The sequence below is a fragment of the Streptomyces venezuelae genome (genome assembly GCF_008642355.1).
In the GTDB taxonomy this organism is placed as follows: domain Bacteria; phylum Actinomycetota; class Actinomycetes; order Streptomycetales; family Streptomycetaceae; genus Streptomyces; species Streptomyces venezuelae_B.
The window spans coordinates 114,078-171,748 of sequence record NZ_CP029193.1 but is presented as its reverse complement, the minus strand read 5'-3'; the positions used below and the strand labels follow the sequence as shown (position 1 = coordinate 171,748).

Annotated in this window: 37 protein-coding genes and 1 pseudogene (1 of these 38 only partly in view); 29 read left to right on the top strand and 9 right to left on the bottom strand. The window is 72.9% G+C overall.

Annotated elements, in window-relative coordinates; genetic code table 11:
- Positions 1-1,016, bottom strand: partial view of an alpha/beta hydrolase family protein gene (locus DEJ47_RS00725; RefSeq protein WP_150163989.1) — the 5' portion only. Its footprint begins 202 nt before the window's first position; the window shows 1,016 of its 1,218 coding nt (coding positions 1-1,016); the start codon lies at positions 1,014-1,016; the stop codon falls past the left edge of the window.
- A 166-nt stretch (positions 1,017-1,182) separates the two neighbouring features.
- Here DEJ47_RS00725 and DEJ47_RS00720 point away from each other — a divergent pair, with 166 nt between their 5' ends.
- Positions 1,183-2,973, top strand: a complete 1,791-nt coding sequence (locus DEJ47_RS00720; RefSeq protein ID WP_223828175.1) for an immunity 49 family protein — start codon at positions 1,183-1,185, stop codon at positions 2,971-2,973.
- 115 nt (positions 2,974-3,088) lie between these two features.
- The gene (locus DEJ47_RS00715; RefSeq protein WP_150163988.1) at positions 3,089-6,367 is read left to right on the top strand and encodes an amidohydrolase family protein; all 3,279 of its coding nucleotides are present in this window, start codon (positions 3,089-3,091) and stop codon (positions 6,365-6,367) included.
- A 72-nt stretch (positions 6,368-6,439) separates the two neighbouring features.
- Here DEJ47_RS00715 and DEJ47_RS00710 read toward each other — a convergent pair whose 3' ends face one another.
- Both DEJ47_RS00710 and DEJ47_RS00705 read right to left on the bottom strand, forming a co-directional pair.
- Complete coding sequence (locus DEJ47_RS00710; protein WP_150163987.1) at positions 6,440-7,060, bottom strand: L-threonylcarbamoyladenylate synthase; 621 nt, start codon at positions 7,058-7,060, stop codon at positions 6,440-6,442.
- A 37-nt stretch (positions 7,061-7,097) separates the two neighbouring features.
- Complete coding sequence (locus DEJ47_RS00705; RefSeq protein ID WP_190415201.1) at positions 7,098-7,490, bottom strand: alpha/beta fold hydrolase; 393 nt, start codon at positions 7,488-7,490, stop codon at positions 7,098-7,100.
- Between the two features lie 462 nt (positions 7,491-7,952).
- Between DEJ47_RS00705 and DEJ47_RS00700 the strand changes: the two genes are divergently transcribed.
- Positions 7,953-8,645: a DJ-1/PfpI family protein gene (locus tag DEJ47_RS00700; RefSeq protein ID WP_398337847.1), complete on the top strand. Its 693-nt coding sequence runs from the start codon at positions 7,953-7,955 to the stop codon at positions 8,643-8,645.
- Between the two features lie 114 nt (positions 8,646-8,759).
- Here the strand turns inward: DEJ47_RS00700 and DEJ47_RS00695 are convergent, their stop codons facing one another.
- The 3 genes and pseudogenes from DEJ47_RS00695 to DEJ47_RS00685 form a co-directional block, all read right to left on the bottom strand.
- Positions 8,760-10,031, bottom strand: a complete 1,272-nt coding sequence (locus DEJ47_RS00695; protein WP_150163985.1) for an alanine--tRNA ligase-related protein — start codon at positions 10,029-10,031, stop codon at positions 8,760-8,762.
- 324 nt (positions 10,032-10,355) lie between these two features.
- The gene (locus tag DEJ47_RS00690) at positions 10,356-10,757 is read right to left on the bottom strand and encodes an HPP family protein (protein WP_223828173.1); all 402 of its coding nucleotides are present in this window, start codon (positions 10,755-10,757) and stop codon (positions 10,356-10,358) included.
- Between the two features lie 489 nt (positions 10,758-11,246).
- A pseudogene (locus tag DEJ47_RS00685) lies at positions 11,247-11,752 on the bottom strand (diadenosine tetraphosphate hydrolase).
- Positions 11,753-11,977: 225 nt separating this feature from the next.
- Here DEJ47_RS00685 and DEJ47_RS00680 point away from each other — a divergent pair.
- Positions 11,978-12,640 (top strand): ScbR family autoregulator-binding transcription factor, encoded by a 663-nt coding sequence (locus tag DEJ47_RS00680; RefSeq protein ID WP_150163984.1) that lies wholly within the window; start codon positions 11,978-11,980, stop codon positions 12,638-12,640.
- A 1,842-nt stretch (positions 12,641-14,482) separates the two neighbouring features.
- On the opposite strand, the gene DEJ47_RS00675 is transcribed toward DEJ47_RS00680, so the two are convergent.
- Complete coding sequence (locus tag DEJ47_RS00675; protein WP_150163983.1) at positions 14,483-15,103, bottom strand: ScbR family autoregulator-binding transcription factor; 621 nt, start codon at positions 15,101-15,103, stop codon at positions 14,483-14,485.
- Between the two features lie 1,244 nt (positions 15,104-16,347).
- On the opposite strand from DEJ47_RS00675, the gene DEJ47_RS00670 reads away from it, so the two are divergent.
- The 24 genes from DEJ47_RS00670 to DEJ47_RS00540 all read left to right on the top strand — a co-directional run bounded on the left by DEJ47_RS00670 (position 16,348) and on the right by DEJ47_RS00540 (position 54,422).
- Complete coding sequence (locus DEJ47_RS00670) at positions 16,348-16,560, top strand: acyl-CoA carboxylase epsilon subunit (protein WP_150163982.1); 213 nt, start codon at positions 16,348-16,350, stop codon at positions 16,558-16,560.
- Positions 16,561-17,444: 884 nt separating this feature from the next.
- On the top strand, positions 17,445-19,037 hold the full coding sequence (locus tag DEJ47_RS00665; RefSeq protein WP_398339334.1) for an acyl-CoA carboxylase subunit beta: 1,593 nt from the start codon (positions 17,445-17,447) through the stop codon (positions 19,035-19,037).
- A 963-nt stretch (positions 19,038-20,000) separates the two neighbouring features.
- Positions 20,001-20,732, top strand: coding sequence for a ScbR family autoregulator-binding transcription factor (locus tag DEJ47_RS00660; RefSeq protein WP_150163981.1), 732 nt, complete (start codon positions 20,001-20,003; stop codon positions 20,730-20,732).
- A gap of 823 nt (positions 20,733-21,555) precedes the next feature.
- Positions 21,556-22,518, top strand: a complete 963-nt coding sequence (locus DEJ47_RS00655; protein WP_150163980.1) for an AfsR/SARP family transcriptional regulator — start codon at positions 21,556-21,558, stop codon at positions 22,516-22,518.
- Between the two features lie 700 nt (positions 22,519-23,218).
- Entirely contained in the window at positions 23,219-24,040 is an 822-nt protein-coding gene (locus DEJ47_RS00650) for an AfsR/SARP family transcriptional regulator (RefSeq protein ID WP_150163979.1), read from the top strand.
- A 1,436-nt stretch (positions 24,041-25,476) separates the two neighbouring features.
- Positions 25,477-26,436: an aromatase/cyclase gene (locus DEJ47_RS00640; protein ID WP_150163977.1), complete on the top strand. Its 960-nt coding sequence runs from the start codon at positions 25,477-25,479 to the stop codon at positions 26,434-26,436.
- A gap of 2,041 nt (positions 26,437-28,477) precedes the next feature.
- Positions 28,478-29,545: a type III polyketide synthase gene (locus DEJ47_RS00630; protein ID WP_150163975.1), complete on the top strand. Its 1,068-nt coding sequence runs from the start codon at positions 28,478-28,480 to the stop codon at positions 29,543-29,545.
- A gap of 93 nt (positions 29,546-29,638) precedes the next feature.
- Positions 29,639-30,202 carry a cupin domain-containing protein gene (locus tag DEJ47_RS00625; RefSeq protein WP_150163974.1) on the top strand — a complete coding sequence of 188 codons (564 nt, stop codon included), beginning with the start codon at positions 29,639-29,641 and terminating at the stop codon, positions 30,200-30,202.
- 5 nt (positions 30,203-30,207) lie between these two features.
- Positions 30,208-31,425 (top strand): DegT/DnrJ/EryC1/StrS family aminotransferase, encoded by a 1,218-nt coding sequence (locus DEJ47_RS00620; protein WP_150163973.1) that lies wholly within the window; start codon positions 30,208-30,210, stop codon positions 31,423-31,425.
- On the top strand, positions 31,422-32,492 hold the full coding sequence (locus tag DEJ47_RS00615) for a class I SAM-dependent methyltransferase (protein ID WP_150163972.1): 1,071 nt from the start codon (positions 31,422-31,424) through the stop codon (positions 32,490-32,492). Before DEJ47_RS00620 ends, DEJ47_RS00615 begins: the two co-directional genes overlap by 4 nt.
- A 64-nt stretch (positions 32,493-32,556) precedes the next feature.
- Complete coding sequence (gene wrbA, locus DEJ47_RS00610) at positions 32,557-33,168, top strand: NAD(P)H:quinone oxidoreductase (protein WP_150163971.1); 612 nt, start codon at positions 32,557-32,559, stop codon at positions 33,166-33,168.
- A 1,186-nt stretch (positions 33,169-34,354) separates the two neighbouring features.
- Positions 34,355-35,944 carry a class I adenylate-forming enzyme family protein gene (locus DEJ47_RS00605; protein ID WP_150163970.1) on the top strand — a complete coding sequence of 530 codons (1,590 nt, stop codon included), beginning with the start codon at positions 34,355-34,357 and terminating at the stop codon, positions 35,942-35,944.
- An 895-nt stretch (positions 35,945-36,839) separates the two neighbouring features.
- Entirely contained in the window at positions 36,840-38,054 is a 1,215-nt protein-coding gene (metK, locus tag DEJ47_RS00600) for a methionine adenosyltransferase (RefSeq protein ID WP_150163969.1), read from the top strand.
- Positions 38,055-38,264: 210 nt separating this feature from the next.
- Entirely contained in the window at positions 38,265-39,248 is a 984-nt protein-coding gene (locus DEJ47_RS00595; RefSeq protein WP_150163968.1) for a carbohydrate kinase family protein, read from the top strand.
- On the top strand, positions 39,245-42,763 hold the full coding sequence (gene metH / locus DEJ47_RS00590) for a methionine synthase (RefSeq protein WP_150163967.1): 3,519 nt from the start codon (positions 39,245-39,247) through the stop codon (positions 42,761-42,763). Before DEJ47_RS00595 ends, metH begins: the two co-directional genes overlap by 4 nt.
- Positions 42,760-43,665, top strand: a complete 906-nt coding sequence (metF, locus tag DEJ47_RS00585; protein ID WP_150163966.1) for a methylenetetrahydrofolate reductase [NAD(P)H] — start codon at positions 42,760-42,762, stop codon at positions 43,663-43,665. Before metH ends, metF begins: the two co-directional genes overlap by 4 nt.
- Entirely contained in the window at positions 43,643-45,106 is a 1,464-nt protein-coding gene (gene ahcY, locus DEJ47_RS00580; RefSeq protein ID WP_150163965.1) for an adenosylhomocysteinase, read from the top strand. The genes metF and ahcY overlap by 23 nt, the downstream gene beginning before the upstream one ends.
- 76 nt (positions 45,107-45,182) lie before the next feature.
- Positions 45,183-45,335 (top strand): surface protein, encoded by a 153-nt coding sequence (locus DEJ47_RS00575; protein ID WP_150163964.1) that lies wholly within the window; start codon positions 45,183-45,185, stop codon positions 45,333-45,335.
- 376 nt (positions 45,336-45,711) lie between these two features.
- Positions 45,712-46,173 (top strand): hypothetical protein, encoded by a 462-nt coding sequence (locus DEJ47_RS00570; protein WP_150163963.1) that lies wholly within the window; start codon positions 45,712-45,714, stop codon positions 46,171-46,173.
- Positions 46,174-46,374: 201 nt separating this feature from the next.
- A complete protein-coding gene (locus DEJ47_RS00565; protein WP_150163962.1) occupies positions 46,375-47,901 on the top strand; it encodes an MFS transporter in 1,527 nt (508 codons plus the stop codon).
- Positions 47,902-48,326: 425 nt separating this feature from the next.
- Positions 48,327-49,373, top strand: coding sequence for a mevalonate kinase (gene mvk / locus DEJ47_RS00555; protein WP_150163961.1), 1,047 nt, complete (start codon positions 48,327-48,329; stop codon positions 49,371-49,373).
- Between the two features lie 208 nt (positions 49,374-49,581).
- Positions 49,582-49,785, top strand: coding sequence for a hypothetical protein (locus DEJ47_RS00550; RefSeq protein WP_150163960.1), 204 nt, complete (start codon positions 49,582-49,584; stop codon positions 49,783-49,785).
- Positions 49,786-50,147: 362 nt separating this feature from the next.
- Positions 50,148-52,121, top strand: coding sequence for an FAD/NAD(P)-binding protein (locus DEJ47_RS00545; RefSeq protein WP_150163959.1), 1,974 nt, complete (start codon positions 50,148-50,150; stop codon positions 52,119-52,121).
- An 819-nt stretch (positions 52,122-52,940) separates the two neighbouring features.
- Positions 52,941-54,422 (top strand): lyase family protein, encoded by a 1,482-nt coding sequence (locus DEJ47_RS00540; RefSeq protein ID WP_150163958.1) that lies wholly within the window; start codon positions 52,941-52,943, stop codon positions 54,420-54,422.
- Positions 54,423-54,556: 134 nt separating this feature from the next.
- Here the strand turns inward: DEJ47_RS00540 and DEJ47_RS00535 are convergent, their stop codons facing one another.
- Positions 54,557-54,739, bottom strand: coding sequence for a hypothetical protein (locus DEJ47_RS00535; protein ID WP_150163957.1), 183 nt, complete (start codon positions 54,737-54,739; stop codon positions 54,557-54,559).
- Positions 54,736-55,362, bottom strand: a complete 627-nt coding sequence (locus DEJ47_RS00530; RefSeq protein ID WP_150163956.1) for a hypothetical protein — start codon at positions 55,360-55,362, stop codon at positions 54,736-54,738. The genes DEJ47_RS00535 and DEJ47_RS00530 overlap by 4 nt, the downstream gene beginning before the upstream one ends.
- An 822-nt stretch (positions 55,363-56,184) precedes the next feature.
- On the opposite strand from DEJ47_RS00530, the gene DEJ47_RS00525 reads away from it, so the two are divergent.
- Positions 56,185-57,252 (top strand): polyprenyl synthetase family protein, encoded by a 1,068-nt coding sequence (locus tag DEJ47_RS00525; RefSeq protein ID WP_150163955.1) that lies wholly within the window; start codon positions 56,185-56,187, stop codon positions 57,250-57,252.
- Positions 57,253-57,671: the final 419 nt, after the last annotated feature.

Here is a 57,671-nt window from a genome sequence, read left to right as displayed (position 1 = left end):
TGCCCCGAACCCTTGACGGTGAGCCACCGTTTCCAACCGTCCATGCCCTCCCAGATCTCGTCCCAGTTCTCGCCGTCCTCGACACCGGGCGTGTGGGCGGTCTCGGTGCCGATCATCAGGAACGGGCGGTCGCCGAGACCGGTGGGACGGGTGTGGAAGTGACCGTCCATGTTCATGCCGGCCCGCACCCGTCGGTCGGTGGTCATGGCGGCGAGCGCGCCGGAACCGCCGATGGAGTGCCCGCCCGCGCCGATCCGCTTCCCGTCGATCATGCGGGCGTGCCGCCAGGCGTTCTTGCCGCCCGTCAGCCGGTCGATGACGTACGAGATGTCCTTGGCCCGCCCCTTCGTGGCGAGTTCGCCGCCGCCCGGCTCGTCGACGGGCGCGCAGGCCCGGCAGGTCAGGACGCGCCCACCGGGGAACGCCGTGCCGACGGACTCGTAGGCGTGGTCGACGGTGGCCACGACGAAGCCCCGGCTCGCCAGGTCCTCGGCGAGGTGCGTCAGCGTGGAGCGCGGGGCGGTGAACCCGGGGGAGAGCACGATCAGCGGGAACCGCCCCGGCGCGGGCCGCACCCCGGTGCGGGCGTGGGTACGGGTGTCGGCGTACGCGGCGGGGGGAAGCAGGTCCTCCTTCTTCCACCACTCCAGCAGGAGCCGCGCCTCCTCCTGCGACGTGTAGGCGGTGGGGTGCCCGCCCCCGTGCCGCCCGGGGTAGTACACGGACGCCATCAGCTCACGTGCGCCCGCCGACGGCACCCACGGGTCGGGGCGGCTCCTGTCGACGAGGTGCAGCGTGTCGCGTCCCACCGCGTACGGGCCGGTGGGACGCGGAAGCCGGAGTGGAGCCGTGGACCTGGTGTCCGCCGCGGGGGCGGCACTCGCCGAGGCCCGACCGGAGGAACCGTCCCCCGCCGCGGCGAAGGCGGTCGCGCCGCCCGCGAGAGGGACGGCGAGAGAGAGGACGAGGGCGGTGGCAAGGGCGCGTCTGCGCGCGGCGCTCCGTGATGCTGTCATGCCAAAGGACGCTAGTGCGGGGCCGGTTGGCGCCGCGTCGGCCCCTGGTACCGCGCAGCACCAGACTCTGGGGGTACGCGCGCGGGAAACATCAGCTCCAAGGCGTACGCCACCTCCCCAACCCCCCTTTGACACGCGCCGGACCCACCCTTCGTAGAGTCACCGGGTGAACGAACACCACGCACCAGATCCCCACCTGCCGATGCTGACCCACCCGCAGGCCGAACACCTGCGGAGCCTGACAGCCGATCACCTCCTCACCCGCCACGGCATACGCCCGCGGATCGAGGGCGCTGCCGTGCTGTGGGGCGACGGACGCCGCAGTCCCCTCCCGAACCTGGCGCACCAGTGCCGCGCCACGCCGGAGGAGCACTGGCCCCGCCTGGTCGAACAGCACTTCACGACGCTGGAGAACGGCTCACGGGGCGGGGAGAGCGCACAGGAACTGCTGGAGGGAACCGTCCTGCGGCTCCTGCCCGACGACGCCTTCCCCGCCGAGACGGCGAACAGCTTCCGCTACACGCGCCCGGTCGCCGAGGGGCTGCTCCTTGCGCTCGCCCTCGACACACCCACCTCCGTGCGCATCCTCACCGACCACGACGTCGCACGCGCCGGACTGGATGAGCTGTGGGTGGCCGCCCGCAACAACCTGATCCGCGAACTCGTCGAGCACGACGAGGTCACCGGACCGCAGGGTGCGCGGCTGTGGACCGTGTACGGCGACTCCCACTTCGTGGCCAGCAAAGCGCTCGTGCTCCCCGAACTGGCCCGCGCGACCACCGGCAAGGACCTGCCGGAGGCGGGCGCGCTCGTCGTCCTGCCCAGCCGCAACCTGCTGGCGTTCCACCCCATCGAGGACGGCACGGTGGTGGACGCGGTCAACGACCTGGGCGCGTACGCGCTCGGCGCCTACGAGGACGGCCCCGGCGCACTCTCCCCGCGGCTGTACTGGTGGCACGAGGGCCGCATGACCTCGCTCACCGCCATCGACCACGAGACCCGCTCCTTCTCCGTGGCGCCGCCGCCCGAGCTGATGCAGCTGATGAAGAAGCTGCACGCGGAGAGCGCACACGCCCCCGCGGAACCGCGGACCGCGTCCGCCGCGGTCCCCGCGGGCACGCCGGTCGGAGCCGAAGCCGACGCCGCCGACCTGGACCCCGCCGCCGCGGCCGAGGGCATCGTCCGGCTCGCGCAGAGCGATGCGGGCGTCGCCCACACCTTCGCCGCGACGAAGCGCCTCAGCGACGTCCGCTTCGCCGCGGACCCCGACGGCGCGCGCCTGGAGACCTGGGAGGCGTGGGTGTGGGCGATGCAGACCGGCTCGGCGCTGTTCCGCACGACCGTCGCCACCGAGGGCACGGTCGAGTGCCGCATCACCGACCGCACCCTGCGCCTGCCCGCCACCGGACCCGTGCCCGGCGCGGACGCCCGCGCCTGGCTCGACGCGTTCTACCTCGCCACCGTCTGCAGGGAACAGGACCGGCTGACGCTGCTCTGCAACGTGCCGCTGGACGACCTGCGCCGCGCCGCCCCCGCCGACGCCTACGTCTTCCACTGGATCCAGACACTGCGGGCGTTCTGGCTCAGGCAGCCCATGGACGACGTGGTCCAGCACCTCATCGCCACCATGGAGACCTCCCACCCCCACGTCGCGACCCGCACCCCCGGCGACTTCCTCAACCTCATCGACCACCAGCCGGCCGCCCTCATGCACCGCCTGATCGCGGGTGACCGCGACGCCTTCGCCAAGGCCCTCGCCGAAGCGCTCGCGCACCACGAGCGGTACTGGAGCGACAGGTCGGGCGCCGCGACCACCGCGCTGTACAGCCGCATCGCCCTCGGCCCGCTCGCGCTGGCATGCCTGGCACACGACTCGGACTTCCCCGTCGACGACACGTCGCCCTACCTGCCGAAGCACCTCCTCAAGCGCGACTGGCTCGGCGAGTTCCCCACGTAGGGCCGTGACGAGCCCGGGCGCAGGCGGGGTCAGAACACCGGCGGGTCAGAACACCGGCGTGTTGGCGTCGATGGGTGTTGTCCACGGCGGTGCCGATGGGCGAGTGTTCTGTGTCATGGACTGTGACCGGCACAACACCGTGTTGCCTCTGTCCCGACGTCAACTGTTCGTCGCCGCGGGCGCGTCCGGGGCCGCCGTCGCCCTGGGGACCGCGACCCCGGCACCCGCCAGGCCGCGCACCGCGGTGCCCCTCTCGTTCACCCGCGTGACGAACGGCGCGGCGACGCTCGCACCGGGCGCGGACCGCCTGATCGTCGAGGCGCAGGCCACCCTGTGGTCCCTGCCCCGCACCGGCGGCGAAGCGGTGCCGCTGACACCGGCCGGACTCGAACCGAACCGTCCCGTCCACGCGCCGGACGGGACGTCGGTGGCCTTCAGCGCCTACCAGGACGGCGGCTTCCACATCTGGACGATGCGCGCCGACGGATCGGCGCTGCGACAGCGCACCGAGGGGCCCTGGGACGACCGGGGCCCCGCCTGGTCTCCCGACGGCTCGCGGATCGCCTTCGCGTCGGAGCGGGGCGGCGACCCGGTGCGCGGCGGCTCGTACCGCATCCATGTCCTGGACCTCGCGAGCGGCGACATCGTCCGCGTGACCGGCCGCCCCGGCCAGGACGGCCCGCTGCAGGACGGCCCGTGGGAGGACTTCGACCCCACGTGGTCACCGGACGGCGAACGCCTCCTCTTCGTCCGCGGCAGACCCGTCGCGACGCAGACGGGCAGCACGCTGGAGGCCCGCACCATCGCGTCCGTGGCCGCGGGCGGCGCGGGCCCCGTCGCCGTCACCCACACCGAGCCCGCGAAGGCGCAGGTGATGACGCCCGCCCTCGCCCCGGACGGAGAACGCCTCGCCTACCTGCGGACCACGGCCGCACCCGACGCGTCCTGCACGCTGGTCGTCGACGGCAAGCCCGTCGCGCTCGACGGCGACCTGGCTCCCGTGCCGCCGCGCTGGACGGAGGACGGCAGGCTGCTGCTCACACTGGACGGCCGTTTCACGCTCGTACGTCCTGAGAGCGGCAGCAAGCCTGAGGACCCCGGCAGCCGTTCGCGCGCCGGCGCCCCGGAAGTGATCCCCTTCGACGCCACCCTGCCCGTGAAACGCCCGCACTACCGGGTCAAGGAGTACGACCTGGGGCTCGGGCGGACACGCCCCACGCGTGGCATCCACCTTCCCGCACTCTCACCCGACGGCCGCCGGGTCGCCTTCGCCGCGCTCAACTCCCTCTGGGTGGCTCACACTTCGGGTGGCGAACCGCCCCGCCGACTGCACCGCGCACCAGCCACCTGCTACCTGCTCGCGCCGACCTGGGCAAGGGACGGCAAGTCCCTGATCTACGCCGACGACCGCGACGGACTGCTCGGCGTGTACCGCCACGATCTCGCCACCGGCACCGAAACCGCACTGGCGACCGGAGGCCGAACCCACCCCGCTCTCTCGCCCGACGGCGAACGGCTCGCCTGCCTCGACATGACCGGCCGCCTCGTCGTACGCGACCTGGCATCCGGCACCGAACGCGCGCTGGTCACGCCACTCGGCGGCGGAGGCCTCCCGGGCCGCCCCAGTTGGTCACCCGACGGCCGCTACCTCGCGTTCTGCGACCGGAACCGCATCAATCACCGCTTCCGCGAGGGCTACAACCTGATCCGCGTCGTCGACACGAGCACCGGGGCGGACCGCCTGCACGCCGTGGCGCCGCACGCCTCGCTCGCCGACCGGTACGACTCGGGACCCGTCTGGTCCCCGGACGGCCGCTGGCTCGCCGTCATCGTCGAGTCGGCACTGTGCCTGCTGCCCGTGACGCCCGACGGAACGCCCCGCGGCGCACTGCGGGTGCTCTCCGACGAACCGGCCGACCACCCGTCGTGGGCGGGGGACTCGAAGTCGCTCCTGTACCTGTCGAGCGGACGGCTGCGCCTGATCGGCACGGGCACGGGCACCGGCACCGGCAACGGGAACGAGGGCCGTCCGCGCACGGTCCGGGTGCCGCTGGACCAGCGCAGGCCCACGCCCGCGGACGTCGTCGTCCACGCGGGACGGCTGTGGGACGGCACCGGGGACGAGGTACGGGACGACGTCGACATCGTGGTCCGCGCCGGCCGCATCACCTCCGTACGCCCCCACCGTCCCGCAGGCCCCGCCCGCCCCGCGGACCGCCGTGTCGACGCCTCGCACCACACGGTCGTCCCCGGCCTGTGGGACACGCACACGCACCCCTGGCAGACGACCTACGGCGGACGTCAGACAGCGGGCCAGCTGACGTACGGCATCACCACCGCCGTCTCACTGGGCGGCTTCGCCTACGAACAGGCCCGCATCCGCGAGGCCGTGTACGCGGGCGAGCTGGCGGGCCCCCGCCTGCTCACGTCCGGCGAACTGCTCGACGGCGCCCGCGTCGCGTACAGCATGGGCCGCGCCCACCGGAGCCGGGCGGCACTCAAACGCTCCCTGCGACGCGGGGCCGCGCTCGACTGGGACTTCGTCAAGACCTATGTGAGGGCGCCCGGTTGGGTGATGGAGGAGGCGGCGCGCTTCGCGCACGAGGAGCTGGGAGTACGCACGGGCGGCCACCTCCTCTCGCCCGGCATCCAACTCGGACAGGACCTGACGACCCACCTGCAGGCCACCCAGCGCGCGGAGTTCGGGCACGCCATCACGGCCACCGGCCGCGCGTGGGACGACGTCATCGAGATCTACAGCGCGCGGGGAGCCGCGTTCTCCCTCATCGCCACACCGTTCACCTCGGCCCCCCTGCTCGGCGCGGACCCGGCACTCGCGGACGACCCGCGCGTCACCGCGGTGATGCCACCGTGGGACGCGGCGGCGGTGAAGGCGGGGGCGGCCGTACCGCCGAGCGAGGCCCAACTGGCGACACTCCGCAGGGAAACCGACATCTACCGTCGCATCCTGTCGGCGGGAGGCCAGGTTGCCCTCGGCACGGACCAGCCCATCGTCCCGGTGGGCCTAGCCCTCCACCTGGGCCTGCGCGCCCTCCACCTGGGCGGCCTGACCCCGGCGGAGACACTGCGCACCGCGACCGTACGGCCCGCCCGGGTGTTCGGCCTCGACCGCCACCTCGGCACGGTCGAAGCAGGCAAGATCGCCGACCTGACGATGGTGGACGGTGACCCGTTCACGGACTTCGACACGATGGTGCGGACGGTGTCGGTGCTCCGCGGCGGAACCCTCTACAGGACGGCGGACCTGACCTCGGCTTTCGAACGACTACGCCGACAGCGGCAGCGACGGCGACGGCAGGACGAGGGGGAGGAGCACTGGCTGCAGGTGGGCCACCTGATGCGGAGAGACGGGTGCTGCACGCCGGCGGGCTGAGCGCGGCGCTCCGGTGCTCCGCGCTTTGGGCCCGGCTCCGCGGAGGCCCGCTACTCGCTCGCTACTCGATTGCTACTCGAAGCGGGAGGTGTCGCCCGCGCCGCGCCGTACGATCTCCGCCTCGCCGTCGGAGAAGTCGATGACGGTGGTCGGCTCCGTACCGCAGTCGCCGGAGTCGATGACCGCGTCCACGAGGTGGTCGAGACGCTCCTTGATGTCCCAGCCCTGGGTCAGCGGCTCCTCCTGGTCGGGCAGGAGGAGCGTGCTGGACAGCAGCGGCTCGCCGAGCTCGGAGAGGAGCGCCTGAGTGACCGTGTGATCGGGGATGCGCACGCCGACCGTCTTCTTCTTCGGGTGCATCATCTGACGCGGCACCTCTTTGGTGGCGGGCAGGATGAAGGTGTAACTGCCGGGCGTGGCGGCCTTGATGGCGCGGAACACGTCGTTGTCGAGATGAACGAACTGCCCCATCTGCGCGAAGCTCTCGCACATCAGCGTGAAGTGGTGCCGGTCGTCGAGCTGACGGATCGAGCGGATGCGGTCCATGCCGTCACGGCTGCCGAGCTGACACCCCAGCGCGTAACAGGAATCCGTCGGATACGCGACGAGCGCGCCGGAGCGGATCCCGTCGACGACGCTGCTGATGCTGCGGCGCTGGGGGTTGTCGGGGTGCACGTCGAAGTACTTGGCCATTGTTCGAGTCTAGGTGACACGGATGTGACCGCGAGCGCTAGGCGCCGCCGATGAAATCGAGCAGATCCCGGTTGACGGCCTCGGCGTGGGTGACGCAGATGCCGTGCCCGGCCAGGGAGTACTCCTTGTAGAGGCTGTCCGGCACCGTCTTGGCCAGCCGCCGGCCGCAGAGGGCGACGGGAGCGGAGGCGTCGGCGTCGCCGTGCAGGATCAGGGTCGGCACCTCGATCGCGGCGGCCTCGGTACGGAGATCGGTGCGGAACGCGGTGTTCACCGCTTCGACGGCGGCTATGGCCGAACAGTCGAGGCACTGCCGGACCATCCAGTCCATGAGCCCGGTGGAGACGTTGTTGCCGAGGTGCGTCGCGAAGAACGCCTGCGAGTTCTGCGCCATCCAGCGCGGCCGGTCCTTGGTCCGCTCGGCGGTCATGGCATCGAACACCTCCCGCGGAATGTGAACTCCGGCATGAGGTGGGTCCTTTCGGTGCGGTACCGATCGTGTGGTGCGTGGGGTGCGACGATGTGCCAACTGTCGCCGTGGGGGATCACGCCGTCGATTACCCGGAAGGTAAGGAGGGGGAAAGCCGGGGGGGGAGAGAGGCGGGGAGAGGGAGACGGGGAGAGGGAGGAACTGGGCGGCGATGGCGTACGACTACTGGAGTGAACGGACGAGATGCCAACTTCTGTGGGAGGGAAGGGCATTGTGAATGTGAGCGGATCAACCCGAGATGGCAGGGACGACAGGGGCAGCGGGGACGGCTGGGGCAATAAAGACGGCAGGGACGGTAGAGGTGGCAGGGACGGCGGAGAGGGCAACCGGCGAGTGCGGCCGAGTAGGCGCGGGGTGCTGCGGGGCGCGGTGTCGGGAGCAGTGGCAGCGGGAGCCGCAACGGTGGCCGGAGTGGGTGCCGGCCCGGCGCGGGCGGCAACCCGGCGAGGCCGACCGGAGGTCGCGGTGCTGCTCTACGACGGCTTCACGGCGCTGGACGCGGTGGGGCCGTACGAAGTGCTCTGCCGCGTCCCCGGCGTGCGGGTGACGATGGTCGCCCGCGAGGCGGGCCCGGTCCGTACGGACACCGGGGAGCTGAGCCTGGTGGCGGAGCGCGCGATGCGGGACGTACACGGTGCCGATGTCCTGGTGGTCCCCGGCGGAGGGGATCGCGGGGTGACGGCGATGATGGGCGACGCGACAGCCCACGAGTGGATACGCCGAGTCCACCGCCGTTCGGTCTGGACGACGTCCGTATGCACGGGCTCACTGATTTTGGGAGCGGCGGGCCTGCTCCGTGGTCTCCCCGCGACGACGTACTGGGCGGCGCGCCCGTACCTGGAGAAGGTCGGCGCGACGTACAAGCCCGGACGCTTCGTAGAGGCGGGGAAGATCATCACGGCCGCGGGTGTCTCCGCGGGCATCGACATGGGCCTCCACCTCACCGCCCGACTCTCGGGTACCGCAGTGGCTGAGGCGATGCAACTGGCGGTCGAGTACGACCCGGACCCGCCCTACGACACCGGTAGCCCGGAGAAGGCGGACGCCGAAACGGAGGCTCTCGCCCTCAAACTGATCGCGGACGCGGCAGTCTGAGGGCGAGTGAGTGAGTGGGTGAGAGAGCGAGTCGGTGGGTGAGTGCGAGTAGGCGGGTGAGTGAGAGAGCGAGAGAGTGGCAGTCTCTCGGTCCGGTCTGGGTACCCGCGCCGACTACTCGGGGGGCCGCAGGCTGAGCACGAGGTCGCGCGGCAGACCGTGCGTGTCGTGGAGGTAGTGCAAGCGCTCCTCATCCAACGGCCCGCGGAACCGGGGCTGGGCCAGAACGCGCCGCCCCCGCTCCAGGAGCCGACGGAACCGCTGCTCCTCGTCGAGCAGGATCACACGTACGTCGACGGGATCCATGTCCTGACGGAAGTGATCCAGAGTGTGCCGCAACAGCTCATCCGGCAGATCTCCGATGCTGCGTGACCCGGGCTCCTCACGCCAGAGGACGGTGAGCAGACGCCGCACCAGCCGACGCAGCACGTATCCGCGCCCGGTGTTGCTCGGCCGCACCCCGTCGCCGATGACCACGACGGCGGAACGCAGATGGTCGCAGACGAGCCGCAGCGACGTCTCGTCCAGCGGCCACAGCCCCGGCACGAGCAGACGCCAGGGCTCGAAGACGTCGCTCTCGAACACCGACGACTTGCCCTGCAGGGTGGCGACGAGCCGCTCCAGACCGAGTCCGGTGTCGACGTTGCGCTGAGGGAGCGGGACGAGGGAGCCGTCGTCGAGCCGGCGGTAGCGCATGGTGACGTGATTCCACATCTCGACCCAACGGTTGTCTTGGGAGGGGGTGTTGGAGGGGAGCGGGACGCCGTCGACCGTGGTCCGGCTGACGCCCCCGGTTCGGGCCTGGCCCGTGATATCGGTCTCGCTCTCGATCCCGGTCCCGGTTCCGGTCCGGCCTACGCCCCCGGTCCAGAGAAAGATTTCCGAATCTGGACCGCAGGGTCCGGTGGGCCCGTTGGACCACCAGTTGTCCTCCACGGTCAATTCCACCGGAACCCCAAGCTCCTCCCACACTTCGAGGGAAGCGGTGTCGGGCCCGGTTCGGTCGTCGCCGCCGAAGACGGTGGCGTACATCATGCGCGGATCGACACCGAGCCCCTCGGTCAGGAGCTCGTACCCCCATCGCAGACTCTGCGGCCCTTCGTAATCGCCGAGCGACCACGTGCCGAGCATCTGGAAGACGGTGAGATGCGTGGGGTCGCCGACTTCGTCGAGGTCGGTGGTGCGCAGACAGCGCTGCACGTTGACGAGCCGGTTGCCGAGAGGGTGCGGGCGCCCCTCGAGGTACGGAGTGAGGGGGTGCATGCCGGAGGTGGTGAACAGTACGGGGTCGCCGGGCGGAGGCAGCAGGGTCGACCCGGTGATGCGCTGGTGCCCGCGCTCCCGGAAATAGTCGATGAACGTGCGAACGACGTGATCGGTGTTCATGAGGTGTGTGACTCCTTCGCTGATGAGCGGGGAGGCACCGGAGAACGGTCCGCACGGTGATGGATCGATGTGGGAGCGATGGATGTGAGCTCGATGAACGATCCAGTGACTGCCATCGGCGGGCCGTTTCCGGTCGCCGATGGAGAGAGGGAAAGACGTCAGACGTCAGACGGCGGCAACCGGCGAGCTGGTCGCTCGCGCGGTTGCGTTGGTGCCTGGGCCTGTGACGTTCATGTGGTCGAGGATAACGAGCCGGGCAGAGAAGGGCACGCGATTATCGGCCGACCCACCCCTGTCCGCCGGGCTCGCCCCTGTCACCCGGGCTCACCACCAGTAGGTGGGATAGCGGGGTGTCCGGGGACGGGCATACGAGGCGGCCCAGCCCGCGAGGACGAGCAGCGCCGCGGACCCCACGAGCAGGGGTACGAAGGCGGCGGGGCGCGGCGTGTTCAGGACGATGACGACAGCGGTCGCGCACGCGGGGGAGTGCGGGGTACGGGCCACGGTCATCACGGCGAGACCGATCCCGGCGGCGAGGGCCGCCGCCCACGGGGAACTGCCCGCAACGGCGAGGACCGCGTAGCCGACGGCGGAGCACAGCAGATGCCCGGCGATCACGCTGCGAGGCTGGGCGAGTGGCAGCCCCGGCGCGCAGTGGATGATCGCCGCGGACGCGGCCAGCGGGGGTATGAGCACGGGCTCGTGGATGACGGACCCTATCGCCACCAGAACGAGCAGCACGGCAGTCGCGGCGCTGATGTTGTGCAGGGCGGCACCGGGCGAGGGAGGGGCGGGTGCGCGACCGGCGAGGCGGGCGGAAAAGCGGGGGCGGCTACGGCTACGGGTGCGGGCGCGGGTGCGGACACGAGAGTCGCCGGAAGGGGAGAGAGGGACAACGGGTGCAGCGGGCTGTGTGTCAACGATTTCGTCGGTGCTCAAGACAGGGCGATTCCGGGGCAGGGCCGACGGGAGACCCGGACGGCGATGGCAGAAGGGCAGGAGTCGGCCCGTCTTCCCTCGCGGTCGGCAGGGATGTGGGCACCGGCGGCGGTCCGGGTGGGGATATCCGCGTACTCGTCCGGGATTCTATGTGGCGTGCGAACGTAGCTGCAGGTCAGGGTCTTGATCGCCACAAAACGCCGCTCTCACGCTCAGAGTGCCCCGGAGGAGAGGAGAGGAGAGGAGAGGAGAGGAGAGGAGAGGAGAGGCATGGGCTCAATCGTCCGCAGCGAGCCGAATACGGTCGAGTTCGGCACCGATGCTCGCCCGCAGCGCGTCGTGTTGTGGCCCGAGCGTGAACCGCTCATCGCTCCACCGTTCGCGCGGATAGAGCCAGACCGGTACGCCGACGAGGTCCGAGGGCTCCCACTCATATCGCGGCCACACGTGGGCGTGCAAAAAGGAATCTCTATTACCGAGGATCTCCAGATTCACGCGCCGGAAGGCCGGATCAATCCGCCGACAGGCCCGCTCGACCGCTTCCCCCAGCTGATCCATGTCGGACAGAAACCGCAGCCGCCGTTCCTTGGACAGATCCGACAGCCGCTGCACGCCGGGTTCGTCGACGAGGAGGACGGAGTATCCCGGTATCCCGGTAGAAACTGCACGTCCCCGATTGCCGCGAACCCCGCTGTCATTCTCCGCAGGACGGCGGGATTCTCCCCTCTGAGGGCACTCCCGATCCGATCGGTCTTCCAGGCGTCGCTTATTCCGGAGCTCATGGGGATCGAATGTACACAGTCTGATCGAGGTGGCCTGCTTCCATTAGCCCTGAGTCCGTCTTTCCGCATTCGCTCCTTCGTGCGTGCGTGCGTGGGTGTGTGGGTGGGTTGGGGGGTGGTGGGGGTGGTGTGGGTAGGGTTCGGGGGTGGCGGTTTCTTTTGTGGGGGCTGCTTTGGTGTGGTTGGTGTTGTTGTTGGTGTGGGTGTGTGGAGGGGTGGTGTGGGGTGGCGCGGCAGGAGCGTGCTGTTCGGACGCGGCGGGCGGTGTTGGAGGCTGCGGCGGTGGTGTTTGCGGAGTGTGGGTATTCGGCGGCGACGGTGTCGGATATTTTGCAGGTGGCGGGGGTGACGAAGGGGGCTTTGTATTTTCATTTTGATTCGAAGGAGGCGTTGGCGCGGGGGGTGTTGCAGGCGCAGGTGGCGTTTGCGGGGCCGGTGCAGGAGTTGAAGGTGCAGGAGTGGGTGGATGCGGGGTTGTTGTTGGCGTATCGGTTGCCGCGGGATCCGGTGGTGAGGGCGGGGGCGGTGTTGTCGTCGGATCCGCAGGGTCGTGAGCATTATGGGAGTGCGTGGCCGGCGTGGATTGAGTTGTCGGCGCAGACGTTGGCGGAGGCGAAGGAGCGGGGGGAGGTGTTGTCGCATGTGGTGCCGCGGCAGACGGCGGAGTTGATTGTGTCTGCGTTTCATGGGGTGCAGTTGTTTTCGCAGTTGGAGTGTGGTTTGGCGGATGTGGAGCGGCGGATTTCGGTTTTGTATGAGCATGTGATTCCGGCGATTACGGTGCCGGCGGTGTTGGCGCGGTTGGATGTGGCGGCGGATCGGGGGGCGCGGTTGTATGCGGAGGCGGTGTCGGTGCCGCAGTCGGGGTTGGTGTCGTCGTCGGGGTGAGGGGTGGGGGGTGCGGGCGGGGTTGGTGGCCGGGGGGCGGGGTTTGTTGTGTGGGGGTTGTTTTTTGGGTTGTGTGGGTTGTTTTGCTGTGGTTAGTCGCGGTGTGCGGTGTGCGGTGTGCGGTGTGCGGTGTGCGGTGTGTGGGTGAGGGTCGGGGTGGGGGGTGGGGGTGACTGTGTTGTTTTTGTGGGTTGATGTTTTTGTGGGTTGAGGTGGGGTGTCTGCGTTTCGTGTGTTGATGTTGGTTGTTTTTGTTTCTGGTTTTGTGTGCTGGTGCGCCTCGTCCTTGCCCTTGTCCTTGTCCTTGTCCTTGTCGTCGTCGGGGGTGGGGGTGGGGTCGAGGGTTTTTTTTATGGGGGGGTTTGTGTCTGGGGTTTGTGTGTGTGGTGGTTGTTGTCTTGTTGGTGTGGGGTGTCTGGTCTTTTTTGCTTTGGCTGTGTGTGAGGGGGCGTCGTGATGCATGTGGCGGTGAAATTCATGGTGTGCGTTGCAGGTGTTGGAGCTGTTGGGCAGGTCGTCGCTGTGGTCCGGTTCGTGTGGTAGCGCTGGGCGCCGAGTGTGCCGGGCGCAGGTTTTCCGGTATGGGTGCATGGGGTGAGGGCGGCCGGTACGCCGGCGCACAGGTCTGAGGCCTTGTGTTCGGGCCTGTTGGGTGGTGGCTGTGCGGGGCGGTCGTCGTTTCGTCCTGCCCCTGGGTTTGCTCGGTGCTTGGGTTGTCTTGCCTTGTCCGGGCTTTGGGGTTGTTCGGCGTCTCGTTGCTGGCTTCCGGGGCTGTTCCGTTCCTGTGGGCTCTCTCCGGGTGGTTGAGCTGCTGTCTGGTCCCTGGGTTGTCCCGTTTGGTGTGGGTGGGCGGGTTGTTCCGTCCCTGGCCGGTCTTCTGGGTTGTCTTGCTCTGTCCGGGTTTCGGGGTTGTTCTGTGTCTCGTTGCTGTCCGATCTTCGGGGTTGTTGTCGCGGTCCGTTTTTTGGGTTGTTGTGTGTTTCGTCCTGTGTTCGGCCGTTGGGGCTGTGCTGTCGTGCCGGGTTTCCGTCCGGGGCGTCCCGCCTCTGGCTGGTTTCGGGGTGGTGGGTTTCTGTTGTGGTTGTGGGTGGGTTCGCGTCTGGTGGCCTTGGGGTTGTTCCTTTTTGTCGGCTCTTTGCGGGTGGTCTCGTTTGTGTCTGGTTCCAGCCCGCTTACGCCGGACCAAATGCAAAACCCGGCCAAGACGCAGGGGCAGACACAGGCACAGGCGCAGACACAGGGCGCAGGCGCAGGGGCAGGTATAGGCGCGGGAAGGGCGGGTGAAGCGGTCCGCCATGGCAGGGCTGGGTGCCGGTGGGAGCGGTTCAGGGGGCAGGCAGGTTGGTGCCGGGAGTGGGTGGCGGGGGCGCCGTGCTGGGTGTGGGCGCCTTAGGGGGCGGGCAGGTCGGTGCCGGGTGCGGGTGGCGGGGCGCCGGGCTGTGTGGGCGGGATGATCGGGGGGCTGGCATGTGCGGTGCTGTCCGGGGTTCGGACGTGAAGCCAGCTGTGACTGTGGCGGGAGTGGGGCAGCCCGGTACCGGGCAGAGGTGAGGGTCTGGAGGCCTGGCGGGGCGGGGGCGCTCACGATCCGGGCAGGGGCGGCTTGGAGGCCGGCCAGCGCGGGATGCGGAACAGCCCGAGGGCCGGGCGGGGCTGGGCTGGGCAACCCAGGGTGTCGGGCGGGGGCGGGTTCGTTGGCGGGGTGGGGCAGAGGCGGGGTGGGGCAGAGGCGGGGTGGGGCGGGGGCGGGGCGGTGTCTTGGGGGCTGGGTGGGGTGGGGGGGAGTCCGCCGGATCGTGCAGGGCGGGGCGGTCTGGGGGTGTGGGTGTGTGGGGTGGGGGGTTAGTGGGTGGGGGTGCGGTTGGGTTGGAGGGTGGGGAGGGTGGGTGGGCTGGCTACGGTGGGGAGGAGGAGTTGCCAGAAGCTGGTGAGGGAGGAGGGGGAGAGCCAGCTGCGGTTGGCGCGGCTGAGGACTTCCAGGCCGGTGGTGGTGGCGACGATGGTGGCGGCGAGGCTGTCGGGGCTGATGCCGGGGGCCAGGGCGTGTTCGTCGGCGGCGCGGGTGGTGAGCTGGTGGACGCAGGTGTGCCATTCCTGGCGCAGGTCCAGGGGGGTGCGTGGGCCGGTGTCGCAGTTGAGGCGGAAGCCGGCGCGGACCACGATGTCGTGGTGGAGCAGGTGGACCATGCGGTGGGAGAGGTCCATCAGGGCCTGGACTGCGCTGGTGGGGTCGGGGGGTGGGGTGTGGGCGGTGGTGCGCAGGGTGTGGGCGGCGGCTTGTTCCACGGCGTCGGCGAGGGCTGCTTTGTTCTCGAAGTGGAAGTGCAGTGCGCCGCGGCTGACGCGGGCGCCGGAGCTGATCTCGTCCAGGCTGGCCTGTGTGTAGCCGGACCGCTCGAACAGCTGGGCGGCGGAGAGGATGAGGGCGTTGCGGGTACGGGTGGCCCGTTCCTGCTTGCTCACTGGTGACTCCCGTCACGATTCGTGTCCAGACCGCGTATAAAACCAACTTGCCGGTTTGATATCCAGAGGCGGGCCGTGCTCCGCTGCGGGGACGGTCCGGTGTGACGCATTCCGTTTGCCTCCCCGCCGGCCTCCGTGCCGTGGCCACCTCGGCGGGTGTGCGGGGGGCGGGGCGGGGGCGGTGGGGGCCGCTTTGGCCGGAAGGCGGGGGTTCCGTTCCGGCTCTCCGGCGGGTGGGGCGGGGAGGCGGTGGCGGGGAACATGCCCGTGACATTAGCCCCGTTAAAAACCGTACGAGCGGTTTTTAATGAAACGGTGTGTCACCTCTGCCCCGGTCAGGCCGCCCCCGGGTGCGGTCCCGGGTGCGTTTTCGGGGGCGGTCCGTACTGCCTGGAGGGCCCGGCCTGTGCGGGGGAGGTGCGGGGGCCTGGTCCGGACGGTGTGCATGGCCCGGGTGGCGCGGCCCGGACGGTCCGGGTGGCGCGGCCTGTTGGGTGCGGCAGGGATGGGGTGGGGGGGCGGAGTGGTGTGGAGCCGGGGTGTGGGCCGGGGTGAGGGGTTCGGGAGGCGGGGAGGCGGCCGGTTGAGGGGAGGCGGCGGGGTGTGGAGGGGGTGGGGTGATGGGGGAGGGGGTGGGTGGGCTGTGCGGGCTGGGGTGGCGGGCCTTGCGTGCGGATACGGGTGCGGGACGGGTCCTGAGTGCCGGGGGCGCGGTGTCGTGGTGGCCGTGGGGTGGGGCTGGGCGGGGGTGGGGGTGTGGGGCGGTGTTGGGAGAGGGGGGTCGGGCGGGCTGTGCCGGTGGTGTGCCGGGGGTGTGTCTCAGGAGCCTTCTGCCGCTGGGGGCCTGACGTTGTGTCGTGTCCCGGATGGGGTGTGTGTCCGGGCAGGGGTGTGTGTCCGGGCTGCTCCTGGCTGGTGGCGCCGTGGCGCTGTGGTGGGGCTGGGTGGGTGGGGGCGAGGCGGGGTGGTGGTTGTCTGCTCGTGCGGGGCCGCCCGCGGGTCGCTGCGGGGGATTCGCGGGTGTGCGGGTTGGTCGTGTTGCGGGTGCCCCTGTGTGGCGGGTCCCGGGGCTGTCTTGCGGTAGGTGTTCCGGGGCGGGGCCAGAGGCGTGAGGGGGGGCTGGGGTTGGGGTCTGGGGTTGGGGTGGGTGGTGTCGGGGGCTGTTGTGCGGGCAGCTCCAGGCAGACCCGAGCCTGTTTTGAGCCCGGCGGTCGACCGTTGGCGCTTAAAGGGGAGGTGGGGTCGTGGACGCTGCCGAACGTAGGACTGCCCTGCTCAGGATCGAGCGGGGGCAGGCCAGCGACGAAGAGCTCGCCGCTGTTGCCGTGACACTGTTCTCGCTGGCCGCCGGCCGGCCGCCGGGCGGGGACCGGATACCGCACGTACCGCGCCGGGTCGCGGCCTGGCGTCCGCCGGAGCCCGCCCGGGCCTACCGGGCACCGCACAGCTGGCGCTGACACACACGCACACGTCGCCACCCGGTCCGGACGCCCGGCGCCCTGCCCCTTGCCGGGGGGTGCCCGAACCCGGACCGGCGCGTGACCGGAGACCGGCAACGGGAGCTGGACCGGGACCGGCGTTGTGTCCGGGCCCGGACCGGGGAAGTGGCCTCGGGGCCAGACACCACCGGGGCCCGGCACCACAGCTGGATCCGGCACCGCAGCAGGGCCGGGCACCAGAGCCGCGCCGGGAAACAGACCCGGAAACAGAGCGCGGCCCGGGCAGCAGGGTTGGGCCCGGGAAGAGAGCGGTCCACAGCCGGGCCCGGGAAGGGAGCGGCCCGGCAAGAGTGCCGGGCCCGGCACCGGAGTCGGGTCCGGCAGCAGAGCGGGCCCGGGAACAGCGGGGCCGGGCAGCAGGGTTGGGCCCGGCAGTCAGAGCTGGGTCCGGCAGTAGGGCGGGGCCGGTCAAGAGAGCCGGGCCCGGGGACAGGGCCGGGCCCGGCATGGAGTCGGGTCCGGCAGCAGAGCGGGCCCGGGAACGGGCCATCCGCCCCCCCCGGGGAATGGGGGCTGGGTCCGGGGGCCGGGGGAAACCGGCTCCCGGGCCGGGCCGCCCGCCCCCGGCTCGGCAGGGGCGGGCCCCGGTCCCTGCTACCAGGGGCCCAGGCCCCAGGCCTCGGGTCCCAGGCCTCGGGTCCCGGTGTGCCGGGGCCGGGGATCCGGCATCCGGGTGTCCCGGGGGCTTGGTCCTTGCGGGGTGCGGGGTGCGGGGTGATGGGACATGTCCTGGATGTGAGATCCGCTGCAGTGGGTCTGGTCCGTGGCTGCGGTCCGGTCCGGCCGGGTGCCGGGCCCGCCGCGGGCGGGGCCGGGCCGATTCGAGGAGAAAGGGGACCGTCGTGGTGACGGTGACGGAGCCCTCCGCACGGGATGCGGCATCGGCCGAGGCGCGCGGCCGCACGGCCGAGCTGGCCGCGATCCGCGCGCAGGCGCTGGAGGGGCCGGGCGAGAAGGCGACCGCGGCTCAGCACGCCCGGGGCAAGCTGACCGCCCGGGAACGCATCGGGCTGCTCCTGGACGAGGATTCCTTCCAGGAGGTGGAGCAGCTGCGCCGGCACCGGGCCACCGGGTTCGGCCTGGAGGCGAAAAGGCCCTACACGGACGGTGTCGTCACCGGCTGGGGCACGGTGGAGGGCCGCACGGTCTTCGTCTACGCGCACGACTTCCGCATCTTCGGCGGCGCGCTGGGCGAGGCGCACGCCACGAAGATCCACAAGATCATGGACATGGCCATCGCGGCCGGTGCCCCGCTGGTCTCCCTCAACGACGGCGCGGGCGCCCGTATCCAGGAGGGCGTGGCGGCGCTGGCCGGTTACGGCGGCATCTTCCAGCGCAACGCCAAAGCCTCCGGTGTCATCCCGCAGATCAGCGTGATGCTCGGCCCGTGCGCGGGCGGCGCGGCCTACAGTCCGGCGCTGACCGACTTCGTGTTCATGGTCCGCGACACCTCGCAGATGTTCATCACCGGCCCCGACGTGGTGCGCGCGGTGACCGGTGAGGAGATCACCCAGAACGGCCTGGGCGGCGCCGACGTGCACGCCCAGACCTCGGGGGTGTGCCACTTCGCCTACGACGACGAGGAGACCTGCCTGGCCGAGGTCCGCTACCTCCTGTCGCTGCTGCCCTCCAACAACCGCCAGGGCCCGCCCGCCCTCGCCTGCACCGACCCCGCCGAGCGGCCCACCCCCCAGCTGCTGGAGGTGGTGCCCGCCGACGGCAGCCGCCCCTACGACATGCACCGGGTGCTGGCCGAACTCCTCGACGACGGCGAGTACCTGGAGGTCCACGAACGCTGGGCCCGCAACATCATCTGCGCCCTGGCCCGCCTGGACGGCCAGGTCGTCGGCGTCGTCGCCAGCCAGCCCCAGACCCTGGCCGGCGTGCTGGACATCGAGGCCTCGGAGAAGGCCGCCCGCTTCGTGCAGATGTGCGACGCCTTCAACATCCCCCTGCTCACCCTGCTGGACGTGCCCGGCTTCCTGCCCGGCGTCGACCAGGAGCACGGCGGCATCATCCGCCACGGCGCCAAGCTCCTGTACGCGTACTGCAACGCCACCGTGCCGCGCATCTCCCTGGTGCTGCGCAAGGCCTACGGCGGCGCCTACATCGTCATGGACAGCCAGTCCATCGGCGCCGACCTCACCTACGCCTGGCCCACCAACGAGATCGCGGTGATGGGCGCCGACGGCGCCGCCAACGTCATCTTCCGCCGGCAGATCGCCGCCGCCCCCGACCCCGAGGCGATGCGCGCCCGCCTGGCCAAGGAGTACAAAACCGAGCTGATGCACCCCTACTACGCCGCCGAACGCGGCCTGGTCGACGACGTCATCGACCCCGCCGAAACCCGCGCGGTCCTCATCCGCGCCCTGGCCATGCTGCGCACCAAACACGCCGACCTGCCCTCCCGCAAACACGGCAACCCCCCGCAATAACCCCCGCCCCGCCCGGGGCCGCCCGCCCGGCCCGGGGCCGTCCGCTCGGGCCCGCGCGGTGCGCGCGGTGCGCGCGGTGCGGCGCCGTGGCTCTCCCGGCCCTGCCAGGGGTACGCGGGGCAGGGCGCCGCCGCCCCCGGCCCCGCGCCCGCGGGGCCCCGCCCCCGCCCCCGGCCCCCGCCCGGCGTCCGGCCGCCCGGAACCACCCGGCCCGCCCCGCGGCCCGGGAACCGGGGACCGGGAACTGGGGGCCGGGGTGAAGTCCCGTATGTCAGCCGCGCGTCCGCCGCAGTCGAGGGGCCGCGCTCCCCCCCCACCCCCCTCAGGCCCTCGCCTCCGGCAGGGCAGGACTCCAAGGAACGGATTGCAGGGGACTCCGGGCCGCCTCGCGGGGCCCGGGGGCGGACGGGTCGGGACCTGAGGGTCTGGGGGAGGGGAGGGGGAGCTGCGGGCTGCCCCGGCCACCGCAACGCCGGCCGCCAACCAGCAACTGCCGGCCGCCCACCACTGGCGGCCACCAGCCGCCGGGCCGGCAGCCCGTACCGGGTGGCCGTAACGTCGGCTGCCTGACCGGCAGTCGGCAACCACAACGCCGGCCGCCCGCCGCCGTAACGTCAACTGTCCACCAGCCGCCGACCGGCAACCGTCAGCGGGCAGCCGCCACGCAGCAACTGCCAGCAGGCAACTGCCCACCCCCAGCCACCCGCCACCAACCGCTGTCCGGCAGCCGCCAGTCAGCAGCAGCCAACCGCCAACCGGCCACCGCCCACCCCGAATCGGCAGTCGCCGACGGGCAGCTGCCAACCGGTAGTCGTCAGTCCGCAGTCGGCTGCGGCGGGCAGCCGTCTGGGCTGGGGCGGGAGTCGGCTTACGGTGGGCGGCGGCCGCCCCGCCTCCGCCATGGGGGGCGCGGGCCGGCCTGCCGGAGGTGCCCGTGTCCGTGCCCAGTCCAGGAGAGCCACGATGGTGCAGCAGGAACGTGCCGCGCGCACGCGGGAGTCACTGATGCGGGCGGCCGCCGAGGTGTTTGCCGAGGAAGGCTTCGTACCGGCCACGCTGGGCACCATCAGCCGGCGGGCCGGGGTCAGCACCGGCGCCCTGCACTTCCACTTCGAGAACAAACAGGCCCTGGCCCGCGCCGTGGAGGCGGCCTCGCTGGCCACCTTGCACCGCATCACCCGCCAGGCCGAGGAACACCACAGCAGCCCGCTGCCGCGTCTGGCCGCGGCCGGGAACGCCCTGCTGCACGCCCTGGAACAGGACATCGTGGTACGCGCCGGGTTCCAGCTGGTGGGCCCCGCCCCCTGGCGCACCGACCCGCTGGACCTGCGCGGCGCCTGGCAGCGCTGGGTCGAGACGCTGCTGCACACCGCCCGCCGCCAGGGCGCCCTGGCCGGCGGCGTCAGCCCGGCCGCCGCGGCGGCAGCCGTCGTCGCGGCCACCGTCGGTTTCGCCGCGCTGGGCCGCACCGACCCCCGGTGGCTCTCCCCGCGCACCCTGGCCCAGTACTGGGACCTCCTGCTGCCCCGCCTCACCCCCCACCCCGCCACGCCCCCTGCCCCCGCCACGCCCCCTGCCCCCGCCGCTCCCACTGCCCCCGCCGCCCCGGGCGCCCCGGGCGTCCGGGAGGGCCGAAGCGGCCCCGGCGGCCGGGGCGCCGCCCCGCACGGCCCCCGCCGCCCCCGGCGCCCGTAACCCCCCGGAGGCTCCCCGCCCCCCCCGGGGCGCTCCCTGGCGTGACGGCGGCCCGCACCGGCACATCCCGTGCGGGCCCGCCCCCCGGGGCGACCGGAAGTCACGGCGTCCACGGCGTCCCGGAGGGGGCCGGGGAATCCCGGGCGTCCGGGCCCCGAGGGTGCTCTCCCGGGCACGGCACTCCGGAAGCCACTCCGCGCCCCGCCTCCCTCACTCGCCCCGCCCGCCCCCGCCCGCCCCCGCCCGGCCCTGCCCGGCCCTGCCCGGTGGAGCCCGCGTGGACGCCGGACCGTCCCCGGGCGGGGCACCGGAGGTGCCCTTCCGGGCCCCGGAACCCCCTCCCAGACCCTCCGGAAACCACCCCCTCAGACCCCGCAATTGCCCCTTCCTAACCCCGGAACCGCCCCCGCAGGGCACCAGGCCCGCCCCCACGGCCCCCGGGCGGCCCCGGCCCCCTGCCCGGGTCCCGTCAAGTCCCCGTGAAACCACGGGACTTCAGCCGCTGTTAGACCCAACGTAAAACAGCGGGCACCCGCTGTTTTGCCGTCCCGGCCAGGCCCAGGGGGTCATTCCGCCCGTGCCGGATCGGCCACCCGCGGCCGGAACCCGCCGGTCCATACCCGCGTGACCTGCCCCTTCCTCAAGATCCACTCAAGAAATGGCAGGCAGATCACCTGAAGTGGACTCCAGCGCAACTAGAAACCAACTACGCGGTTTTGTATTGACAGGGCTCCGCGAATCTATTTGAATCTGGGTGCGGTAAGGGGATCGGCTCCGCGAGCGGCTTCGACGCGAGCGGCAACAACCACCTTCAGGGGACGCTGTGGACATCGAGGTACTCGGCGCACTGGCGGTGCGGGAAAATGGCCTGTCCGTCACGCCCACGGCCCCCAAGCCCCGGCAGGTGCTGGCGCTGCTGGCGCTGCACGCCGACCGGATGGTGCCGGTGTCCGCCCTGACCGAGGAGCTGTGGGGCGCCGCCCCGCCGCGCAGCGCCCGCACCACCTTGCAGACCTACGTCCTGCAGCTGCGCGAGCTGATCGCCGCCGCGCTGGAGCGCGACAGCGCCCCGGACACCGCGCCGGGCACCCCCGCCGCGCCGGGCGCCCCGGGCGGGGGGCGCAGTGCCAAGGACGTGCTGGTGACGATGCCCGGCGGGTACCTGCTGTGCAGCGGCGGCGGCACCAGCGACGTGCGGACCTTCGAGCGGCTGGCGGGCGCCGGCTACCGGGCCATGGACGCCGGGGACTGCGCCGGCGCGGCCCGCCAGCTGCGTGAGGCGCTGGCCCTGTGGTCGGGCACCGCCTTCGCCGACGTGCAGGCCGGCCCGCAGCTGCAGATGGAGATCAAGCGCCTGGACGAGAGCCGGCTGTGCGCGCTGGACCGGCGCATCGAGGCCGACCTGCGCCTGGGCCGCCACCGCGAGCTGCTGGCCGAACTGACCGTGCTGGTCAACGGCTACCGCACCCACGAGAGCCTGCACGCCCAGTACATGCTGGCCCTGCACCGCTCCGGCCGGCGCGGCGAGGCGCTGGACGCCTACCAGCGGCTGCGCACCACCCTGGTGCACGAGCTGGGCCTGGAGCCCTCGGCCCGGCTGCGGCGCCTGCAGCGCTCCATCCTGACCGCCGGCCACGACCTGGCCGCCCCCGCCCCCGTCCCGGCCCCCGCCGCGGCGGGGGCCGGCGCTGCCGCCGCCCCCGGGGCCCCGGCCCCGGCCCCGGGGGCGGGTGCGGCGGCTCCGGCGCCCCCGGCCGTGAAGGTACGGCTGGTGCCCACCGGCTGACCCCCCCCGCGGGGCCGGCGCCCGGCCGGCAGCGGGCGGCCCCCGCCCGTCCGCCCCGCCCCTTCGGGCCGGCCCCCTGCCGCCTGCCCTTCCCCTTCTTCCCCACGCACTCGCCCGCCGCGAGATCTGCGGCGGGCGAGCCGCGTGGAGAGCGCGTGCGCCGCCCCCACCGGCCACGCCGTGCACCACCGCGTACCACCGCCGGCTGGCGCGCCCCACCGCGCAGCGGGCCCGTGCACCCGTGCACCGCACGGCATGCACGGCAGCTGGAACCGTTCACGGACGTGTAAAGGACTTCGAGGAGCGAGGGGGAGGGCGGGCGGGTGGTGCGCGACAACGTTTCCTTGCCGGCCGCACGGACTTCACCCCGGGCCAGGCGCACCTGGCCCGCGCCGCCTACCGTGCAACCCGCAGGCACCGCACGGCGCCTGACGCCGCCTCACCCGGCCCGGCCCCGGCACGCGGACCGCACCCCGCGCCGGCCGGCCCCCCAGCCCCAGCCCGAGCCCCAGCCCCTGCCCCAGTCCCTGTTCCGGTTCGGGTTCTGGTTCCGGCTCCTGTCCCGGTTCCGGTTCCTGGTGCACCACCGGGGCCCGGTGGCCCGTACGGCGAAAGGAGGACGCCCCGCACCCGACACGAGAGCGCCCGCGGCGACGGAATGCAGTCAAGACACACACTCGACGAAGTACGGAGAACACCCATGAAGATTCAGGTTCTGGGTCCGTTGAGCGCCGAGGTCAACGGGGGATCGATTGTTCCGACGGCACGCAAGCCGCGGCAGATCTTGTCCCTCTTTGCCCTCTATCCCGGACAGGTCATGCCTGTTCCCACGCTCATGGAGGAACTCTGGGGCACCGAACCGCCCCAGAGCGCGCTGACCACCCTGCAGACCTACATCCTCCAGCTGCGCCGGCACCTGGGCACCGCACTGGGGCCCGGCACCCCCGGCACCGCCAAGGAGGTCCTGGCCACCCGGCACGGCGGCTATCTGATGCAGATACCCCCCGAGGGGGTGGACGTGCACGAGTACGACCGCCTGGCCACCGAGGGCCGTACCGCCTTCGAGAACGGCGACGACGCCACCGCCGCCGACCGCTTCCGCCAGGCCCTGGCGCTGTGGCGCGGGCCCGCGCTGGTGGACGTGCGGGTGGGCCCCATCCTGGAGATCGAGGTCATGCGGCTGGAGGAGTCCCGCCTGGGCACCGTGGAGCGGCGCATCGACGCCGACCTGCGCCTTGGCCGGCACTCCGAGCTCATCGCCGAGCTCACCGAACTGACCGCGCGCTACCCCCAGCACGAGGGGCTGCACTCGCAGGCCATGGTGGCGCTGTACCGCTCGGGGCGGCAGGCCTCGGCCCTGGAGATCTACCGCAAGCTGCGCATCCGCATGATCGAAGGACTGGGGGTGGAGCCCTCCCCGCAGGTGCAGCGGCTGCACCAGGCGATGCTGGCCGTCGACCCCCAGCTGGACGTCACGGCCGGACCGCGGCGCACCTCCACGTTCGACCTCTACGCGGCCTGAACCACCCGGCACCGGGCGGCGGACACCGGCACCCCGGGCACCTGGCACCGGGTGGCAGGGGCCGGGCACCTGGCCACCGGCGGCCCGGTGCCCGGCCCCTTGGCCACAGGCCGGCCGGCAGCCGGGCATCCGGCCCGCGCCGGGCCCCGGCCGCCCGGCGCGGGCCGTCCGGCTCCCGGCTGTCTGGCCAGGTCCGGGCGCTGTCCGGCCGTCCGGCCCACCCGCCTGATCGCCGGCCGCCGGCCGCCGGCCGCCGGCCGCCGGTTGCCGGTTGCCGGTCTCGGCTCACGGTGCCCGGCCAGGGCTCCGGCCGTTCCGTCTGGTCGCCGGCCGTCCTGTCGTCCTGGCTGTCGGTCTTTCACTTTCGGTCGTCTGGTGCGGGGCCAGTGGGTGACGGGCCGCTGGGCCTGGGCTGCCAGGGTTGTCTGGCCGGCGGCCGTCCGCCTTGGGCTGTCCGGCCGCCGGTTGACCGGCTCCCGGACGGCCGGGCAGGCCCAGTTGGGTCCAGGGCGTTCCGGCAGCACGGCGGGCGTGCGTGCCAGACGGCGGCCCTCCGGCCGGGGCCAGGACACAGGGCCTGACGTTCGGCTCGGGACGCCCGGTGGCCGGCTGTCCAATCGCCGGCTGTCCGGCTTCCGGCCGGTCGGCCGAGGCTGCTTGGCCGACCGGCTGTCCGGCCACGGCCGCTGCTTCGTCCGCTCGGGCCACAGTCACCGGCCCCCGGCTACCGGCTGTCCGGCTGCGGACACCTAATCGGCGCTCGTCCGCCTGCCCGCCGTCGGGCCACGGCCACCTGGCCACTAGCCCTTTGACCACTGGCCGTCCGCCTGCCGGCCGTCCGGCCACGGCCGCCCGGTCACCACGAGTCCGGCCCCTGGCTGTCGGGCTTTGGCCGTCTGGGCACCAGCTCCCTTTTCGGTTACGGCCATCTGGTCACCACCCGCCCGACCGCGCCCGCTATCCGGGTACGGCCCCCGGCGCCCGGCGGCCACGCCACCGGGCATCCAGCCACCCCGCACCACCCGGGCCGCACCACCGGGGGCCGCACCACCGGGGCGCCCAGCCCCGTGCAGCACCCGCGCCGGGCGCCCGCTGCCCGCCTGCGGTGCCCGGTCACGCGGGCGGGTCCCGGGCCGCGGCGCGGGCCGCAGCACCAAGCAGTACCAAAGGGGCTGGGGCTGGGGCGGGCCCCGTCTTCGGTTCGGTGCGCGTGCCCGGCGCGGGACGAGGCGGACTCGAGCCGTCTGCGGGCACGCGTCGAGCCGGATGGGGCACACTGCACAGACCACCGGCCCCACTCCGGACGCGCTCCACCCCGAACCTGCCTGCCCGTCACCGGGCCCCGGCCCCGACCCGCCGCGTTGCACCACCCGGCCCGGTCCGGCCGGACTTGCCACGACCAGTCGCGTGCACAACGCGAGAGAAAGGGGGGCCCGGTGCCCGGCGAGCGCATCCACCGGCTGTCGCACACGCGGGAGGTGGCCGCACCCGCCTCCACCCTCTACGCGCTGATCGCGGACCCCGAACGCTGGCCGCTCTACCTGCCGCGCAACATCTACGCCCAGCGCCTGGACTTCGACGGCGTCCACGAACGCGTGAGGGTGTGGGCACTGGCCGAGGGCCAGATCGTCTCCTGGACCGCCCACCGCACCCAGGACCCCGTGCGCCGCCAGATCACCTTCCGCCAGGACCTGCTCATGGAGCCCGCCACCTCGATGGCCGGCCGCTGGAGCGTGCAGCCGCTGGCGCCCGGCCGCTGCCGGGTGACCCTGGAACACGAGTTCACCGCCGCCCCCGACCGGCCCCAGGACGCCATCTGGCTCGCCCAGGTCACCACCGACAACACCCGCTCCACCCTGCGCAGCCTGCAGTTCCTGGCCGAACGCTGGACCCGCCTGGACGAACTGGCCCTCTCCTTCGCCGAGTCGATCCGCGTCAACGGGCCCGCCGAACTGGTCTACGGCTTCCTCTACGACGTCGCCGACTGGCCCGGCCAGCTCCCGCACGTGCGCCGGGCCGCCCTGGAAGAACCCCACCTGGGCATCCAGAAAGTCGCCCTGGAACTCACCGCCGCCGACGGCGGACCCGCCCGCAACGTGGCCGGCATCCGCATCTGCTTCCCGCACGCCGGACGCATCGTGCACAAGGCCACCGTGCCCCGCCCGCTGCTGGCCGCGCACTGCGGCGAATGGTCCGTGCTGCCCGACGAACGCGGCGTCACAGTGGTCGCCCAGCACCACGCCCTGCTGCGCGAGGACCACATCGAACAGGTCCTGGGCGCCGGCACCACCCTGGCCGAGGCCCGCCGCCGCATCCGCGCCGACCTCGCCCGCGACAGCCGCCAGACCCTGCAACTGGCCCGCCACCACGCCGAATCCGCCATCCGCGTCCTGTGACCCCGCCGGCCGGCCCCGCCTCCGCCGGCCCGGCTCCCACGGCAAAGCCCCTCCACCACCCGCAGCCCGCCCCGCCCCCTCCCGGGCCGCCCCCCCGCCCCGCCGGAGGAGAAGGCGGCGCGGACCCGCCCGTACGGCACACCAAGGCGACGCCCCCAGCCGCCCCCGCCCCACCCCGTGGCCGGCGCGAACCCCTGCGGACACACCCTCCCCGAAGCCGGAGCCCGGCCCCCGGGCCCGGCACCCCGCAAGGCCCCAGCCCCGGCATGCCCCGCCCGGCACCACGGCCCCCGGATCCCGCGGCCCCCAAGACGGACCGGGCCCGCGACGCAAGGACCCCAACAGGACACCGCCGCGCGGGTGTTGCGCAGGCCCCGCCACGGGAAGCGACCCCGCCACGGGAAGCGGCGCGACCCCGGGGGCGCGGGCGCGGCAGCCGGGCCCGGAGACCGCCGCCGACCTGCCGCAGGGGAAGTGCCGGGGCTCAGCGCCTGTGCCATGACCCTGGGTCGGATCAGCGGGCGCCGTCTGGTGCGTGCGACCGCAAGGCGCCGGAGCGTCCTGGGCGAGGCCCCCGGGGGCCCGTCAGGCCTGGGGAGGGGCTGCCTGGGCGGTTCGGCAACGCGGCACGGGCCCCTGGCCTTCCAGGCCTTGGGGGAGTGCGTGCCAGACGGCGACCACCCGGCTTCAGGGATATGACACAGCCTCTGGGCCGCCAGGCCTCCGGCGCGCACCCCCTGCGCACCCTGCGCGCACCCCCGGCGGCCCCCGCCCCGCCCCGGGACAGCCGCCAACTCGCCCCGAAGCAGCCGGAGATGTGGACGCCGCCGCTCCGCGCCGGGGCGGGCGCCCGCCCCGGGATCCGGTTTACACAACACCCCGGTGCAGTGACCTACGTCACTTTCGGAGTCCCTTGGTGCGGGGACGGCATCCGTGTCACTATTTCCGCACGACTTCCCTGCCCAAAGCCGGTTCTGGGGCGGTGGGTTGAGTGTCGTATCGCTTCCCCACCGCATTTATTCGCCCGTATGCCCTGACGCCCCGCGTCGACGTACGCGGGCCCGGCGGGGATTTTCGCCCTCCTTGATTTCGGCTCCTCGGCCGGGACGAAATCCGCCCCGGAAAAGGCCGCCCGCGCCTTGGCCGGCACCGGGTCCCGGGCCCGCCGGTATCCCCTCGCTCCGGTTCAAGTCCCGCTGCCGCGCGGGCCGTCAGCTGCGGGCCGTCTCGGGGCCGGGAAACGGCCGGCGGTGGGGGAGGGGCGGCCCCCAGGGGCGGGGAGAGGGGGCTTTCCCCTACCGCCCGGGCATCGACGTACCTGCCCGGGGCATCGACGTACCCGCTCGGGACCCGCAGCGCCCGCCCGCCACCGGACCCCGGCCGCACCGCGGCGACAAGTCCGCAGCCCCGCGCCACCCCCTCGCCCGCCAGGGCAGGACCGCGGCGCCGCGCCGTGAACCCGCACCCCAGCACCCCCGCACACCCGGCGCCCCCGCACCCCCGGCACCTCCCCGTCTCCCCACGCCCTGCCGCGCCCCCAACCCGCGCTTCGTTTCCCCCGGCCCGGCCCGCAGCCCACCGGTCATACGGTCCCCGCCCCCCCGCAAAGGGGGAGGACAGCACCCCCGCACCCTGCACCCGCTCCAAGCCCCACCCGGCCCCCGGGCCGGTCCGCCCGTGCCTCACCCGTGCCGCCTTCCCCGGCGCCCGGACCACCACCACCCCTGCCCCCGCGGGGCCCTGACCCGCAGGCCTCCACCGGTCTCGGCAAGCCCCAAGGAGCCCCAAGGAGCCTCAAGGAGCCCCATGGAGCCCCTGAGGAGGCCAAAGGCCGAGGGCTCCCCCCAAGGGCCCGAGCCCGAGCCGCATGAGGGCCCGAGCCCCAAGTGGGGGCAGGCGTGGTGGTCCGGGGCCGGCGAAGGCGGCGCGGCAGACGCCGTCACAGCAGCTGCCCTCGCCGCCGCCCGCCGGGCGGCACCGGGAGTGCGCGAAAGCTTCCTCACGTGCAGAAGGCAGACTCTAGAGAAAGTGGATTCCCGATATGCCTAGGCTATGCAAGCCGTCAGTGCGTGTGCCGGAATACGTCATCACAGCGGAAGAGACGCTTCAATTCGCCGAGAGGGTCCACGCCGGAAAGCCGCAACTGCCTCTGGCGCTGCGGCTGATCCGCAACACGGGGGTGCTGAAGCGGCATATCGTGCAGCCCATCGAGCAGACCCTGGCACACCCCGGCCTGACCGAGCGCAACCGCATCTATGAGGCGGAGTCCAAAAAGCGCACCCCCGAGGTCGTCGAGGAGGCCCTGGCCAACGCCCAGGTCAACGCCCGGGACATTGACGCGATCATCTACGTGTCGTGCACCGGGTTCCTCATGCCCTCGCTGACCGCCTGGCTCATCAACACGATGGGCTTTCGCTCCGACACCCGCCAGATCCCCATCGCCCAGCTGGGCTGCGCGGCCGGCGGCGCCGCCATCAACCGGGCCCACGACTTCTGCGTGGCCCACCCCGGCAGCAACGTCCTGATCGTCTCCTGCGAGCTGTGCTCGCTGTGCTACCAGCCCGACATGGACGACATCGGCTCGCTGCTCTCCGACGGCCTGTTCGGCGACGCGGTCGCCGCCGCCGTGGTGCGCGGCACCGGCGGCACCGGCATCGAGCTGGAGCGCAACTCCTCCTACCTCATCCCCCACACCGAGGACTGGATCTCCTACTCGGTGCGCGACACCGGCTTCCACTTCCAGCTGGACCGCCGGGTGCCCGGCACGATGGAACCGCTCGCCCCGGTGCTGCGCGAGTTCGCCGCCGGCCACCAGTGGGACGCCTCCAACCTCGACTTCTACATCGTGCACGCCGGCGGCCCGCGGATCCTCAACGACCTGGCCAAGTTCCTGGACGTGGACCGCAAGGTGTTCCGCCACAGCTGGTCGACGCTGACCGAGTACGGCAACATCGCCAGCGCGGTCGTCCTGGACGCGGCCCTGCGCCTGTTCGAAGAGGACACCCCGATGCCCGACGCCACCGGCCTGATCGCCGGCTTCGGCCCCGGCATCACCGCCGAGATGGCCCTGGGCCGCTGGAACAGCGACACCCCGCCCGCCGCCGGCTGACCCGCCCCCGCCCCGCCCCGCCCCGCCTCGCCCAGGCGCAGCAGGGCCGCGCGCCGCGCGAGATGTCCGCGACAACCGAAGGAAAACCATCACATGACTGCCAGCCTGATCGTCCCGCCCGGTGGGGGACGCACGCTGAAGACCCCGGCGCAGGAGGTGACCTTCAAGGCCACCCAGGCGCAGGGCTCCGCCGTCTCCATCTTCGAGGTGATCGTCCCGCCCGGCTTCGACGTCGGCGCCCACGTCCACCACGAGTCCCAGGAGTTCTTCTACGTCCTTGAGGGCGAGCTGGACCTGATGTGCTTCGAGCCCACCCGGCGCACCCGCGACACCTGGCACCACTGGCGCTCCGCCAGCGGCGAACGCGTCATCCGCGCCGCCGAGGGCGGCTGCATGTTCGTGCCGACCGGCACCCCGCACGCCTTCCGCAACGCCACCGACAAACCGGTCAAGATGCTCTTCCAGAGCTTCCCCTCGCCCGACCACGAGCAGTACTTCGAGGAGATCGCGGAGATCTGGGCACGCGGCACCACCGTCGACCCGGCCGCGGTGGAGGAGATGCGCAAGCGCTACGACGTCGAGGAACTCACCCCCCTGCGCTACCAGCCCCCCACCGCCACCGCTACCGCTGCGGCACCGCAGCCGCAGGGGACGTGACCGCCATGACCACCACCACACCCGCCACACCCGCCACACCAGCCTCTGCCGCCTCTGCTTCCGCCGCGGCGGCTGCCGCCGTGCCGCTGGTGCACGCCAGCCTGGGCGAGCAGGAACTGGCCGCCGTCGCCGAGGTGTTCGCCTCCGGCTGGCCCGCCGGCCAGGGCCCGCGCGGCAAGGCCCTGGAGGCCCAGCTCGCCCAGCGCTACGCCATGGACGCGGTCGCCCTGAGCAACTGCGGCGCCGCCCTGCACGTGGCGCTGCTCGCCCTGGGCGTGCAGCGCGGCGACGAAGTCATCGTCGCCGACTACACCTTCCCCGCCCCCGCCCACGCGGTGCGCTACCTGGACGCGGTGCCCGTCTTCGCCGACGTACGCCCCGACACCCACACCGTGGACGTCCAGGCCGTCGCCGACCTGATCACCGAACGCACCACCGGCATCATCGCGGTCGACACCGTCGGGCTGCCCGCCGACTACCGCGAACTGCAGGCCCTGGCCGACCGGCACGGCCTGTTCCTCATCGAGGACGCCGCCTGCGCGGTCGGCGCCACCTACCAGGGACGCCAGGCCGGCGCCCTGGCACCGGTGTCCTGCCTGTCCTTCCACGGCCGCAAGGGCGCCACCAGCGGCGAGGGCGGCGCGCTGCTGGCCGCCGACCCCGCCATCGCCGCCGACGCCCGGCTGCGCTCCTCCTTCGGCATCGGCAGCATCTTCGACCAGTCGAAGATCGTCGGCCTGCCCATCCCGGAGTTCACCGAGGTCGGCTACAACTTCAAACTCTCCGACATCGCCGCCGCCATCCTGCAGGTCCAGATCGGGCGGATCGACGAACTCCTCGCCCGCCGCACCCAGGTCGCCGCCGCCTACGGCGAACTCCTGGCCGACGAGGAACTGGTGACGCTGCCTCAGGTGCCCGCCGACCGCACCCACGCCTGGCAGTCCTACCTCATCGCCCTGGACGCGCGGGTGGACCGGGCCGCCCTCGCCGCCGACCTGCGCGGCCAGGGCATCGGCTGCGGCCACGGCACCTGGGCCAGCCACCTGCAGCCCGTCTTCGCCGCCCGCCAGGCCTGCCCCGTCTCGGCCGACCTGTTCGCCCGCCACCTGGCCATCCCCATGCACGCCGAACTCAGTGCCGACCAGATCGAACGCGTCGTGACGGTGCTGCGCACCGCCCTTCGCACCCACGCGGCCCCCGCGGGCCGGGGAGGAACCGCATGAGCGAGCACCAGCCCACCACGACCACCCCGCCCACCACCCGGCCCACCGGCTCCGGCCCGGACGCAGGCCCCGGCTCCGGCCCGGATGCCGGGCCGGACACCATCCTGCGGCTCATCAACGGCTACTGGTCCACCGGCATCCTGGGCGCCGCCGCCGAACACCGGCTGTTCACCCACCTCGAGGACGGCGCCCACGACGCCGCCCAGCTGGCCGCCCGCGCGCAGATCTCCGAACGCGGCGCCCAGACCCTGCTGGACGGCCTGGTCAGCATCGGCCTGCTCACCCTCGAACACGGCCGCTACCGCAACACCCCGGCCGCCTCCGCCTACCTGGTCGCCGGCCGGCCCGCCGACCTGTCCGCGATGGCCCGCCTCAAACTCACCCACATGGGCAAGCTGGCCGCCCTGCCCGAGGTGGTCCGCGCCGGCGGCCCGGTCAGCGACCCCACCACCGAAGTCGCCGACAACCCCCACTGGGGCCAGGTCGTGCCGGCCATCGCCGCCCAGTCGGTGCCCGCCGCCGCCATCGCCGCCGACGTGCTGGGCCTGTCCGAGGCCGGAGCGCTGTCCATCCTGGACGTCGGCGGCGGCTCGGGCATCTACTCCGCCACCTGGCTCAAGGCCAACCCCGCCGCCCGCGCCACCCAGCTGGACTGGGAACCCATCAACGCCATCGCCCGCCAACTCCTCGCCGAACGCGGCGTCGCCGACCGCTTCACCTGCATCGACGGCGACTTCCACACCACCGACTTCGGCACCGGCACCTACGACGTGGCGCTGTACTCCCACATCGCCCACCAGGAAGGCCCCGAGGACAACATCGCGGTCTTCACCCGCCTCAAGGACGCACTCAAGCCCGGCGGCGCCCTGGTGGTCTGCGACTACGTCGTCGACGACGACCGCTCCGGACCGCCCTTCCCGCTGCTGTTCGCCTCCGAGATGCTCCTCAAATCCCAGCAGGGCGGCACCTGGCGGCGCGCCGACTACCACGCCTGGCTCACCAAGGCCGGCTTCAGCGACATCACCTTCCACTCCGCCCCGCCCGCCACCCTGGTCATCGCCCGCTAACACCACCGGCGACGCCCGGCATTCAGCACCCGGCATTCAGCACTCAGAACACGAGGAAACAGCTGTGGACCCTGTGAACGTGTCCGTCATCTACTACAGCGCGACCGGCACCGTGCACGCCCTGGCTCAGGCCGTGGCCGAGGGTGCGGAGAAGGCGGGCGCCACCGTGCGGCTGCGCAAGGTCGCCGAGACCGCCCCCGACGCGGCGATCAGCGCCAACCCCGCCTGGGTGGAGCACCGGGCGGCCACCGCCGATGTCGCCGAGGCCACCCACGACGATCTCGCCTGGGCGGACGCGGTCCTGTTCGGCACCCCCAGCCGGTTCGGCAACCCCGCCAGCCAGCTGCGCGCCTTCATCGACACCACCGGCCCGCTGTGGTTCGCGGGCAAGATCGCGGGCAAGGTGTTCTCCGCGTTCACCGCCAGCAACACCGCCCACGGCGGGCAGGAGTCGACGATCCTGGCGCTGTCGAACACCTTCTACCACTGGGGCGGCATCATCGTGCCCCCCGGCTACACCGACCCCATCCAGTTCCAGTCCGGCAACCCCTACGGCACCTCACACGTCGCGAACGACGGGGCGCCGGGCGAGGTCGCCCTGCAGGCCGCCCGCCACCAGGCACGCCGCGTGGTGGACACCACCGCCGCGCTCAAGGCCGGCCGCGCCGCCGCCTGACCCGCCCCCGCCCTGCCCGGGGGCGGGGGTGGGTGAACCGGCCGGGCCCGCACGGGCTTCGGTCACAACCGTGCGGGCCCCGGCCGGTGGCCGGTGGGCGGGGCCGGGGGCGCGGCCGGTCGGCAGACCCGGCCCGAGGGGGCGCCCCCGGCGCCCCGGTGCGGCCCGGGGCAGCGACCGCCCGGCCCGGCACGGCCCGGCCCGACGGCGTCCGCCTCGTCCGCCTCACCCCTCCGACGACACAGCCCCGCGCAATGTGAGCCCGGCCCGGAAAAAAAAAGCCCCTCCGCCCACTGCCCCGGAGGACATCCGCCGCACCGGCACATGCCTCCGGGGGTATCCGCTGCACCGGCACATGCCTCCGGGGGCATCCGCTGCACCGGCGCATGCCTCCGGGGGGATCCGCTGCACCGGCGCGGCCGGACCGCCGCAACACCCCGGCCCCCCGCCCGGCCACACCACCGGCGGGGGCGCCCGCCCCGCGCTGCAGCCGCCCACCCTCGCCGCCCCGGCCCGGCCAACCACCCGCTCGCTGAGCGGAGTTGGCCCCGCCGGTGTGGCCGACCTGCTGCACCGCCGGAGCCCGCCTCGCCGCTGTAGCAGTGGGTGCGCCGCACCGCCGGGGCTCGCCGGTCGCGCTGCCGTGGCGGGCCGGTGTGCTGCTGGGGGCTCGTCGGTCGCGCTGCCGTGGCGGGCTGTTGCGCCGCTGGGGCTCGTCGGTCGCGCTGCCGTGGCGGGCTGTTGCGCCGCTGGGGGCTCATCGGTCCTGGCGCGGTGGGGCCCCCGTTGTGCCGCCGGGGCTCATCGGCCGCGCCGCTCGGCTGGGTCCGGTGTGCTGCTGGGGCTGTCGGGCGCGGTGCTGCGGCGGACCGTTGTGCCGCTGGGGGCTCACCGGTCACGGGCGCTGTGGCGGGTCTCGCGCCGCTGAGGCCCTCGGCCGCAGCACCGGGGCGGGACCAGCCCACTGCCCGGAAGACCCCCGCCACACCGTTACGCGGTGGCGGCGGCCTGCCTCGCCACCAGCACCCGCCTCGCCGCCCCGGCCACTCGCTCCCCGGCCACGCCCGCCCGCCCCACGACCCTGCCCGGCCCGCCCCACCGTCCCGCCCCGCCTCACCTCCCCGGGGCCGGGACACCACCATCACCATCTCGCCGTCCGGCCACCTCACCTAAGGAGACAGCCCCGATGAAGGGCTCCACGGTCTACGCATCGATCCAAAAGCGCGGTCTGCACCTCGGTCTCCTGCCGGAGATGGCCGCCGCCGTCAACGGCTCCGTCCCCATCACCCTCGACCACGACCTGCACGTCCTGCCCCAGGCCGGCCGCCGCCTGACCCTGGCCGAGTTCGCCGAGGCCATCGACGACCTCGCCGCCCGCCTGTGGGCGGCCGGCATCCGCCCCGACGAACACCTGGTCATCCACAAGAGCGCCAACGCCGACATCTGGATGCTGGGCGCCGCCGCCTCCCGCATCGGCGCCGTCCCGGTGATGCTCTCGCCCGCCCTGGACGCCCCCACCGTCGCCGCCCTCCTGCGCCGCCTGGAACGCCCCAGCCTCCTGACCGACCTGCCCAAACTCGACGCAGGCCTCGCCAAGGAAGCCCTGGCCGACCTCACCCGGCACGTCCTGATCACCGCCGGCGAACGCGAGGGCACCCAGTCCCTGGTCGCCCTCGCCCACGCCCCCCGCGTCACCCCGGTGGTCCGCCCCATCGACGAGGCCGCCGTCATCACCCACACCTCCGGCACCACCGGCCTGCCCAAACTCGTCGTGCACACCCCCCGCACCCAGGGCATCCGCCTGGTCCCGCAGTGGCGCCTGCTCACCCTGCTGCGCCGCAAGGACACCGTCGCCATCCACATCCCCTTCGTGCACTCCCGGATGGTCGCGGCGATGTCCCTGGCCCTGCTCAAAGAGCTGCCGGTCCTCCTGATGAACGAATCCGACCCCGACAGCGTCGCCGAGCAGTTCCTGGCCCACCGCCCCGGCTTCGTCGAGGCCCTGCCCAACTCCCTGATGGACTGGGAGGACCTGGCCGGCGACCCGCGCCGCCCCTTCGCCTCGGTGAAGATCTTCAGCAGCACCTTCGACGCCATCCACCCGCGTACCATGGGCCGCCTGCTGAACGCCTCCGACCGGCCCGGCGCCCTGTTCTTCCAGATCTACGGACAGAGCGAGGTCGGCCCGGCCGTCGGCCGCGCCTACTTCCGCAACTCCGCCCACAAGGCCAACGGCCGCTGCGTGGGCTGGGCCATGCCCGCCGGCGCCGCCAAGGTCCGCGTCGTCAGCCGCAACGGCAAGGCCCCCTCACCCACCAACCCCGGCTTCATCGAGGTCGCCTGGCCCGGCCTGGCCAAGACCTATTACGCCGAGCAGGACCGCTACGACACCAACCGCAACGGCGCCTGGTGGCGCACCGGCGACGTCGGCTACCGCACCAAACTGGGCTGCCTGCACATGCTCGACCGCGAGGTCGACATGATCGACGGAGTGCGCAGCTCCCTCGAGGTCGAGGACGTCGTCCTGGGACGGCTGCCGGAACTGAGCGAACTGGTCGTGGTCACCGGCCCCGACGACCGGCCCGTGCCCGTCGTGTGCACCGCCGACGACGCCCCCCTGGACCGCGCCCGCTGGCGCGCCGCGGTCACCGACTTCCCCCAGCTCGCCGACCCCGTCCAGCTCCCGCAGGCCGAACTGCCGCGCACCGCCACGCTCAAGGTCCAGCGCATCGCCCTGACCCAGCAGCTCCAACACCGCCTGCCCGACCCCGCCTGACCCACCCGCCCCCGGACTCCGAGCCCGACGGGACCCCTGCCCGGCGGGCCCCCGGCCGGGGGAGGAAGGGAGGGGAGCGGGGGGGGAGGGCGGTCCGGCTCCCCCGACGCCCCAGCGAACCATCCGCTGCCCAACGGGCCGCGGGCGGAGTGTGTGTACGTAACTCCGCTCACCCCCACAGAAGTTGCTCCGCCCGCCCCGCGCGGGGTTGGGGGCGGCGCTCTGTCCCGCATGCATCACCCGGCCCCGGCCACCGTCCCTCCCGGCCTGGGGCCGGGGGGGAGGGGGCGGGTAGTCCGGTGGCCCGGCCGTACGCCCCCGGTCGGCTGTCCGCCGCCCCGGCCCCGAACGGGGCGTGTGCACGTAACGCGGCCCACCGCCAATGGCGTTGCCCCGCCCCCATGGCCGGGGCGGGCTGCCCCGCACGCGCCACCCGGCCCCCGCCACCCGCCCCTCCCGGCCCGGGGACCGGGGAGGGGAGTGGGTGACCCGGTGTCCCGGACGCGCGGCCCTGCAGCCGACCGCCCGCCGCACCCGCTCCGCGCGGCGTGTGTGCGCAACCCGGGCTGCCACCAGGGAGGTTGCTCCGCCCCCGGCCGGGGGCGGGCTGCCCCGCACGCGCCACCCGGCCCCGGCCACCCGCCCCTCCCGGCACGAGGCCGGGGGAGTGGGCAGCCCGGCCCTCCTGCGCACGCCCGCAACCGGCCACCCGCCGCCCCACACCGCCCCGCCCCGCATACGGCGTGCGTACGTAACCCGACGTACCGCCACGGGAGTTGCTCCCCCCGGGGCGCCCGCCCCTCCCAGCCCCCCCACACCCACAAGCCACCACCCACGACTCACCACCGCACCACCCACACCCACCACTCACCCGCCCCCTTCCGCCAGGAGAGCCATGTCCCGCCGTCTGTTCACCTCCGAGTCCGTGACCGAGGGCCACCCCGACAAGATCGCCGACCAGATCAGCGACACCGTCCTGGACGCCCTGCTCAGCCAGGACCCCGCCTCCCGCGTCGCGGTCGAAACCCTCATCACCACCGGCCAGGTCCACATCGCCGGCGAGGTGACCACCACCGCCTACGCCGACATCGCCACCCTGGTCCGCCAGAAGATCCTCGACATCGGCTACGACTCCTCCGCCAAGGGCTTCGACGGCGCCTCCTGCGGCGTATCGGTGTCCATCGGCGCCCAGTCACCCGACATCGCCCAGGGCGTCGACACCGCCTACGAGAACCGCGTCGAGGGCGACCAGGACGAACTGGACCGCCAGGGCGCCGGCGACCAGGGCCTCATGTTCGGCTACGCCACCGACGAGACGCCCACCCTGATGCCGCTGCCCATCGAGCTGGCCCACCGCCTCTCGCACCGCCTGAGCGCGGTCCGCAAGGACGGCACCGTCCCCTACCTGCGCCCCGACGGCAAGACCCAGGTCACCATCGAATACCAGGGCAGCCGGCCCGCGCGCCTGGACACCATCGTCGTCTCCTCCCAGCACGCCGCCGACATCGACCTCACCGACCAGCTCACCCCCGACCTGCGCACCCACGTCGTGGAACACGTCCTTGACCGGCTCGCCGACGACGGCATCAAACTCGACACCGACGACTACCGCCTGTTCGTCAACCCCACCGGCCGCTTCGAGATCGGCGGCCCGATGGGCGACGCCGGCCTGACCGGCCGCAAGATCATCGTCGACACCTACGGCGGCATGGCCCGCCACGGCGGCGGCGCCTTCTCCGGCAAGGACCCCTCCAAGGTCGACCGCTCGGCTGCCTACGCGATGCGCTGGGTCGCCAAGAACGTCGTCGCAGCCGGCCTGGCCGCCCGCTGCGAGGTCCAGGTCGCCTACGCCATCGGCAAGGCCGAACCGGTCGGCCTGTTCATCGAGACCTTCGGCACCGCCACCGCCCCCCAGGCCGCCATCGAACAGGCCGTCACCGACGTCTTCGACCTGCGGCCCGCCGCGATCATCCGCGACCTGGACCTGCTGCGCCCCATCTACGCCCAGACCGCCGCCTACGGCCACTTCGGCCGCGAACTGCCCGAGCTGACCTGGGAGCGCACCGACCGCGCCGACGCCCTGCGCAAGGCCGTCGAAGCCGCCAACTGACCCCCACCAACCCCCACACCCCCCAACTCCCGGCCCTTCTCACCTCACATCACCCCCCACCCCTCACCCCTCGCCTCCCTCACCCTCACCTCCCGTCTCTCTTCGGCCACCGCCCGCCCCGCCCCTCGCGCGCGCCCGCCCGGCGCCCGCCCGGGGCGGGGCGGGCGGCCCCACACCGCCGACCCACCCAGCTTCAAGGAGTGCCTTGCCGTGCGTATCGCCGTGACCGGATCGATCGCCACCGACCACCTGATGGTCTTTCCCGGACGCTTCGCCGAACAGCTGCTCAAGGAACAGCTGGAGCGGGTCTCCTTGTCCTTCCTCGCCGACCGCCTGGAGGTGCGCCGCGGCGGCGTCGGCGCCAACATCGCCTTCGGCCTGGGCCTGCTCGGCCTGGACCCGATCCTGATCGGCGCCGCCGGCCTGGACTTCGCCGACTACGGCCACTGGCTGCGCGACCACGGCGTGGACACCGGCGCCGTCCAGGTCAGCGACACCCTGCACACCGCCCGCTTCGTGTGCACCACCGACCAGGACCAGAACCAGATCGCCACCTTCTACGCCGGCGCCATGGCCGAGGCCTCCCACATCGACCTCGCCGAGGTCACCGCCCGCACCGGCACCCCCGGCCTGGTCCTGATCGGCGCCGACGACCCCGAGGCCATGCTGCGCCACACCGCCGCCGCCCACCGCCTGAACATCCCGGTGGCCGCCGACCCCTCCCAGCAGCTGGCCCGCCTGGACGGCGAGCAGGCCCGCCGCCTGGTGGACGGCGCCCGCTGGCTGTTCACCAACGAATACGAGGCCGCCCTGCTGCTGGAGCGCACCGGCTGGAGCGAACCGCAGCTCCTGGACCGCGTCGGCACCTGGATCACCACCCTGGGCGCCGGCGGCGTCCTGCTGGCCCGCGCCGGCTGCCCCACGCTGCCCGTGCCCGCCGTCCCCACCGACAAGATCGCCGACCCCACCGGCGCCGGCGACGCCTTCCGCGCCGGCTTCCTGGCCGGCACCGCCTGGGAGCTGCCCCACGAACGCGCCGCCCAGCTCGGCTGCGCCCTGGCCACCACCGTCCTGGAATCGGTCGGCACCCAGGAGTACAAGCTCATCCCCGCCGACCTGAGCGCCCGCATCGACCAGACCTACGGAGCCGCCGCCGCCCGCGCCCTGGAGGCGCGGATCGAGGGGACCGCATGAGCAGCACACCCAGCAGCACGCCCCGTGCCCGCGCCGCCGCCCTGCGCCAGGCCCTGGCCACCCGGGTGGTGGTGGCCGACGGCGCGATGGGCACCATGCTCCAGGCGCAGGACCCCACGCTCGACGATTTCCAGCAGCTCGAGGGCTGCAACGAGGTCCTCAACGTCACCCGCCCCGACATCGTGCGCTCCGTGCACGAGGCCTACTTCGCGGCCGGCGTGGACTGCGTGGAGACCAACACCTTCGGCGCCAACCACGCCGCCCTCGGCGAGTACGACATCGCCCACCGCATCTTCGAACTCTCCGAGGCCGGCGCCCACATCGCCCGCCAGGTCGCCGACACCTTCGACGCCGGTGACGGCCGCCAGCGCTTCGTGCTGGGCTCGATGGGACCCGGCACCAAACTCCCCACCCTGGGCCACACCGACTTCGCCACCCTGCGCGACGGCTTCCAGGCCAACGCCGAAGGCCTCATCGCCGGCGGCGCCGACCTGCTCATCGTGGAGACCACCCAGGACCTGCTGCAGACCAAGGCCGCCGTCCTGGGCGCCCGCCGCGCCCTGGCCCTGGCCGGCCTGGACCTGCCCCTGGTGTGCTCCCTGGCCTTTGAGACCACCGGCACCATGCTCCTGGGCTCCGAGATCGGCGCCGCGCTCACCGTGCTCGAACCCCTGGGCATCGACATGATCGGCCTGAACTGCTCCACCGGACCGGCCGAGATGACCGAGCACCTGCGCCACCTGGCCCGCCACGCCCGCATCCCGCTGCTGTGCATGCCCAACGCCGGCCTGCCCGTCCTGACCAAGGACGGCGCGCACTTCCCGCTGGATCCCGACGGCCTGGCGGACGCCCAGGAGAGCTTCGTGCGCGACTACGGCCTCTCCCTGGTCGGCGGCTGCTGCGGCACGACGCCGGAGCACCTGCGCCAGGTCGTCGAGCGCGTCCGCGGCCTGACCCCGCCCGCCCGCACCCCGCACCCCGAACCCGGCGCCGCCTCCCTCTACCAGACTGTCCCGTTCCGGCAGGACACCTCGTACCTGGCGATCGGGGAGCGGACCAACGCCAATGGGTCGAAGAAGTTCCGTGAGGCGATGCTGGAGGGGCGCTGGGACGACTGTGTGGAGATGGCGCGCGATCAGATCCGTGAGGGCGCGCACATGCTCGATCTGTGTGTGGATTACGTGGGCCGCGACGGGGTGGCGGACATGGAAGAACTTGCCGGGCGGTTCGCCACTGCCTCCACGCTGCCCATCGTGCTGGACTCCACCGAGGTGCCGGTCATCCAGGCGGGTCTGGAGAAGCTGGGCGGGCGTGCGGTGATCAACTCCGTCAACTATGAGGACGGGGACGGTCCGGAGTCCCGCTTCGCGAAGGTGACCGCGCTGGCCAAGGAGCACGGGGCGGCGCTGATCGCGCTGACCATCGACGAGGAGGGCCAGGCCCGCACGCCCGAGCACAAGGTCGCCATCGCCGAGCGCCTGATCGCCGATCTGACCGGTAACTGGGGCATCCAGGAGTCGGACCTTCTCATCGATACGCTGACCTTCACCATCTGCACCGGTCAGGAAGAGTCCCGGGGGGACGGGATCGCCACCATCGAGGCGATCCGTGAGCTGAAGAAGCGTCACCCCGACGTGCAGACCACGCTGGGTCTGTCCAACATCTCCTTCGGCCTCAACCCGGCCGCCCGTGTCGTCTTGAACTCCGTGTTCCTGGACGAGTGCGTCAAGGCGGGTCTGGACTCCGCGATCGTGCACGCCTCGAAGATCCTGCCGATCGCGCGTCTGGAGGAGGAGCAGGTCAAGGTCGCCCTCGACCTGATCTACGACCGGCGCGCCGAGGGTTATGACCCGCTGCAAAAGCTGATGGAGCTGTTCGAGGGGGTCTCGACGAAGTCGATGAAGGCGGGCAAGGCCGAGGAGCTGCTGGCGCTGCCGCTGGAGGAGCGGTTGCAGCGGCGCATCATCGACGGTGAGAAGAACGGCCTGGAGGCCGATCTCGACGAAGCCCTGCGGGACACGCCCGCGCTGGACATCGTCAACAACACTTTGCTTGAGGGCATGAAGGTGGTCGGGGAGCTGTTCGGCTCCGGGCAGATGCAGCTGCCGTTCGTGCTGCAGTCCGCCGAGGTCATGAAGACGGCCGTGGCGCACCTGGAGCCGCACATGGAGAAGGTGGAGGGTGCGGAGGGCAAGGGCACCATCGTGCTGGCCACCGTGCGTGGCGACGTGCATGACATCGGCAAGAACCTCGTCGACATCATCTTGTCCAACAACGGCTACAACGTCGTCAACCTGGGCATCAAGCAGCCGGTCGCGGCGATTTTGGATGCCGCCGCCGAGCACAAGGCGGATGTCATCGGCATGTCGGGGCTGCTGGTGAAGTCCACGGTGATCATGAAGGAGAACCTTCAGGAGCTCAACCAGCGCCAGATGGCCGCCGACTATCCCGTCATCCTCGGCGGCGCCGCCCTGACCCGCGCCTATGTCGAGCAGGACCTGCACGAGATCTACGAAGGCGAAGTCCGCTACGCCCGCGACGCGTTCGAGGGCCTGCGGCTGATGGACGCCCTCATCGCCGTCAAACGCGGCGTGCCCGGCGCGAGCCTGCCCGAACTCAAGCAGCGCCGCGTACCCACCACCCCCGTCCTGGAGGTCACCCCGGACCAGGACCAGGGCCCGGTGCGCTCCGACGTCGCCCTCGACAACCCGGTGCCCACCCCGCCGTTCTTCGGCACCCGCGTCATCAAGGGCATCCCCCTCAAGGAGTACGCCGCCTGGCTCGACGAGGCCGCCCTGTTCAAGGGGCAGTGGGGCCTCAAGCAGGCCCGCACCGGCCACGGACCCACCTACGAGGAACTGGTGGAGAGCGAGGGGCGGCCCCGGCTGCGCGGCCTGCTGGAGCGGCTGCAGACCGAGAACCTGCTCGAAGCAGCCGTCGTGCACGGCTACTTCCGCTGCGTGTCCAAGGGCGAGGACCTGATCCTGCTGGACGAGACCGGCGCCGAACACACCCGCTTCACCTTCCCCCGCCAGCCGCGCGGGCGCCGGCTGTGCCTGGCCGACTTCTTCCGCCCCGAGGAATCCGGCGAGACCGACGTGGTGGGCCTGCAGGTCGTCACCGTCGGCGCCAGGATCGGCGAGGCGACCGCGGAGCTGTTCGCCGCCGACTCCTACCGCGACTACCTCGAACTGCACGGCCTGTCCGTCCAGCTCGCCGAGGCCCTCGCCGAGTACTGGCACGCCCGAGTGCGCGCCGAACTCGGCATCCACGCCGGCGACCCCCACGACATCGAGGGCATGTTCCGCACCCAGTACCAGGGCTGCCGCTACTCGCTGGGCTACCCCGCCTGCCCCGACCTGGCCGACCGCGCCAAGATCGCCGCCCTGCTGCGGCCCGAACGCATCGGCGTCCACCTCTCCGAGGAATTCCAGCTCCACCCCGAGCAGTCCACCGACGCGCTCGTCCTGCACCACCCCCAGGCCAGCTACTTCAACGCCGGAGGCCGCCCATGACCGCCCTGCGCGCCCTCATCGACCAGGACACCCCCAGCTTCTCCTTCGAGTTCTTCCCGCCCAAGAGCGACGCCGGCGCCCGCACCCTGTGGAAGGCCATCCGCCGCATCGAAACCCTCGCCCCCACCTTCGTCTCGGTCACCTACGGCGCCGGCGGCTCCTCCCGCGACCGCACCGTGGAGGTCACCAAACGCATCGCCGCCGAGACGACCCTGCGCCCCGTCGCCCACCTGACCGCCATCGGCCACTCGGTGGCCGAACTGCGCCACATCATCGGCCAGTACGCCGACGCCGGGGTCCGCGACGTCCTGGCGGTGCGCGGCGACCCGCCCGGCGACCCGGGCGCCCCCTGGACACCCCACCCCGACGGCTTCACCCACGCCCACGAACTGGTGCGCCTGGTCAAGGAGTCGGGAGACTTCAGCGTCGGGGTGGCCGCCTTCCCCGAACGCCACCCGCGCTCACCCGACTGGGACAGCGACATCCGCCACTTCGTCGCCAAATGCCGCGCCGGCGCCGACTACGCCATCACCCAGATGTTCTTCGACGTCGAGGACTACCTGCGCCTGCGCGACAAGGTCACCGCCGCCGGCTGCACCACCCCGATCATCCCCGAGATCATGCCGGCCACCGACGTCCGCCAGATCAGCCGCTTCGCGCAGCTCAGCGGCGCCGCCTTCCCCGAACACCTGGCCCACCGCCTGGAGGCCGCCCGCCACCAGCCCGCCGAAGGCCACCACATCGGCGTCGAACACGCCACCGCCATGGCCCAGCGCCTGCTCGCCGAAGGCGCCCCCGGCCTGCACTACATCACCCTCAACCGCTCGACGGCCACCCTCGAGATCCACCGCAACATCACCGACGCAAGGAGCACCCCGCATGACCTCGCAGCCCACCACTGACGGCCACGACTTCAAGGTCGCCGATCTCTCCCTGGCGGCGTTCGGCCGTAAGGAGATCACGCTGGCCGAGCACGAGATGCCCGGTCTGATGGCGATCCGCAAGGAGTTCGCCGCCGCCCAGCCGCTGGCCGGGGCCCGCATCATGGGTTCCCTGCACATGACCGTGCAGACCGCCGTGCTCATCGAGACCCTCGTCGCGCTGGGCGCGGAGGTCCGCTGGGTCTCGTGCAACATTTTCTCCACCCAGGACCACGCGGCCGCGGCGATCGCGGTGGGCCCCAACGGCACGCCCGAGGACCCGCGGGGTGTGCCGGTCTTCGCCTGGAAGGGCGAGAGCCTGGAGGAGTACTGGTGGTGCACGGAGCAGGCGCTGACCTGGCCGAACACGCCCACCGGCGGCCCGAACATGATCCTGGACGACGGCGGGGATGCCACCTTGCTGGTGCACAAGGGTGTCGAGTACGAGAAGGCCGGCAAGGTCCCGGCGGTGGAGACGGCGGAGAACGACGAGCACCGTGTCATCCTGCAGCTGCTCAACCGCACCATCAGTGAGGGTTCGCAGAAGTGGACCCAGCTGGCCTCGGAGATCCGTGGGGTGACCGAGGAGACCACCACGGGTGTGCACCGTCTGTATGAGATGCAGCGCGAGGGCCAGCTGCTGTTCCCCGCGATCAATGTGAACGACGCGGTGACCAAGTCGAAGTTCGACAACAAGTACGGCTGCCGTCACTCGTTGATCGACGGGATCAACCGTGCCACCGACGTCCTGATCGGCGGCAAGACCGCCGTCGTGTGCGGGTACGGCGATGTGGGCAAGGGGTGTGCGGAGTCGCTGCGCGGGCAGGGTGCGCGGGTGATCGTCACGGAGATCGACCCGATCTGCGCGCTGCAGGCGGCGATGGACGGCTACCAGGTGACCACGCTGGACGAGGTGGTGGAGAGCGCGGACATCTTCATCACCACCACGGGCAACAAGGACATCATCATGGCCTCGCACATGGCCCGGATGAAGCACCAGGCGATCGTGGGGAACATCGGTCACTTCGACAACGAGATCGACATGGCCGGTCTCGCGGCGATCGAGGGCATCGTCAAGGACGAGGTCAAGCCGCAGGTGCACACCTGGACCTTCCCCGAGGGCAAGGTCCTGATCGTCCTGTCCGAGGGGCGTCTGCTGAACCTGGGCAACGCCACGGGCCACCCCTCGTTCGTGATGTCGAACTCGTTCGCGGACCAGACGCTGGCGCAGATCGAGCTGTTCACCAAGCAGGAGCAGTACCCCACGGATGTCTACGTGCTGCCCAAGCACCTGGACGAGAAGGTGGCCCGTCTGCACCTGGATGCTCTGGGCGTGAAGCTGACCACGCTCACCCCGGAGCAGGCCGCCTACATCGGCGTCGAGGTCGAAGGCCCCTTCAAGCCCGACCACTACCGCTACTGACCCACCCGCAACGCCCCCCTGTGCGGGGGCCGTTGGAAGAACGCCCCGCACGGGGCCGTCGGAACAGGAGAAGCAGGTGCACGACACCGAACAGGAGGACCCCGGCCCGCCCGGACCGGCCACGGCCCTGGCCCTGCCCCCGGCCCCGTACGCCACCCCGCCGCTCCGGCTCGCCGGCATCGACGAGGACGACACGTTCGAGAGCCACCTCGTGCGCGGCATCGACTGACACCCTCCCCGCCGACGGTCCCGGGGCCCGGGCCGAGCCCGGGCCTCAACAGGGCCCGCACCGGGAGGCAGTTCCCAGACGCCGGAACCAACGCGGCTGCCGCGGCCACGGGTTGGGGTGAACCGGCCCCTGTGCGGGCCCGCGGACGTTCGCTCTTTGCGGCCGGTTCGAGCGGACATCGAGCGGGTCCGGAGCGGCCAGGGGCGACGATGGCGCCCTGCCCCCACCCATGAGCACCGCCACCACCCCCGCCGTCCCATCGCCTGCAACCGGCACCGCCCGCACCACCCCCGGCCCTTTTCGGGGGTGGTGGTGCGCCGTACGTCCGACCGGGGCCCGACATCCAGAGCGCGGGCCCCTGTTCCTAGGAGGAGCGATGTCCACAGCCGCCGCCGAAGGCCCCAACGCCCTGAGCGACATCGGGGACGCCCTCGCCGAGGCCGGAGCGGCCTCGCTCACCGGCGAACGCGCCCAGCTGGCCGAAGGCCTGCTGCGGGCCGCCCTGACCAAGTGGGAGGACCCCCAGGCCCGGCCGCAGCTCCTGGGCGCCTTCGGCGCCGTGTTCGCCGACGACCAGGGCGCCGCCCGCATGCGCGACTTCATGTCCCGCCAGATCTTCCAGCAGCTGGCCGCCTCCCTGGACGAGCCCCCCAAGGACTTCGACGAGGTCGCCGAGGCGCTCGGCGTGCCGCCGATGAACATCAACGCCGCCCAGGCCCAGGTGTGGGGCGTGGCCGTGCTGCGCTACGTCGTGAAACTGGAGCCGATCGCCTCCGCCTCGGTCGACGAGGTCGTCGCCCTGGTCTCGCCCACCATCCAGCGCTACCTGGTCGGCTGACCCGCCCGCCCCCGGCCCCGTCCCGCCCGGCGGCCACCGGAGGCGAAGTCCCCCCTCACATTCCGCGGCCCTGTTTCGTCGTACCGGTGGAGACGGCGCCAACCCGCGCACAGCGGGCGCGGGCCCCTCACCGGCGTCGGCCGGAATGTCCGCGCGGGCGGCCTTCTTGGTCGCACATCATTCGGAGGAAGTAATCAGGCCATGAGTACTCTCGACAAAGAGTCCACGGGCGGGGCGGAAGCCCCCGCTGGCGACCCGCGGCGTTGGAAAGCGCTGGCCATTTTGGCCGCCATTCAGTTCATGCTCGTCATGGACGTCACGATTGTGCTCGTCGCGCTTCCCGAAATCAGGGGTGATCTGACCTTCTCCACCGAGGGCGACCTCGCCTGGGTCATCAACGGCTATGTGCTGATGGCCGGCGGATTCCTGCTGCTGGGCGGCCGACTGGCCGACATGTACGGCCGCCGCAAGATCTTCATGGTCGGTGTGGTCTGCTTCGGTGTCGCCTCGGCCACCTGCGGCGCCGCGGTGTCCTCCGGCATGCTGGTCTCCAGCCGCTTCGTGCAGGGTCTGGGCGAGGCGCTGTGCGGCCCGGCCGCGCTCGGCATGATCCCCGTGCTCTTCCCCGACGCCAAGGAGCGGATGAAGGCACTGGGCGTATGGGGCGGCACCGCCGCCCTGGGCGGCGTCATCGGGTCGGTCGTCTCCGGCGCCCTGACCGAGTACGTCGACTGGCGCTGGATCTTCTACATCAACATCCCCATCGCCATCGCCGCGCTGATCCTGGTCCCCAAGGTCATGCCCGAGAGCCGCATGGAGCGCGAGGGCCGCAGCGTCGACGTCGTCGGCGCGGTCTCCATCACCGGCGGTCTCGTCGCCGTCGTCTACGGCCTGATCAAGGCCGCCGACCACTCCTGGGGCTCCTCCACCGTGCTGCTCCCGCTGCTCGGCGGCATCGGCATCCTGCTCCTGGCGGCCATCTGGGAGACGCGCACCGCCGACCCGATGGTGCCCATCCGCTTCTTCACCAACCGCACCCGCGTCACCTCCAACGTCGTGACCCTGGCGCTGCTGGCCAGCTTCCACTGCTACGCCTTCCTGCTCATCATGTACATGCAGGATGTCCTCGAGTACTCGCCGATCAAGTCGGGCATGGCCGTGGTGCCGCTGGCCTTCGCGATGGGCGCCGGCATGGGCGCGGCCTCCGCACTGATGCCCCGCATCGGCGTCAAGGCGGTCCTGGCCATCGGCTTCGGCGGCGCCGCCGCGGGCCTGGTCGTCGCCTCCACCCTGGAGTCCGACTCCACCTACCTCAACGGCGTCCTGCCCGGCATGATCGTGTTCGGCCTGTTCAGCGCCATGTGCTACCCGGCCCTGGTCAACGGCGCGCTCTACCAGGTCACCGGCAAGGACTCCGGTCTGGCCTCCGGCGTGCAGACCGCCATGCAGCAGATCGGCGGCGCGCTCGGCCTGGCCACCCTGGTGCCGCTGGCCATCCGCTACGCCACCGACCACATCGGTGACGGTGTCATCCCCACCGTTGCGCAGTCCGACGGAACCTCGCGCGCCTTCCAGGTGGGCGCCATCCTGGTGGCCGTCGCCGCGGTGCTCGTCGTTGTCCTGATGCAGAAGGTCGACGCCACCCCGCGCAACGTGCTCGCCGAGGCCGAGGGGGAGCCCGACGCCGAGACGGCCCCAAAGCCCGCCGCCACCGGCGTCTCCTCCTGACCGCGCGCCGGGCCGTACCCGGCGCGCCGGCCTTGTGACGCCGTCGCACAGCTGACGGCCCGTTTCACCCGTACCGCCCCCGGGTCCTGCCCCGGGGGCGGTACGGGCTTTTCCCGTCCCGCCCCTTTCCCGCCCCGCCTTTTCCCGCTCACCCTCACGTGACCCACACCACCCCGAGGCGCTCTAGGCGCGGCCTCATTTCGCGTGTCACTATTCCAGGGCATCCACCCTGCCCAAAAGCATTACGGAGGCGGGGAATTGGGGCCCAGCGCCCCGCAGCCGTCACCGGTGAGACGCCATTGCGCCCCGGGCCTTCCTCGCTGCTTGCCGCTTGCCGCTTGCCGCTTGCTGCTTACGCCTTCACGTACCCGTCGTACGTCTGCGTTTCCTCATTCCTTCCGAGAAGTCTGGACGATGCGATCGCCATGCGGAACACACCAGAGGAGCTGAGCGCGTTGACACCACCGGCCCCGGCCCCGGTCCCGGACGCGGCCCCCGCCCGCCGGGCCCGCACGGTCGGGGTCGGCCGCGCCCACGCCAAGACGATCCTGCTGGGGGAACACGCCGTGGTGTACGGGGCGCCCGCCCTGGCGCTGCCGGTGCCGCAGCTGGCGGTCACCGCCAGCGCCGGCTGGTCCGCGCCCGGCCCCGGCGGCAGTGGCGGGGTGTCGCTGACGATGACCGGCTCCCCGTCCCGGCCGGTGGCCACCGAGGCCTCCGAGGGGCTGCGGCAGCTGGCCGCCGAATTCCGCGCCACCGTGGACGTGGCCCAGGACGTGCACCTGGAGGTGATCCTGGACTGCGCGATCCCGCCCGGCCGCGGGCTCGGCTCCAGCGCCGCCTGCGCCCGCGCCGTGGTCCTGGCCCTGGCCGACCTCTTCGGCCGCGAGGTCAGCGCGCGCACGGTCTTCGACCTGGTGCAGAGCGCCGAGAACGTGGCCCACGGCCGGGCCAGCGGCGTCGATGCCACCGCCGTGGGCGCGCCCGGCCCCCTGCTGTTCCAGCAGGGCACCGCCCAGGACCTGGAGGTGGGCTGCGAAGGCCTGTTCATCGTCGCCGACAGCGGCGAGGTGGGCCGCACCAAGGACGCGGTGACCCGGCTGCGCGAGGGCTTCACCCGCCACCCCGGCAGCCGGCACCACTTCCTGCGCCGCGCCGCCCTGCTCACCGACCGGGCCCGCCAGGCCCTGGCCCAGGACACCCCCGACGCACTCGGCCCCTACCTGACGGCTTATCACCACCTGCTGCGCGAGGCCCGGTTGAGCACCGAGCGCATCGACGCGCTGGTCGAGGCGGCCCTGGCCGCGGGCAGCCTCGGCGCGAAGATCACCGGAGGCGGGCTGGGCGGCTGCATGATCGCACTGGTCCCCTCCGACCAGGCCGGCACCGTCACCCGCCGCCTCCACGCGGCCGGCGCCCAGCAGACCTGGGTCCTGCCGCTGACGGCCCGCCCGGACACGCACCCCGCCTGACCCCCAGCACCAGCCCGCACCACCGGGCACGGTCCCGCGCCCTGGCACAACGTGGCACCTGCGACACCGCCCCGGGCCGTGGGGCCATCCCGGACCCCGGCACCACCCCGAACCCACCCCACCCACCCATGAATTTTCGGCACCACCCCGAACCACCCACCCCATCCACCCATGTATTGACGCACTGACGGGCGAAAGGAGTACGCACATGGACACCGACAGCACCGCATACGCGCCCGGCCCCGGCCTCACTGCCGGACCCGGCCCCGCGTCCGGTCACCGCTTCGGCGCCGCCGTGTCCGTCCGTCCCCGCCACGACCAGGCCGTCCACGAGGGCGGTCCGACTCTGTTTCTGCTGACGCGCGCGGGAGGCGGTCATCCGGCCGCGGGGCCGACCCGGCACGCATGGTGAACGGCTACCGTCCGCCCCGCGACAGCGGCTGACGGCACGGCGCAGGAGGGACGCGAGGGGAGCACCCCGTGGCGCGGCACACCGCCCGCCGCCGCCCCCGCCGTCCGTCTTTCTTCCCGCACGTGCCGCCGCACGCCCACGCCCTCGCGCCGCCCGACCGGCGCGCCGGGTGTGGTCCGCCGCCCGGGTGAGGTCCTCCCCCCGGGGTCGGCGGGGAGGCGGGGCGTGCACGTGCGTGCCGCCGAGCCCGGCTCGGCGGCACGCCCGGACCCGGCCCGGCACCGGCCGCCCCGCTCAAGGGGGCGGCCGGTGCGCCGCGCCTGGTCCCCGCCCCGTTGCGTGATCAGCAGAAACGGTTAGTCATGACAGTGAGCCCTCGCACGGTGTGCGTGGTAGGTGCCGGACCGCGCGGCCTGTCCGTACTGGAGCGCCTGTGCGCCAACGCCCGCCTGCGGCCGCAGGACGGCCCCGTCCACGTCCATGTGATCGACCCCTGCCCGCCCGGCGCCGGCCGGGTGTGGCGCACCGACCAGTCCCCGCACCTGCTCATGAACACCGTGGCCGGACAGATCTCGGTGTTCACCGACGCCAGTGTCGACCTCGCCGGCCCGCTGGAGCCGGGGCCCAGCCTGCACGAGTGGGCGGACGCACTGGCCTGCGGGGAGATCGACGGCACATATCCGGACGACGTGCTGGACCAGGCCCGCGCGCTGGGCCCCGACACCTACCCCACCCGCGCCTTTTACGGCCACTACCTGCGCTGGGCCTGCCGGCGCGTGGTGCGCGGCGCACCCGGCCGGGTGCGCGTCACCTTCCACCGCGGCCTGGCCGTCGCCCTGGACGACGAGCCCGCCCCACCCCCGGGCGCGGGGGCCGGCGGGGTGCGCCAGCGGGTGCGGCTGGCCGACGGCACGGTCCTCGGCGGGCTGGATGCCGTCATCCTGTGCCAGGGCCACCTGCCGGCCGGCCCCGACGCGGGGGAGCGGGCCTTTGCCGGGCGGGCCCGCGCCGCGGGGCTGCACCACCTGGCGCCGGCCAACCCGGCCGATGTGGACCTGCGGGCGCTGACGCCGGGCATGCGGGTGCTGCTGCGCGGCCTGGGCCTGAACTTCTTCGACTACCTGGCCCGGCTCACCGCCGGCCGCGGCGGCACCTTCACCCGCCGCGGCGGCCGGCTGTCCTACCAGGCCTCGGGCCAGGAGCCGCGCCTGTACGCCGGATCGCGGCGCGGCATCCCCTACCAGGCGCGCGGGGAGAACCAGAAGGGCCCCCACGGCCGGCACGAGCCGCGGCTGCTGACCGCCGCACGCATCGCCGCGCTGCGCCGCGAACACGCCGAGGGCGGGCTGGACTTCCGGGACGATGTGTGGCCGCTGGTCGCCCGGGAGGCGGAGGCCGTCTACTACGCCACGCTGCTGCGCTCGCGCGGCGAGGCGCTGCCCGCCCGGCAGCTGCAGGCCGCCTGCCTGGCCGCACCGGCGGGGGAGGGGCACCTGCGGGCGGTGCTGGAGGAGTACGGCATCGGCGAGAAGGACCGCCTGGACTGGGAGCTGCTGGCCCGCCCCTGGCGCGAGCGGGAGTTCACCGGCCCCGAGGACTTCACCGGCTGGCTTCTGGACCACCTGCGCCAGGACGTGGCCGAGGCGCGGGCCGGCAACGTCAACGGGCCCCTGAAGGCGGCCCTGGACGTGCTGCGGGACCTGCGCAACGAGATCCGCCAGGCCGTCGACCACGGCGGCCTGGACGGCGACTCCCACCGCACCGATCTGGACGGCTGGTACACACCGCTCAACGCACACCTGTCCATCGGCCCGCCGGCCCGCCGGGTGGAGGAGATGACCGCGCTGATCGAGGCGGGGGTGCTGGACGTGATCGGTCCCGGCCTGCGCGTCGAGGTGGCGGAGGGGCGCTGCACGGCGCTGTCCCCGCTGGTGCCCGGCTCCGCGCGGCAGGTGGACGCGGTCGTCGAGGCCCGCCTGCCCGCGATCACGCTGCGCCGCACCGGGGACCGGCTGCTGCGCCATCTGCTGGACACCGGCCAGTGCACCGCCCACCGCATCCGCACCCGCACGTCCCAGCCCTTCGACAGCGACGGGCTGGCCGTCACCGAGCGGCCCTTCCGCCTGATCGACGTGGCGGGGGCCCCGCACCCGCACCGCTACGCCTTCGGTGTGCCGACCGAAGCGGTGCACTGGGTGACGGCCGCGGGCATCCGCCCCGGCGTCAACTCGGTCACCCTCACCGACGCGGACGCGATCGCCCGCGCAGCCCTGCAATTCCCGGCCCCCGCCGCCCCCGAGCCCGCCCCGCCCCAGCCCGACCGAGCCACCACCTGACCCCCCCGGGGCGGCTGGTCCCCTGCCCGGCGGGACGACAGCGGGCCAGCCGGGGCCGACAGCCGCCCCAAGACGAGAGCGGGCCCCTCCCGTGGCCGGGCTCCCACCCGTGGCGGGCACCGTCCCGCGGCCGGGCCCCCCGTCCCGTGGCTGGGCGACGTCCCGTGACGGGCACCGGAGCGAGACCAGCGGGACGCACGCCCTGCCCGCCCCTCTGCCGCCCTGCCCCGGGATCGCCCAGGCCCGCCGCGCCCCTTCCCCGCTGTGGCGGCAACTGCGTGCCCGTGGGCGGTCGTTGCATTCGGGCCTGGCGGGGGTGGTCGAACCGGGGCCCGGTTCGTGGTCGTTCGGGCTGCTGCACTGCTTTCCGGGGCGCGGGGGCAACTGCCTGCCCGTGGGCTCATGTTGGGTCCGGATCTGGCGGGTGGGTGGTCGAACCGGGGTCCGGTTCGTGGTCGTTCGGGCTTGCCGCGCCGCTTTCTGGCTGTGGCGGCAACCGTCTCGCCCCAGGGCCGATGGCGGGCCGAGGGCGGAAGGGGAAGTCCGCCGAATCCACCGCCGGCCCGCCCGCATCCCGGGCCCGCTGCTGTCCACCCGCCTGCCTGCCCGGCCGCAGGCGGGTGGTGATTGTGCCGCCGCCCCGGCGGGCGGGACGGGAGCCGGGCTGGGGTGAGGCCGGGGGCGTATGGGTCCGTGGCCGGTGTTTGTTCGTCTGTCGTATCCCCTTCGGGGGCAACCAGGTGCCCGCCCCCCGGAGTTGGGGTTGGCCGCGGGGTCGGGTGCCCGATCCTCGTACCGAGCAGGAATCAGGAGGCCTCCATGAGCGCTGACCCTTCGCCCGTGCCGTCGTCCCCGTCCGCGACGGACGCGGCGGGCCCGGGCCCGGTGGGGCCGGAGGCGGGGCTGCTTGCGCCCGTGTGGGCCGGGGTGGCGGTGGCGGAGGCGGTGGGGGACCGGGCGTGGCTGCAGGCCATGCTCGATGCCGAGGCGGGGCTGAGCCGGGCACAGGCCCGCCTGGGCACCGTGCCCGAGGACGCCGCCCGAACGATCACCCGCACGGCGGCCGCGCAGCACCTGGACGTGGTGGCGCTGGCGGTGCGGGCCCGCCAGTCCGCCAACCCGGTGGTGGCCCTGGTACGGGAGTTCACCGCGCTGGTGGCCGCCCAGGACCCGGCCGCGGCCGCCTACGTGCACCGCGGCTCCACCAGCCAGGACATCTTCGACACCGCCGCCATGCTCGTCGCCCGGCGGGCCCTGGCCCTCATCCGCGCCGACCTGGCCCGCACCGAGCAGGCGCTGGCCGCGCTGGCCCGTACCCACCGCGACACCGTGATGGCCGGCCGCACCCTGGCCCTGCACGCGGTGCCCACCACCTTCGGCTGCAAGGCGGCCGGCTGGCGCCACCTGGTGCTGGACGCCGCCGACCGGCTCGCCGCCCTGGAGGCGGCCGCGCCCGTCCAGCTCGGCGGGGCCGCCGGCACGCTGGCCGGCTACCTCGCCCACGCCCCGGGCGCCGACCCCGCCGCCTACGCCCACGACCTGACCCAGGCGTTCGCCGCCGAAGTGGGCCTGGCTGCCCCGCTGCTGCCCTGGCACGTGCTGCGCACGCCGGTGGCCGACCTGGCCCAGGGCGCCGCGTTCACCTGCGCCGCGCTGGGCAAGATCGCCGTGGACGTGCTGTCGCTGACCCGTACCGAGGTCGGCGAGGTGCACGAGCCGGCGCCCGCCGGGCGCGGCGCGTCCTCGGCGATGCCGCACAAACAGAACCCCGTCCTGGCCACCGCCGTTCGCTCCGCCGCCCTGCAGGCCCCGCCGCTGGCCGCGGGCGTGCTGGGCTGCATGCTGAGCGAGGACGAGCGCTCCGCCGGCGCCTGGCACGCCGAGTGGGAGCCGCTGCGCGCCCTGCTGCGGCTGGCCGGCGGCGCGGCCCACCAGGCCGCGGAGCTCGTGGCGCACCTGCGCGTCGATGCCGCCCGGATGGCCGCCAACACCGCCCTGACCGGCGGCCGCATCGTCTCCGAGCGGATCGCCGCCGTCCTGGCGCCGCACCTGGGCCGGGTCGCCGCCCGCGACCTGCTGGACGCCGCCTCGGCCCGGGCGGCCGCCGAGGACCGGCCGCTGGCCGAGGTGCTGGGCCAGGACCCCCGCGCGGCCGCCGCCCTGCGCGAGGCAGGGCACGGCGGCGACCTGTTCGCCCCCCAGGCCTACACCGGGGCGGCCGCCGCACTGACCGAGCGCGCCCTGACCCGCACCCCACCCTCCTCGCCGTCTGCACCGTCCGGGGCGGGCGGGGCGGGCTGACCCGGGCCGGGCGGGGTGGGCAGGCCCCGGCTGCGACCGCGGCCGCCACCGGCCCCGCCCCAGAGGGGGGTGCCGGTGGCGGCCGCGGTCGAGGTCGGCCCCGCAGGGCCGGCGAGGGCGCTCACGGACCTCGCTCAGCGCTGGCGCTGCAGAGCGATCTCCGTGAGCTCCTCTATGTCGAACTGGGAGCGGCCTGGTGTGCCGTAGCGGGTTATCTTGCCCCGGCTCACCCATTTGCGGATGGTCGCTTCGGACACACCCGTGGCCAGTGCGGCCACATTGGTGGGAACGAGCCGGTGGCGCGGCGGTCGGTTCATGCGGCGTCCTTCCTTTGCCGGTCCATGAGATGCCGGATGGTGAGCAATTCGCGCATTTCCCAGGAATGGCCCGACGAGCAGCTGACACTGCCCCGGACCGCGGTCCGCGCGGGACGCGGCGACGCATTGATCGTCCCCGGGCAGTCGTCCACGACACACCCGATGACCGGCGCCTTCTCATCCTCGGAATCCGGGTCGATGGCCCGCAGCGATTCCATGTGGAGACTCTCGACTTCATCGGCGAATTCGGCGGCCGGAGGCTGCGTCGCAAGCCACTCGAGATGGAGTATCAAAAAGCAGGCCAGATGCGGGACGGAACGTCCGGGAGCAGCCGCACCCCGCTTTTCCACGACAAACCCGGACCACGACTCCAGGATGGCGAGAATATTGTTCCTGGCATCGAGCGCGGAAATGTTCAGATGATCCCGCCTGCGGCTGCCCGACACCTTTGTCGGGTTCCGCCGCCGGGACGTCGACAGAATGTGGTGCAGTCCTTCCTGGTGGAGGCCGGGAAGGGTGCGCAGGTTGCGCTCCAGCTGCTCGACGCAGCCGGTGCACAGGACGGCGCCGGCGGCGACAGGGACCTGCCGGTCATGGTTCCTGGGGCATGAGTGAAACTCCATTGAATCTCCTTCATGAGCTGACGCGCCCCGCACCCGGCACGAAGACACACGTCTCCCGTGCCGGATGCCGCAGTGAATTGCTGAATCGATGGCCCCCGGAAAGGGAAGAAGTGGGGGGCACGGCCGGAGCCTTCGGATGCGGGCCGCTGAACGGTCATCACGTCGCAACGTGGCGGGACGGTCCCGTTCAGGAAATTCCGGCAAAGAATTCAGGCCCGGCCCGATAGGCGCAGGCCCGGATGCCTTCAGTGAATACGGCTGTCATGTGCGGTCCATCCCCCCGATGTGTCCCCAGGCCCCACCGCCGCCTAGTCACGGCTATGGGTGCCCTCGGAGAGTTCCATGACCTGTCGGGGGGTGTCAACGTGCGTCCCACCGGGAAGGGAGCGGTAATCCAGCGGTTGTAAATTTTTCATTTCGTAATCGATCTGCCCTAAAGGGGAATTTGAGATTCCTCTTTTCTGGAGGAGAACTCCAGGGGTTTTCAGGTTTCGCTTTGGACGGATGACACCCTGCTTTACGCCCCCCGGCCCCGCGCCCCTCCCGGCCCGCGCCCCCGACACCTCGCCCGTCCCCGACACCTCACCCGTGCCCTTCCCCCGGCACCGCCTCGTCCGTGCCCCCTTCCGCTCCCGCCTTCTCCCGCCCTCTCCCGCCTTGTCCGGCCGGCGGCCCACCCCCGGCCGCCGGATGTGCCCGGCCGCGGCAGCCCTCACGCCCCGCCGCGCCCCGACCCCTGCCCCCTTCGGCGGCCCACCCGGCCGCCCCGGAGACCCCGCCCCTGCTCCACCTCAACGCAAGGGAAAAGCTGTGGCTATGGAAATGGCCTGTATCGAAACCGACGGAACCGGCCGGGAATCGGCCGCGACCGCACGCCGCACCCGCGACGATCTGCTGGAGAGAATGGAGGAACACCTGCGCGCCTTCCTCTCCGCCGAGCACGAGTTATGGGCACGCGTGAACGACCGCGCGGTCGGCGCCGTGGACGCGCTGAGCGAACTGGTCGCGGCGGGCGGCAAACGCATCCGCCCCGCCTTCTGCATCGCCGGCTACCTCGCCGCCGACGGCGACCCCGCCGACCCCGCGGTCGTGGCGGCCGCCGCCGCCCTGGAGATGCTGCACGCCTCCGCCCTCATCCACGACGACGTCATCGACGCCTCCAGCCACCGGCGCGGCCTGCCCACCGTGCACGCCCACCACAGCGCGCTGCACGCCGCCCGCGCCTGGCAGGGCGAATCGCGCCGCTACGGCGAAGGCGTCGCCCTGCTGGTCGGCGACCTCGCCCTGGTCTACAGCGAACAGCTGATGAGCGCCGCGCCCGCCGCGGTGGCGGCGGTGTGGAACAAGCTGCGCTCGGAGCTGATGATCGGCCAGTACATGGACATGACCGCGGCCGCCGAGTTCTCCGTCGACCCGCGCCTGTCCCGCTGGATCGCCCTGGCCAAGTCCGGCCACTACACCATCCACCGCCCCCTGGCCGTCGGCGCGAGCGCGGCCGGCCGCGCCGACCTGGCCCCCGCCTTCGCCAAGTACGGCGAGGCGGTGGGCGAGGCGTTCCAGCTGCGCGATGACCTGCTGGACGCCTTCGGCGACTCCGCGCACACCGGCAAGCCCGCAGGGCTCGACTTCCAGCAGCACAAGATGACCCTGCTGCTGGGCTGGGCGATGCAGCGCGACGAACGCATCCACAGCCTGATCACCGAGCCCGGCCACACCCCCGACGAGGTGCGCCGCCGCCTGGTGGACACCGGCGTCCCCGACGACGTCGAGAAACACATCGCCGCCCTGGTCGAACAGGGCTGCGACGCCATCGCGGACGTCCCCATCGACCCGGTGTGGCGCGCGGAACTGGCGACGATGGCCACCAAGGTCGCCTACCGCACCACCTGACCCCCGCCCTCACCCCGCCCCGGCTCCCGCTCCCGCCCCGCCCGCCCCCACCGCCCCCGGCGTCGGCCGGATGGGGGCAGGGGCGGCTCCGGGGCGCCCGGGGCGGGGCAACCGGGCCCGGCACACGGCGAGTTGACCGCCGGCAGGGGTACGTCGCGCTGTACTGCGTACCGCTAGGAGTCATGTGGGACCCGTGGGCCGGGCGGGGCCGCGCCGGGCGCCGCCGCTTTCGGTCAACCCCCCGCCCGCCGGGGCCGGTTCGCCCACGCCCCGCCCGCCGCGGGGGAGGGGCGGCCCCAGGTGCTGCCTCCCGCGAGCCGCCCCACCAAGCCGCCTGCTGTGCAGGTGACTTGTCCCCACCGGCAGGAGGCCCCCTGAGCCCCCGCCCCAGGACCGCTCCGGCACACCGCCCGGGCAGC

Bases quoted from the DNA above. Each gene is read 5' to 3' on its own strand.
- DEJ47_RS00715 (WP_150163988.1), top strand. From the start codon at position 3,089: ATGGACTGTGACCGGCACAACACCGTGTTGCCTCTGTCCCGACGTCAA.
- DEJ47_RS00710 (WP_150163987.1), bottom strand. From the start codon at position 7,060: ATGGCCAAGTACTTCGACGTGCACCCCGACAACCCCCAGCGCCGCAGC.
- DEJ47_RS00705 (WP_190415201.1), bottom strand. From the start codon at position 7,490: ATGACCGCCGAGCGGACCAAGGACCGGCCGCGCTGGATGGCGCAGAAC.
- DEJ47_RS00695 (WP_150163985.1), bottom strand. From the start codon at position 10,031: ATGAACACCGATCACGTCGTTCGCACGTTCATCGACTATTTCCGGGAG.
- DEJ47_RS00660 (WP_150163981.1), top strand. From the start codon at position 20,001: ATGGTGCAGCAGGAACGTGCCGCGCGCACGCGGGAGTCACTGATGCGG.
- DEJ47_RS00650 (WP_150163979.1), top strand. From the start codon at position 23,219: ATGAAGATTCAGGTTCTGGGTCCGTTGAGCGCCGAGGTCAACGGGGGA.
- DEJ47_RS00630 (WP_150163975.1), top strand. From the start codon at position 28,478: ATGCCTAGGCTATGCAAGCCGTCAGTGCGTGTGCCGGAATACGTCATC.
- DEJ47_RS00625 (WP_150163974.1), top strand. From the start codon at position 29,639: ATGACTGCCAGCCTGATCGTCCCGCCCGGTGGGGGACGCACGCTGAAG.
- DEJ47_RS00620 (WP_150163973.1), top strand. From the start codon at position 30,208: ATGACCACCACCACACCCGCCACACCCGCCACACCAGCCTCTGCCGCC.
- DEJ47_RS00615 (WP_150163972.1), top strand. From the start codon at position 31,422: ATGAGCGAGCACCAGCCCACCACGACCACCCCGCCCACCACCCGGCCC.
- DEJ47_RS00605 (WP_150163970.1), top strand. From the start codon at position 34,355: ATGAAGGGCTCCACGGTCTACGCATCGATCCAAAAGCGCGGTCTGCAC.
- metK (WP_150163969.1), top strand. From the start codon at position 36,840: ATGTCCCGCCGTCTGTTCACCTCCGAGTCCGTGACCGAGGGCCACCCC.
- metH (WP_150163967.1), top strand. From the start codon at position 39,245: ATGAGCAGCACACCCAGCAGCACGCCCCGTGCCCGCGCCGCCGCCCTG.
- metF (WP_150163966.1), top strand. From the start codon at position 42,760: ATGACCGCCCTGCGCGCCCTCATCGACCAGGACACCCCCAGCTTCTCC.
- ahcY (WP_150163965.1), top strand. From the start codon at position 43,643: ATGACCTCGCAGCCCACCACTGACGGCCACGACTTCAAGGTCGCCGAT.
- DEJ47_RS00570 (WP_150163963.1), top strand. From the start codon at position 45,712: ATGTCCACAGCCGCCGCCGAAGGCCCCAACGCCCTGAGCGACATCGGG.
- DEJ47_RS00565 (WP_150163962.1), top strand. From the start codon at position 46,375: ATGAGTACTCTCGACAAAGAGTCCACGGGCGGGGCGGAAGCCCCCGCT.
- mvk (WP_150163961.1), top strand. From the start codon at position 48,327: ATGCGGAACACACCAGAGGAGCTGAGCGCGTTGACACCACCGGCCCCG.
- DEJ47_RS00550 (WP_150163960.1), top strand. From the start codon at position 49,582: ATGGACACCGACAGCACCGCATACGCGCCCGGCCCCGGCCTCACTGCC.
- DEJ47_RS00545 (WP_150163959.1), top strand. From the start codon at position 50,148: ATGACAGTGAGCCCTCGCACGGTGTGCGTGGTAGGTGCCGGACCGCGC.
- DEJ47_RS00540 (WP_150163958.1), top strand. From the start codon at position 52,941: ATGAGCGCTGACCCTTCGCCCGTGCCGTCGTCCCCGTCCGCGACGGAC.
- DEJ47_RS00535 (WP_150163957.1), bottom strand. From the start codon at position 54,739: ATGAACCGACCGCCGCGCCACCGGCTCGTTCCCACCAATGTGGCCGCA.
- DEJ47_RS00530 (WP_150163956.1), bottom strand. From the start codon at position 55,362: ATGGAGTTTCACTCATGCCCCAGGAACCATGACCGGCAGGTCCCTGTC.
- DEJ47_RS00525 (WP_150163955.1), top strand. From the start codon at position 56,185: ATGGCCTGTATCGAAACCGACGGAACCGGCCGGGAATCGGCCGCGACC.